The 56,707-nt window shown below is 57.9% G+C and carries 57 protein-coding genes and 4 pseudogenes (1 of these 61 cut by a window edge); 31 read left to right on the forward strand and 30 right to left on the reverse strand.

The annotated features are described in order from the left end of the window. Positions 1 to 364: 364 nt before the first annotated feature. The 4 genes from EGH23_RS20840 (at position 365) to EGH23_RS20855 (ending at position 2,992) form a co-directional block, all read left to right on the forward strand. Entirely contained in the window at positions 365 to 1,450 is a 1,086-nt protein-coding gene (locus EGH23_RS20840; protein WP_220581919.1) for a sodium:phosphate symporter, read from the forward strand. A gap of 119 nt (positions 1,451 to 1,569) precedes the next feature. Next, positions 1,570 to 1,998 (forward strand): universal stress protein, encoded by a 429-nt coding sequence (locus EGH23_RS20845; protein ID WP_220581920.1) that lies wholly within the window; start codon positions 1,570 to 1,572, stop codon positions 1,996 to 1,998. 123 nt (positions 1,999 to 2,121) lie between these two features. Beyond that, a complete protein-coding gene (locus tag EGH23_RS20850) occupies positions 2,122 to 2,517 on the forward strand; it encodes a universal stress protein (protein ID WP_220581921.1) in 396 nt (131 codons plus the stop codon). 205 nt (positions 2,518 to 2,722) lie between these two features. Continuing rightward, a complete protein-coding gene (locus EGH23_RS20855) occupies positions 2,723 to 2,992 on the forward strand; it encodes a hypothetical protein (protein WP_220581922.1) in 270 nt (89 codons plus the stop codon). A 205-nt stretch (positions 2,993 to 3,197) separates the two neighbouring features. Here the strand turns inward: EGH23_RS20855 and EGH23_RS20860 are convergent, their stop codons facing one another. After that, positions 3,198 to 3,488 (reverse strand): amphi-Trp domain-containing protein, encoded by a 291-nt coding sequence (locus EGH23_RS20860; protein ID WP_220581923.1) that lies wholly within the window; start codon positions 3,486 to 3,488, stop codon positions 3,198 to 3,200. Between the two features lie 154 nt (positions 3,489 to 3,642). Here EGH23_RS20860 and EGH23_RS20865 point away from each other — a divergent pair, with 154 nt between their 5' ends. Further along, positions 3,643 to 4,659, forward strand: coding sequence for an AI-2E family transporter (locus tag EGH23_RS20865; RefSeq protein ID WP_328766690.1), 1,017 nt, complete (start codon positions 3,643 to 3,645; stop codon positions 4,657 to 4,659). 14 nt (positions 4,660 to 4,673) lie between these two features. Here the strand turns inward: EGH23_RS20865 and EGH23_RS20870 are convergent, their stop codons facing one another. The 7 genes from EGH23_RS20870 to EGH23_RS20900 form a co-directional block, all read right to left on the reverse strand. Further along, a complete protein-coding gene (locus tag EGH23_RS20870) occupies positions 4,674 to 7,412 on the reverse strand; it encodes a cation-translocating P-type ATPase (RefSeq protein WP_220581925.1) in 2,739 nt (912 codons plus the stop codon). Positions 7,413 to 7,626: 214 nt separating this feature from the next. Next, positions 7,627 to 10,362, reverse strand: coding sequence for a cation-translocating P-type ATPase (locus EGH23_RS20875; protein ID WP_236044988.1), 2,736 nt, complete (start codon positions 10,360 to 10,362; stop codon positions 7,627 to 7,629). Between the two features lie 164 nt (positions 10,363 to 10,526). Next, positions 10,527 to 11,405, reverse strand: coding sequence for a universal stress protein (locus EGH23_RS20880; RefSeq protein WP_220581927.1), 879 nt, complete (start codon positions 11,403 to 11,405; stop codon positions 10,527 to 10,529). Between the two features lie 171 nt (positions 11,406 to 11,576). Further along, positions 11,577 to 13,445, reverse strand: a complete 1,869-nt coding sequence (locus EGH23_RS20885; protein ID WP_220581928.1) for a cation:proton antiporter domain-containing protein — start codon at positions 13,443 to 13,445, stop codon at positions 11,577 to 11,579. Positions 13,446 to 13,643: 198 nt separating this feature from the next. Next, complete coding sequence (locus EGH23_RS20890; protein ID WP_220581929.1) at positions 13,644 to 14,858, reverse strand: CBS domain-containing protein; 1,215 nt, start codon at positions 14,856 to 14,858, stop codon at positions 13,644 to 13,646. A 102-nt stretch (positions 14,859 to 14,960) separates the two neighbouring features. After that, on the reverse strand, positions 14,961 to 15,185 hold the full coding sequence (locus EGH23_RS20895) for a DUF5828 family protein (protein ID WP_220581930.1): 225 nt from the start codon (positions 15,183 to 15,185) through the stop codon (positions 14,961 to 14,963). Between the two features lie 26 nt (positions 15,186 to 15,211). Beyond that, entirely contained in the window at positions 15,212 to 15,361 is a 150-nt protein-coding gene (locus EGH23_RS20900) for a DUF7557 family protein (protein WP_220581931.1), read from the reverse strand. A gap of 248 nt (positions 15,362 to 15,609) precedes the next feature. Here EGH23_RS20900 and EGH23_RS20905 point away from each other — a divergent pair, with 248 nt between their 5' ends. Then, positions 15,610 to 16,386 (forward strand): SLC13 family permease, encoded by a 777-nt coding sequence (locus EGH23_RS20905; RefSeq protein ID WP_220581932.1) that lies wholly within the window; start codon positions 15,610 to 15,612, stop codon positions 16,384 to 16,386. 77 nt (positions 16,387 to 16,463) lie between these two features. After that, positions 16,464 to 16,904, forward strand: coding sequence for a cation:proton antiporter regulatory subunit (locus EGH23_RS20910; protein WP_328766722.1), 441 nt, complete (start codon positions 16,464 to 16,466; stop codon positions 16,902 to 16,904). A gap of 18 nt (positions 16,905 to 16,922) precedes the next feature. Here EGH23_RS20910 and EGH23_RS20915 read toward each other — a convergent pair whose 3' ends face one another. Continuing rightward, complete coding sequence (locus EGH23_RS20915) at positions 16,923 to 17,369, reverse strand: universal stress protein (protein WP_220581933.1); 447 nt, start codon at positions 17,367 to 17,369, stop codon at positions 16,923 to 16,925. An 84-nt stretch (positions 17,370 to 17,453) separates the two neighbouring features. Continuing rightward, complete coding sequence (locus tag EGH23_RS20920) at positions 17,454 to 17,675, reverse strand: hypothetical protein (RefSeq protein WP_328766699.1); 222 nt, start codon at positions 17,673 to 17,675, stop codon at positions 17,454 to 17,456. Positions 17,676 to 17,728: 53 nt separating this feature from the next. On the opposite strand from EGH23_RS20920, the gene EGH23_RS20925 reads away from it, so the two are divergent. From EGH23_RS20925 to EGH23_RS20935, 3 genes are all read left to right on the forward strand, one after another. Then, complete coding sequence (locus EGH23_RS20925; protein ID WP_220581934.1) at positions 17,729 to 17,899, forward strand: hypothetical protein; 171 nt, start codon at positions 17,729 to 17,731, stop codon at positions 17,897 to 17,899. Between the two features lie 239 nt (positions 17,900 to 18,138). After that, entirely contained in the window at positions 18,139 to 18,576 is a 438-nt protein-coding gene (locus tag EGH23_RS20930; RefSeq protein WP_220581935.1) for a hypothetical protein, read from the forward strand. Positions 18,577 to 18,690: 114 nt separating this feature from the next. Next, entirely contained in the window at positions 18,691 to 19,335 is a 645-nt protein-coding gene (locus tag EGH23_RS20935; RefSeq protein ID WP_220581936.1) for a TVP38/TMEM64 family protein, read from the forward strand. Positions 19,336 to 19,352: 17 nt separating this feature from the next. Here EGH23_RS20935 and EGH23_RS20940 read toward each other — a convergent pair whose 3' ends face one another. Beyond that, the gene (locus tag EGH23_RS20940) at positions 19,353 to 19,775 is read right to left on the reverse strand and encodes a universal stress protein (RefSeq protein WP_220581937.1); all 423 of its coding nucleotides are present in this window, start codon (positions 19,773 to 19,775) and stop codon (positions 19,353 to 19,355) included. A 295-nt stretch (positions 19,776 to 20,070) separates the two neighbouring features. After that, positions 20,071 to 20,265, reverse strand: a pseudogene (locus tag EGH23_RS26560) (RNA-guided endonuclease InsQ/TnpB family protein); the annotation flags it as partial. Between the two features lie 6 nt (positions 20,266 to 20,271). Between EGH23_RS26560 and EGH23_RS26565 the strand changes: the two are divergent. After that, positions 20,272 to 20,511: pseudogene (locus EGH23_RS26565) on the forward strand (site-specific integrase); the annotation flags it as partial. Positions 20,512 to 20,544: 33 nt separating this feature from the next. On the opposite strand, the gene EGH23_RS20945 reads toward EGH23_RS26565, so the two are convergent. The 3 genes from EGH23_RS20945 to EGH23_RS20955 are packed head-to-tail and all read right to left on the reverse strand — an operon-like array spanning position 20,545 to position 23,365. Then, the gene (locus EGH23_RS20945) at positions 20,545 to 21,198 is read right to left on the reverse strand and encodes a hypothetical protein (protein WP_220581938.1); all 654 of its coding nucleotides are present in this window, start codon (positions 21,196 to 21,198) and stop codon (positions 20,545 to 20,547) included. Positions 21,199 to 21,225: 27 nt separating this feature from the next. Beyond that, positions 21,226 to 23,145 (reverse strand): heavy metal translocating P-type ATPase, encoded by a 1,920-nt coding sequence (locus EGH23_RS20950; protein WP_220581939.1) that lies wholly within the window; start codon positions 23,143 to 23,145, stop codon positions 21,226 to 21,228. Between the two features lie 4 nt (positions 23,146 to 23,149). Continuing rightward, complete coding sequence (locus EGH23_RS20955) at positions 23,150 to 23,365, reverse strand: heavy-metal-associated domain-containing protein (RefSeq protein WP_058984750.1); 216 nt, start codon at positions 23,363 to 23,365, stop codon at positions 23,150 to 23,152. A 198-nt stretch (positions 23,366 to 23,563) separates the two neighbouring features. Here EGH23_RS20955 and EGH23_RS20960 point away from each other — a divergent pair, with 198 nt between their 5' ends. The 5 genes and pseudogenes from EGH23_RS20960 (at position 23,564) to EGH23_RS20975 (ending at position 27,424) form a co-directional block, all read left to right on the forward strand. Further along, complete coding sequence (locus EGH23_RS20960) at positions 23,564 to 24,085, forward strand: ArsR/SmtB family transcription factor (protein WP_220581940.1); 522 nt, start codon at positions 23,564 to 23,566, stop codon at positions 24,083 to 24,085. A 436-nt stretch (positions 24,086 to 24,521) separates the two neighbouring features. Beyond that, positions 24,522 to 24,754: pseudogene (locus EGH23_RS26570) on the forward strand (hypothetical protein); the annotation flags it as partial. 741 nt (positions 24,755 to 25,495) lie between these two features. Beyond that, positions 25,496 to 25,795, forward strand: coding sequence for a type II toxin-antitoxin system death-on-curing family toxin (locus tag EGH23_RS26575; RefSeq protein WP_236044989.1), 300 nt, complete (start codon positions 25,496 to 25,498; stop codon positions 25,793 to 25,795). 25 nt (positions 25,796 to 25,820) lie between these two features. Then, positions 25,821 to 25,961, forward strand: a complete 141-nt coding sequence (locus EGH23_RS20970; RefSeq protein ID WP_220581941.1) for a hypothetical protein — start codon at positions 25,821 to 25,823, stop codon at positions 25,959 to 25,961. Positions 25,962 to 27,214: 1,253 nt separating this feature from the next. Further along, positions 27,215 to 27,424: a dodecin gene (locus EGH23_RS20975; protein ID WP_220581942.1), complete on the forward strand. Its 210-nt coding sequence runs from the start codon at positions 27,215 to 27,217 to the stop codon at positions 27,422 to 27,424. A 1,211-nt stretch (positions 27,425 to 28,635) separates the two neighbouring features. Here EGH23_RS20975 and EGH23_RS20980 read toward each other — a convergent pair. The 4 genes from EGH23_RS20980 to EGH23_RS20995 all read right to left on the reverse strand — a co-directional run bounded on the left by EGH23_RS20980 (position 28,636) and on the right by EGH23_RS20995 (position 30,547). Next, positions 28,636 to 28,935 carry a type II toxin-antitoxin system PemK/MazF family toxin gene (locus EGH23_RS20980; protein ID WP_220581943.1) on the reverse strand — a complete coding sequence of 100 codons (300 nt, stop codon included), beginning with the start codon at positions 28,933 to 28,935 and terminating at the stop codon, positions 28,636 to 28,638. Beyond that, the gene (locus EGH23_RS20985; protein WP_220581944.1) at positions 28,932 to 29,303 is read right to left on the reverse strand and encodes a MarR family transcriptional regulator; all 372 of its coding nucleotides are present in this window, start codon (positions 29,301 to 29,303) and stop codon (positions 28,932 to 28,934) included. The genes EGH23_RS20980 and EGH23_RS20985 overlap by 4 nt, the downstream gene beginning before the upstream one ends. Positions 29,304 to 29,499: 196 nt before the next feature. Continuing rightward, complete coding sequence (locus EGH23_RS20990; protein ID WP_220581945.1) at positions 29,500 to 29,745, reverse strand: UPF0175 family protein; 246 nt, start codon at positions 29,743 to 29,745, stop codon at positions 29,500 to 29,502. A gap of 460 nt (positions 29,746 to 30,205) precedes the next feature. Then, positions 30,206 to 30,547, reverse strand: coding sequence for a hypothetical protein (locus EGH23_RS20995; protein ID WP_220581975.1), 342 nt, complete (start codon positions 30,545 to 30,547; stop codon positions 30,206 to 30,208). Between the two features lie 192 nt (positions 30,548 to 30,739). Between EGH23_RS20995 and EGH23_RS21000 the strand changes: the two genes are divergently transcribed. The 4 genes and pseudogenes from EGH23_RS21000 to EGH23_RS21015 all read left to right on the forward strand — a co-directional run bounded on the left by EGH23_RS21000 (position 30,740) and on the right by EGH23_RS21015 (position 33,230). Then, complete coding sequence (locus EGH23_RS21000) at positions 30,740 to 31,501, forward strand: proteasome assembly chaperone family protein (RefSeq protein ID WP_220581946.1); 762 nt, start codon at positions 30,740 to 30,742, stop codon at positions 31,499 to 31,501. 219 nt (positions 31,502 to 31,720) lie between these two features. Next, positions 31,721 to 32,119 carry a hypothetical protein gene (locus EGH23_RS21005; protein WP_220581947.1) on the forward strand — a complete coding sequence of 133 codons (399 nt, stop codon included), beginning with the start codon at positions 31,721 to 31,723 and terminating at the stop codon, positions 32,117 to 32,119. 194 nt (positions 32,120 to 32,313) lie between these two features. Beyond that, positions 32,314 to 32,448 (forward strand): annotated as a pseudogene (locus tag EGH23_RS21010) (helix-turn-helix domain-containing protein); the annotation flags it as partial. A 293-nt stretch (positions 32,449 to 32,741) separates the two neighbouring features. Next, complete coding sequence (locus EGH23_RS21015; protein WP_220581948.1) at positions 32,742 to 33,230, forward strand: DUF6789 family protein; 489 nt, start codon at positions 32,742 to 32,744, stop codon at positions 33,228 to 33,230. Between the two features lie 759 nt (positions 33,231 to 33,989). On the opposite strand, the gene EGH23_RS21020 is transcribed toward EGH23_RS21015, so the two are convergent. After that, positions 33,990 to 35,045 (reverse strand): enolase-like domain-containing protein, encoded by a 1,056-nt coding sequence (locus EGH23_RS21020; protein ID WP_220581949.1) that lies wholly within the window; start codon positions 35,043 to 35,045, stop codon positions 33,990 to 33,992. Between the two features lie 572 nt (positions 35,046 to 35,617). On the opposite strand from EGH23_RS21020, the gene EGH23_RS21025 reads away from it, so the two are divergent. Continuing rightward, on the forward strand, positions 35,618 to 36,349 hold the full coding sequence (locus EGH23_RS21025) for a ZIP family metal transporter (RefSeq protein WP_220581950.1): 732 nt from the start codon (positions 35,618 to 35,620) through the stop codon (positions 36,347 to 36,349). A gap of 60 nt (positions 36,350 to 36,409) precedes the next feature. Here the strand turns inward: EGH23_RS21025 and EGH23_RS21030 are convergent, their stop codons facing one another. Next, entirely contained in the window at positions 36,410 to 37,039 is a 630-nt protein-coding gene (locus EGH23_RS21030; RefSeq protein ID WP_220581951.1) for a class I SAM-dependent methyltransferase, read from the reverse strand. A gap of 97 nt (positions 37,040 to 37,136) precedes the next feature. Between EGH23_RS21030 and EGH23_RS21035 the strand changes: the two genes are divergently transcribed. From EGH23_RS21035 to EGH23_RS21045, 3 genes are all read left to right on the forward strand, one after another. Further along, positions 37,137 to 37,382: a hypothetical protein gene (locus tag EGH23_RS21035; RefSeq protein WP_220581952.1), complete on the forward strand. Its 246-nt coding sequence runs from the start codon at positions 37,137 to 37,139 to the stop codon at positions 37,380 to 37,382. A 146-nt stretch (positions 37,383 to 37,528) separates the two neighbouring features. Beyond that, complete coding sequence (locus EGH23_RS21040; protein ID WP_220581953.1) at positions 37,529 to 38,053, forward strand: hypothetical protein; 525 nt, start codon at positions 37,529 to 37,531, stop codon at positions 38,051 to 38,053. Positions 38,054 to 38,393: 340 nt separating this feature from the next. Next, on the forward strand, positions 38,394 to 39,446 hold the full coding sequence (locus EGH23_RS21045) for an outer membrane protein assembly factor BamB (RefSeq protein ID WP_236044996.1): 1,053 nt from the start codon (positions 38,394 to 38,396) through the stop codon (positions 39,444 to 39,446). A gap of 140 nt (positions 39,447 to 39,586) precedes the next feature. Here EGH23_RS21045 and EGH23_RS21050 read toward each other — a convergent pair whose 3' ends face one another. The 4 genes from EGH23_RS21050 to EGH23_RS21065 form a co-directional block, all read right to left on the reverse strand. After that, positions 39,587 to 40,849 carry a PQQ-binding-like beta-propeller repeat protein gene (locus EGH23_RS21050; protein WP_220581955.1) on the reverse strand — a complete coding sequence of 421 codons (1,263 nt, stop codon included), beginning with the start codon at positions 40,847 to 40,849 and terminating at the stop codon, positions 39,587 to 39,589. A gap of 1,074 nt (positions 40,850 to 41,923) precedes the next feature. Continuing rightward, positions 41,924 to 42,205 (reverse strand): DUF7521 family protein, encoded by a 282-nt coding sequence (locus EGH23_RS21055; RefSeq protein ID WP_220581956.1) that lies wholly within the window; start codon positions 42,203 to 42,205, stop codon positions 41,924 to 41,926. Further along, the gene (locus EGH23_RS21060; protein WP_220581957.1) at positions 42,202 to 42,579 is read right to left on the reverse strand and encodes a winged helix-turn-helix domain-containing protein; all 378 of its coding nucleotides are present in this window, start codon (positions 42,577 to 42,579) and stop codon (positions 42,202 to 42,204) included. Before EGH23_RS21060 ends, EGH23_RS21055 begins: the two co-directional genes overlap by 4 nt. Before the next feature lie 142 nt (positions 42,580 to 42,721). Next, positions 42,722 to 43,660 carry a transcription initiation factor IIB gene (locus tag EGH23_RS21065; RefSeq protein ID WP_236044991.1) on the reverse strand — a complete coding sequence of 313 codons (939 nt, stop codon included), beginning with the start codon at positions 43,658 to 43,660 and terminating at the stop codon, positions 42,722 to 42,724. A 599-nt stretch (positions 43,661 to 44,259) separates the two neighbouring features. On the opposite strand from EGH23_RS21065, the gene EGH23_RS21070 reads away from it, so the two are divergent. Then, entirely contained in the window at positions 44,260 to 45,708 is a 1,449-nt protein-coding gene (locus EGH23_RS21070; protein ID WP_220581959.1) for a cytochrome ubiquinol oxidase subunit I, read from the forward strand. Beyond that, positions 45,701 to 46,696, forward strand: a complete 996-nt coding sequence (locus EGH23_RS21075) for a cytochrome d ubiquinol oxidase subunit II (protein ID WP_220581960.1) — start codon at positions 45,701 to 45,703, stop codon at positions 46,694 to 46,696. The genes EGH23_RS21070 and EGH23_RS21075 overlap by 8 nt, the downstream gene beginning before the upstream one ends. A 223-nt stretch (positions 46,697 to 46,919) precedes the next feature. On the opposite strand, the gene EGH23_RS27280 is transcribed toward EGH23_RS21075, so the two are convergent. Beyond that, entirely contained in the window at positions 46,920 to 47,108 is a 189-nt protein-coding gene (locus EGH23_RS27280; RefSeq protein ID WP_220581961.1) for a HalOD1 output domain-containing protein, read from the reverse strand. Positions 47,109 to 47,448: 340 nt separating this feature from the next. On the opposite strand from EGH23_RS27280, the gene EGH23_RS21085 reads away from it, so the two are divergent. The 4 genes from EGH23_RS21085 (at position 47,449) to EGH23_RS21100 (ending at position 50,979) form a co-directional block, all read left to right on the forward strand. Beyond that, positions 47,449 to 48,156: an MBL fold metallo-hydrolase gene (locus EGH23_RS21085; RefSeq protein ID WP_220581962.1), complete on the forward strand. Its 708-nt coding sequence runs from the start codon at positions 47,449 to 47,451 to the stop codon at positions 48,154 to 48,156. Continuing rightward, complete coding sequence (locus EGH23_RS21090; protein ID WP_220581963.1) at positions 48,143 to 48,445, forward strand: hypothetical protein; 303 nt, start codon at positions 48,143 to 48,145, stop codon at positions 48,443 to 48,445. The genes EGH23_RS21085 and EGH23_RS21090 overlap by 14 nt, the downstream gene beginning before the upstream one ends. Before the next feature lie 152 nt (positions 48,446 to 48,597). Next, positions 48,598 to 49,545 (forward strand): D-2-hydroxyacid dehydrogenase, encoded by a 948-nt coding sequence (locus tag EGH23_RS21095; protein ID WP_220581964.1) that lies wholly within the window; start codon positions 48,598 to 48,600, stop codon positions 49,543 to 49,545. A 471-nt stretch (positions 49,546 to 50,016) separates the two neighbouring features. Beyond that, the gene (locus EGH23_RS21100) at positions 50,017 to 50,979 is read left to right on the forward strand and encodes a transcription initiation factor IIB (RefSeq protein WP_220581965.1); all 963 of its coding nucleotides are present in this window, start codon (positions 50,017 to 50,019) and stop codon (positions 50,977 to 50,979) included. Between the two features lie 1,303 nt (positions 50,980 to 52,282). Here EGH23_RS21100 and EGH23_RS21105 read toward each other — a convergent pair. Then, positions 52,283 to 52,711, reverse strand: a complete 429-nt coding sequence (locus EGH23_RS21105; RefSeq protein ID WP_220581966.1) for a type II toxin-antitoxin system VapC family toxin — start codon at positions 52,709 to 52,711, stop codon at positions 52,283 to 52,285. Beyond that, complete coding sequence (locus EGH23_RS21110; protein WP_135305995.1) at positions 52,711 to 52,980, reverse strand: AbrB/MazE/SpoVT family DNA-binding domain-containing protein; 270 nt, start codon at positions 52,978 to 52,980, stop codon at positions 52,711 to 52,713. The genes EGH23_RS21105 and EGH23_RS21110 overlap by 1 nt, the downstream gene beginning before the upstream one ends. A gap of 649 nt (positions 52,981 to 53,629) precedes the next feature. On the opposite strand from EGH23_RS21110, the gene EGH23_RS27285 reads away from it, so the two are divergent. Beyond that, complete coding sequence (locus EGH23_RS27285) at positions 53,630 to 53,956, forward strand: DUF7344 domain-containing protein (protein ID WP_425433256.1); 327 nt, start codon at positions 53,630 to 53,632, stop codon at positions 53,954 to 53,956. Positions 53,957 to 54,078: 122 nt separating this feature from the next. Here EGH23_RS27285 and EGH23_RS26930 read toward each other — a convergent pair whose 3' ends face one another. Further along, complete coding sequence (locus EGH23_RS26930; protein ID WP_268899495.1) at positions 54,079 to 54,213, reverse strand: hypothetical protein; 135 nt, start codon at positions 54,211 to 54,213, stop codon at positions 54,079 to 54,081. Between the two features lie 1,731 nt (positions 54,214 to 55,944). Continuing rightward, positions 55,945 to 56,707, reverse strand: partial view of a DUF8128 domain-containing protein gene (locus tag EGH23_RS21115; protein ID WP_220581967.1) — the 3' portion only. It continues 3,167 nt past the right edge of the window; only the last 763 of its 3,930 coding nucleotides appear in the window; the start codon falls outside the window, past its right edge; it ends in the stop codon at positions 55,945 to 55,947.

Consider the following 56,707-nt stretch of genomic DNA (forward strand, 5'->3'; position numbering starts at 1 on the left):
CAGAATGGGTTCAACAGCATTCGTCGGGAGCGGAAAATGAACGGCACAGGTGTATTCGCGGTTGCTCGTCTCATCAGTGAGCGTATAATTGATCCCTTCATCGTCCAAAACATCGAGAACAGCGTCCTGCTTCCCTACAGGGACAGTCACAAAAACGAGCCGAGCCATGGGTGCTACAACTCGCCCGTACCCGATAAATGGTCTCCCGTCTGGTTGTGCCACCTACCGATATCGAAGGGTGGTGACTGTTCTGAGCCGAATCTGGCGTTGGAAAACGGGATCGAACACACGTTCATGACGGGAAGTCTCCTTCTCACGGCGTAACCTTTGTGCGCCTGCCACGAGGCTGTAGAGACAGAATACTATGGATTTGAACGTCGATGAGATACTGGCACAAGGGCGTGAATCCGGCCCATTAATCCTTGGTGCATTCGTCTCTCTGTTCCTGTTCCTGTTCGCGGTCCAGTTGCTGGGTGCGTCCACAGCGGCTGCGGCCACTCCGCTCGAACAGTTCTTCAGGCGATACGTCGCCGGGAGTGGGCAAGCCCTGGGTGCAAGCTGGCTCGCCACGTACGTACTCACCAACGGGTCAGTGATAGCGGCCCTGTCCGTCTCGCTGTTCAAAACCGAGATCCTCACGACTTCACAGTTGTTCCTGATGCTCGCTGGCTCACGCCTCGGAGGCGCCGCAATCGTCCTCCTGATAGGGACGCTAGATTACTTTCAGAAGCGGCGCTATTCGTTCAGTGAGTCCACCAGACTGGGGATACTGACCTTCCTTTTGTCACACTCGATCTATCTACCGGCGACCCTCCTCGGGTATCTCCTGTTGCCAAGACTCCAGACGGGATTCGGGGGCGTCAGTAACCGGATCGAACTCTCGTTTCACCCGTTGGCGGCATTCGATCCAGCGACAGGAGCCGTTGTCGATACCGTCGGCGTGGGTCTGGCACTCGTGGTAGCCGTTCTCGTGCTGTTCGGCAGCCTCACGCTCTTCGACCGGGTGCTCAAACGGATCAACACGGAATGGCTCCGCAAGCGGTTCTTTCGCCGATTTCAGCACAAGTGGACCTCGTTCGGACTCGGTGTCCTCATTACCGGCGTGACGACCAGCGTTGCGTTCTCGCTGGGGGTGGTCGTCCCCCTCTACAATCGCAACTACATCAAACGGCAGGAGATCGTTCCCTACGTTCTGGGAGCGAATATTGGCACCTTCTTCGACACGATCGTCATCGCCGTGCTCCTGGAATCTCCACAAGGCGTGGCTATCGTGCTCTCACTCGTGGCCGTCGGAACGATTATAACAGTCGGAACACTGGTTCGATTCTCGACGTACTTCCAAGCTGTCGAAACCATCCAAACTCGACTCGTTACCAACCGTCGATACCTGGCCGGGTTTCTCATCTCGTTGGTTGTCCTTCCGATACTTCTGGTCCTACTCCCGATCTAGTTCTGCGGCCGAGACAATCTGTTCTATCAGGAGAGGTCTACCAATACGGGTGGCGCCCTCTTTCCGCAGGTTCAGTTGCCCCCACGATTATATGTGGCTTTGACGCGCATCTCTTGAGTATGGCCTCCGTCGACGAGGTGCTCGTTGCGTTCGATGGGACTCCACTCTCGGAGAAGGCACTGGCACACGCCCTCGACGTGTACTCGGATGCGTCGATCACCATCCTCCACGTTATCGACTACATCGAAGAGAGCTACACCGCGAAAGCGCTGGTCGGAGATGAAACGCTCCGAGAACGAGCCCAAGACCGGTCGGCAAAACTGCTCGCAGAGGCCGAGGCGAAGGCAGCCGAGCACGATTTGGAGGTGGAGACGGCAAGCGAAGTTGGCAAGTCCGCAGACGAGATCCTCGAGTACGCGGAAACACACGGCATCGACGTAATCGTAATCGGTAGCCACGGACGCTCGGGTGTCTCTCGAGTGCTCTTGGGTTCAGTCGCCGAAACAGTGATGAGACGTGCATCACTGCCTGTGACTGTCGTCAGGTGACCGTAAACTGTACCCCCAGATACGCCCCTGAAACGGCGAATCACAGAGAGGAACATACCAAACATCCGGGGGAGAATCCACTCCCTATACACCATTTTGTAATTGAGGGTTGAAGGTACACACATGAGAGTGCTCGTCCCAATTGACGGCTCAAAATGTAGTTTTCGCGCACTGGAGTTCGCTACTGAGTTCACCTCACGATTTGAGGGCTCGCTTCACGTCATGCACATCACGGATTATGATGGGGAGGCAAAGCAGGACCTCCTGGATCGGGCGGAGACCATGCTTGCGGAAGCCGGTATCGGAGACGATCCAGAAATTATCCCGATAACACAGATGGCCGGCCCTCGCTATGCTAACCGAGTTGGGTCATTAATCCTGGAGGTAGCTACCGAGCGAGACTACGATCATGTCATCATGGGTCATCACGGTACCGGACGTCTCGGTCAGGCTATCCTGGGTAGCGCCGCCAAAACCGTTGTCGGTGCGGATGAAATACCTGTAACCATCATTCCGTAAAGCGGTCCAAAGTTGATATTCGGTTATGAATCTCCTGTATGGACCACCCATCAAGCACTCGATTACGGCTCTCTTGGCCCACTGAGGGCGAGCCCTAACGATAGAGGGAGCGCTCTCGATCTGGGTGGCGGGCGAGTACTTCCGATAAACCATCAGTATCGAACCGACCTGTTGATTTTTGCATTTCCTCATCGTATTGACAACGATGGCCCGGATTCCAGATCTCAAGTCGATCACAACAGAGGACGAGTACATCCACGTCCGGTATCGGGAGCCTGACCAGTTCAACCAAATTCGGACACAAGACTGGGCGGACCGTGTCTCTGATTCCGTCTCGGAGAGGAGCGAGGTGCGGATAGGGAAGCGGGAAGACACAGATGATTGGGTAGTTCAGCCTGTGTTGATCAAGAAAAACGTGGGTGAAGAAAAAGCCCGTGAGCAAGCCGACAAAATTATCAGAGAGATTGAATCGTGATCGGGTGCTTCGGCAGCCGTGGTTGTTGAACCCGACCGGGAGACCCACTCAGAACATTTCTGCCGGGTTGAGATCGCACAGAAATACCACCAAGCGGAGATGCTACCTCGGAATCGGAAACAGGACAATGCTACATACAAGACAGGACATCTCTAATCTCGTTGGGTACCTCCACAAAGTACCGATTCGCCATAGAGAACCGACGTCACTCGATTTCTAACTCGCCACCGCTTTCGGCGTTCCCGTCTTCTCCATCTTCAGCCCACTCGATCTCGAACTCGATACTCAGCTCACCAGGACTATCGGTCGGTCCCTCGCGCTCGACTTTCACCTCGAATGTCGGTTGGGCAGGAGGTGTCATTGTCACTGATTGTTCGCCGGCGGTCAGGGTGATATCATCATCGGCATCAAGGTTGTCTGCGACTTGACGAAGATACGACGCGATCTCCGATCGACTTTGGGATCCCTCTGACTGAAAGAGGACTTCTTCGGGCATACGGTATCTCGTTTGACGCACAGACGGATAAGTGGGGCTGTGGCCAACTGGCTTTGATTCGGCTCCGAAGAACCTTGGCAGTCGATGGCAGTCAAAGTGGTCTACAGCTGTATGATATCGAATCTTTTTGCCGTTGCTCGACAAATTCGCAGTTGTGAACCTCAGCAAGGGGTTTGTCCTCGTCCTCATCGTCACCCTCCTCGTGCTATCGACCATGCTGATCCAGCCGTTTCTCCAGTACGTCCTCGGTGCCGTCCTCCTCGCCTACGTGCTCTATCCGCTGCAGATCCGCCTCGAAGCGTACGTATCGCCGATGGTAGCCGCACTCTTGCTCGTGGTCCTAGCAGTTGCCGGACTCGTCGCACCGTTCGTAGTCGTTCTCGCGACCGTTGTGGATAGTGCCGACCGGATTCTCCAGAACTTCGACACTGACCCGGCGCAGCTTGAGGTAATCGAATCCCGGATTGAGGTACTCACCGGACAAGAGGTCGACATCGCCGGCGAACTTGTTGGCTCAGGACGGGAAATCGGAACGCTCGTATTCGAACGGTCGACCCAAGCGTTCGGTACGATCACCTTCCATCTCATCGGGATCGCGTTAGCGCTCTTTCTCGTCTACTACCTTCTCAAAGACCGCGACGACCTGGTCGACTGGCTCCACCGAACGGTCCCCCTCCCAATGGACAGCCAGCGCGAGCTCTACACCGAGATTAACGACGTGATGTGGGGCGTTCTCTACGGACACGTCTTCGTCGCTATCGTCCAGGGGGTCGTCGCTGGAGTCGGACTCGTCGCCACTGGCGTTCCCAATGCGCTGTTCTGGACGGCCGCCATGATCGTTCTCGCGATGGTTCCGCTCGTCGGTGCGATTCCCGTCTGGGGTGGGGCGGTGGTCTACCTGTATCTCACTGGCGAACCACTGCTCGCGGTCGGATTATTCGTCTACAGCGTCATCGTGGTTGGGCTCACCGACGACTATCTCCGTCCATTCGCCGTCGACAGGTACGCGAAGCTCAATCCTGCCGTCATCCTCCTCGGTATCCTCGGCGGGGCGTACGCATTCGGGATTATGGGACTGTTCTTCGGTCCCGTTGTCCTCGGGGCACTCAAAGCCGCTCTCCGCGTCGGCTTGGATAATTGGTCCCAGCTCGACGAGAGCGACATCGGTTGACCATCCGATCGCAATCAATCGAACAACAGCTCTTCGAGTCGCGTCCCCAGCTTCGGAGTCCCGAACCGGCGGCGAAACTCCAGAACGACCTGTCCGGCGCCGAGGGGCAGCAGGCTCATTCCGAGCACGACGACCCAGCTTTCGAGACCGATGGGGGCGGTGCTCAGTGCCAGCGAAACCCCCGGCAGGTAGACGGTGCCGATCACCAGCAGAGCGGACAGGCCGAGGGCACCCCAGACGTACGCGTTCTCGGTGACCTCGTTGCGCACGATGCCCGACGTGAGCTCTCGCATGTTGAACACGTGCCAGAGTTGGGCGAACGCCAGCGTGAGGAACGACATGGTGACGACCTCGTCGGCCCCCATTCCGCCGGCGTACATGCCACCCCCGATCACGAACGCACCGACAGTCGCCACTGCAATCATCGTTCCGTATAGCCCCAGCTCGGTCCAGTGCGTCCGGGTCAGAATCGACTCGTTGGGATCTCTCGGCGGCGTGTTCATTATCTCCTTGCTGCCTCCGCACGCCCCCAGCGCGAACGCCGGGAAGATGTCAGTCACGACGTTGAGAAAGAGGATCTGCAGCGGGAGCAACGGCAGCGGAAAGCCCAGCAATGCGGCGATCAGGATGGCCAGCAGTTCGCTGAGGTTGCAGGACATGAGATACAACACGAACTTCCGGATGTTTCGGAAGATGATCCGGCCCTCCCTGATGGCGTGGTAGATACTCGTGAAGTTATCGTCCCGGAGGATCATGTCCGCCGCCTCCTGAGCCACTTGTGTTCCCCGCTGGCCCATGGCGACCCCGATGTCGGCCCGCTTCAGCGCCGGCGCGTCGTTGACCCCGTCGCCGGTCATGGCCACGATCGACCCGACTGCCTGGTGAATTCCGATTAGGTCGAGCTTGTTCTCCGGGGCAACCCGTGCGAAGACCGACGCGTTCACGAACCGCTCCATCTCGTCCTGAGACAGGTTCTCGGGGTCGTCGAGTTCGCTCCCCTGGATGACCTCATCATCCTCCGGGTCCATCAGCCCGACGCTCCGGGCGATGTTTCTGGCCGTCCCCGGGTGGTCACCAGTTACCATCACGATTCGCAACCCCGCGTCCAGACAGTTCTGGATCGTCGATTTGACCTCCTCGCGTGGTGGATCGATCATGGCGACCAACCCGAGCAACGACAGCTCCTCGTACGGCGGGTCGTCCGTACTCTCGACATCCTTCCTGGCGAGAGCGAGGACGCGCAATCCGTCTTCGGCCATGTTTTCGCTCTTCTGAATCCACTCTGTTTTATCGGATTCCGAGAGGGGCTCGGTTCCGTCACCCGTTACCAGCTGGGTCGACGACTCGACGACCGCCTCCGGCGCACCCTTCACGGCGACCCTGTAGCTCCCGTTCAGCTCGTGGTAGGTCGCCATCATCTTGACGGACGGATCGAATGATTCCTCGTGGGCCTCCGGTATCGACTCGAGGAGATCGTCCCGGTCTATCCCGGCCTTCAATCCAGCTACCAGGAGGGCAGCTTCCGTCGGGTCACCCGTCACAGCCGTCTCGCCATCCTCCACGGCCACTGACGCGTTGTTACAGAGAACGCCCACCTCCAGCGCTTCCTGGAGGGCGGGATCCTGTGGCTGATCCCGTTCCTCGTCGCCGTGCTGGAACGTCCCCTCGGTGTCGAGTCCGGTTCCGGTGACTGCGACCGAGCCGTTGGCTAACTCGTACTGGCTGACTGTCATCTCGTTCTCCGTCAGCGTGCCCGTCTTGTCGGTACAGATGATGTTCGTCGAGCCCAACGTTTCGACGGAGCCGAGGTTGTTGATCAGGGCGTTGCGGTCCGCCATCCGCCACATCCCGCGCGCGAGCACGAGCGTGGCGACGACCGGCAGCCCCTCCGGAATGGTCGCGATAGCCAGTGCGATGGCCGTCTCGACCATCAGATACAGATCCTGTCCTCTGAGCCATCCCGAGACGAGGACGATCGCTGCCACGACGAGCAGGAACGGAACGAGTTTCTGCCCGAGACCATCGAGCTTCTGCTGGAGCGGCGTCTTCTCCTCAGCCTCTCCCTGAAGGGACGCCGAAATTTTGCCCAGTTCCGTGTCCATCCCCGTGGCCACCACGATCGCTTCGGCGGTCCCCCGCGTCACGCTCGTCCCCTTGTAGAGCATATTCTCCCGCTCGGCGAGGGGTACGCCTTCCTCGAGGATGTCGCTCGTCTTTCCGACAGGAACGGACTCGCCGGTGAGTGCCGATTCGTCGGCCTGGAGCTTGGAGGGCTTGATCACCCGAAGGTCGGCCGGAACGACGTTCCCGGCGTTGAGGACCACGATGTCCCCCGGGACCAAGTCCTCCGCAGAAACATCCTTGATCTCTCCCTCACGCCGAACGCGGGCCTCGATCTCGACCATCTCCTGAAGGCTCTCCATCGATTTGAGCGCCCGCATCTCGGTGACGAACCCGATGAGCCCGTTGATGAGGAGGACGACGAAGATAGCGACGCCCTCGATGTTCTCGTTCAGTGCAAAGGCTGCTATGCCCGCCACCGCCAGCAACAGGACGATGAAGCTCTTGAACTGGTCCACCAGAACTCCCCACCAGCCCCGCTGTTCCGCTTCGCGCAACGCATTCGGACCGACCCGTTCACGCCGCGTTTCGGCTTCGTCCTCGCTCAGTCCCTCGTCTACAGAAACCTCGTAATGCGCTACTACCTCATCAGCCGATTTCGCCCACGGCGTTTGAATCGGGTGTTCATCCATTTCCAGAGGAGAAGTCCCTGTGAGTAGCCATGGTCGATAACAATAAAAAAGGCGGTGTGAGTCACATCCTATGATCTCCGGCCACGAAAGTAGAACAGTGACGAGAATCCAGATATTCGTGTCTAGGACGGCCGTGAGTGGGAAACTGCCGTACACAAGTATACTGAGTGACGGAGCAGGAACTATCGAGGTTGGGAGTTCGCAAGGCTCCGTGTTATTCTGACGTCCGCGATTCAAAAATTCTGCTATTTAGTGCCGATAAGACCACGTTGAGCAGGAGGAACACAACGAATCCAACGGCGATCCATCCCCACTCGACAGGGGAGAGGGGAACGACTTGGAAGAAGTCGTGAAGTGGCGTGTACAGGACTGCGAGGTGAACGAGGAGTGATACGCCGATCGCACCGACTAGCCAGAGATTCGAGCGAAGGGTCTGGTCGTACCGCGAGCGGATGACTTGGATGCGGATCAGCTCAACGACTACAATAAACGTGAACAGAAGCGATTGAGCGCGGAGAAGCGACCCCGTACGGTTGAGAGCGTAGAAAAAGATACTCAGACCAGTCACTGCTAACAGAACCGCAATCGTCAGTATCGACACGAGCACGCGGGTGTTGATCACTCCTTCATCAGTGGGGCGTGGAGGCCGATCCATGAGTCCATCTGCGTGGGGATCAGCACCCAGCGCGAGCGCGGGAAGCGTGTCCGCAACGAGGTTGATCCAGAGAATCAGGATCGGTGTCAAAATCAACGCCTCTGAGGTCCCTGAAAACTGCGCGGGGAAGAGCAAACTTCCAAGCAACACGCCAAGGAACACCACCAGTACTTCGCCGGTGTTGGTCGAGACAAGGTAGTTGACGAACTTGCGAACGTTCTCGAAGATGCCCCGCCCCTCCCGGATCGCATCACGAATCGTCGCGAAGTTGTCGTCCTGCAGAACCATATCCGACGCCTGTCGAGCGACGTCAGTACCGCGCTGTCCCATCGCTACCCCGACGTCCGCCTGCGTGAGGGCAGGTGCGTCGTTGACGCCGTCACCAGTCATCACGACGGTGTGTCCATTGTCCTGAAGCGCGTTCAGAAGGCGGACCTTGTGATCCGGGGTTACTCGGGCGAAGACATCGACATCTTCGACCGTTCGCGTGAGTTGGTCGTCCGACTGTTCCGCGACCTCACTGCCTGTGAGCGCACCATCGGGATCCAGTCCGATCTGCTCGCCGACGGCTTCGGCCGTGGTGAGATTATCACCCGTCGCCAGTACAGTCCGGATGCCAGCCGAGTGGCAGTCAGCGATTGCCTCCTCGACTTCCTCCCGGGGCGGATCGATCATCCCCTGCAGGCCGAGAAATACCATCTCGTCTTCGATTTGATCGGGGGCGGCCGATGGATCGTCGATGGTCTTCGACGCGAAGCCCAGCACCCGAAGTGCGTCCTCCGCGAACGATGTTGTTTGATCGAGGATTTCCTGGCGTTTGTCGTCAGTGAGTTCGTGCACCTCGCCATCTTCGAGAATTGAGTCACATCTATCCAAGACGACTTCCGGTGCCCCTTTCAGATAGGCAGTCAGCTCCCCATCGTCGACTAGTACGGTCATCCGCTTCCGTTCCGAGGAGAACTGGATTTCGCGGATCCGCTCTCCGGTTGACTCGATAGCTGCTTCGTCCGCTAGCCGCTGGAGCGCGATCTCCGTCGGCTCACCTCGATACTCGTCGTCCGTCCGGTCGACGTTGTTGCAGAGCGCTCCACATCGTAACAGTGGGGCAACTCCTGGACGCGAACGTTCATTACCGTCAGCAGCGATTTGTCGGCCTGCGGGGAGTCCGTCTCTTGATTGTACAGTCGAGTCGGATAGATTCACGACGGAGCCAGAAGCGTAGAGCCGCGTCACTGTCATCCGGTTTTCGGTGAGCGTCCCCGTCTTGTCCGTAACGATGACGTCGACCGAACCGAGACTTTCGACGACCGGGAGCCGTCTGACGAGTGCGTTCCGGTCAACCATCTCTCGTGCGCCCAGCGCCAGTGTGAACGTCACGACCGCGGGCAATCCCTCCGGCACTCCCGCAACGGCAAGCGTGATTCCAACGAGGAGGATCGCAACTGGATCCGTCGCAGTGAACAGAAATTGAACAGCGATGACCAGGACGATCAGTGCGACGACCAGTCCCCCGATCTGTTTGCCGAGCTGTTCGACCTCAGCCTGAAAGGGCGTCTGGTGGTCGTCAGCCTCCCCGAGCTGAGTCGCGATCCCACCGACCTCCGTCTCCATGCCGGTTTCGACGACGACCGCGCTTCCGCGGCCTTTCACGACAGTCGTGTTCTTGTAGACCATGTTGTGACGCTCGGCCAGCGGCGTGTCGTCATCGACAGTCCCAGTCGTCTTCTCGACGGGCGTGCTCTCTCCAGTGAGCGGTGACTCGTTCGTCCGCAGTTCGTCAGCGTCGAGGACTCGAGCGTCGGCCGGAACCGCGTCTCCCTGTTCGAGGCGAATGATATCACCCGGAACGACCTGTTCTGCATCAATGACCAGGTTTTGGCCATCGCGGACCACGGTTGCATCCGGACTTGCGAGTTCTCGAAGGGCTTCGATCGATCGAGTGGCCTGATAATCCTGAACGAACCCGAACAATCCGTTGGCACCGATAATGAGAGCGATGAACGCCGCCTCGGTGTAATTGGGGTGACCGCCGGGAATGAACCCAACGCCGAGCGACAAGAGCGCTGCCACGACGAGGAGATAGATGAGCGGGTCGCGGAACTGCGAGACGAGCAGATCGAGAACCGATGTCCGTTCAGCGTCGTGGATATCGTTCGTGCCGTACTCCGATACTCTGCGATCTGCTTCGTCGGACGAAATCCCCGTCTCGTCGGTCGCTAACGCCGAGAAGATGTCCTCAGTCGGCGTCACGTGCCAGGGTTCCGAGCGGGTCGTGTCCGAATTGGAGCGAGTCATGCTGTCGAAAGGCCTCTGTTGCGGGGCACCGCACATGGCTCGGTTCTATTTTGCATCTGTGTTATTCCGATCTGCCGCGTGTTACAGGCACGCGACGAGACAGGGTCGATACCCCAAACGCTCCCGGAAAGCACGTCTCGTATGCTGTATGCTCCGCGAACGACCTACTCTGAGTCGGGGGGTTGGACCGTCAGTACCGGAATCGGCGACGTGCGAACGAGATACTCAGTGACGCTCCCCAGCACGTATCGGTCAAAGCCCGTTCGCCCGTGGGTGCCGACGACCACGAGGTCGATGTCGTGGTCGTCGATATACGTGAGGATCGCCTGGTGAATCGAGGGGCCGTATTCGACCGTTGTCGACGCTGCGTCGACACCAGCGTCGTCCGCGAACGCCGCGGCTTCGTCAAGGAGTTCGTGGGCACTTTCCTCCAACAGTTCCATCTGGATATCCGGACGAGCATCGACTCCCAATGCCGGGATAGCGATCACAGAGAGGAGATGCAGTACTGCATCTTCGGCATCCGCAACATCGACGCCAAGAGCGAGCGCTTGATTCGCACAGTCACTCCCGTCGGTCGGGACGAGGACATTCTGATAAGGGTGGGAGATCGTGTCATCGTCGTCGGGCCGCATCGTGAGCACGGGGACGTCTGCCCGACGGACGACCCGCTCGCTGGTGCTGCCGAGCAGGAACCGTTCGAGTCCGCGGCGTCCGTGCGTCGGCATCACGACGAGGTCGAGACCGTGTTTTTCGGCATAGTCGACGATTTCGCGATACGGTTCGCCCTGAACAACGTCAGTGACGGTGTCTATTCCCTGTTTGTCAGCTTGCTCAGCTGCCTCGCGGACGATTCGGTCCCCCTCCTGTTCGAGGGCATCATCGTCATCGCCTCGAATCTCCAGAAGACTATTTTGCGTCGTATCTGTGACGTTGAGGATGTGTACTGTCGCGTCATGGCGGGCTGCGAGATCTAATACGTGATCGAACACGAATGCTGCCCCGTCACTCCCGTCAGTGGGAAAGAGAATCTGCTCGAACATGACTTCGATAACGGTGCGGACACATAAAAACGGGGCGCGGTATTACCACTTGATGACAAACATGGGGTATCGTCTGAACGCTGCTCCTCCTCATACTCCGCTTTCGTCGGTTGGAACCGCTTCTCGACGAAATTATAGTTCTCTTTAAATAGTTGTCACGTATTATCCGTGTTACGTTGTACAATATGCGATCGCATCCCGAACGGCCTCTCTCCGACCGATGAATGTCAGGTGGTCGCCCATCTCGATCTGACCGTCGGGCTCTGGGAGTCGGTTCTCCCCGTTTCGACTGATCAACGCCAGATGACACCCCTCCGGTAGCTCATCTATCAATTCAGATACCGTCTTTCCGGCGTGCTCTTTCGATGTGACTTCGATCTCTTGGACATCACCTTCCTCGTCGAGTTCCCGCATCCACTGTGAGATCCCGGGCCTCTCGATGACGTTGTCCATCGACCACGCGACCGACATCGAGGTCGAAATCGCTTCGATATCGATGTCCTCGAACGCGTCGAGATTCGAGGGCTCGTTCACGCGGGCCACCACGGTCTCGACATCGTACGTGTTTCTCGCGAGCTGCCCACCGAGGAGATTCACGTCGTCGTCTCTCGTCGCCAGTGCGACGATTTTCGCGTTCTCGATACCGGCCTTCTTGAGGACCTGCTGTTCAGTTCCATCACCGTTGTGAACCTTCCGCCCCGCCTGGCGTAACTCCTCGACCACCTGTTGGTCTTTCTCGATGATGACGACCTCTTCCCCCCGGCGTTCGAGGCGTTCTGCGAGCTCTCTTCCGACTCGGCCACCGCCGATAATGAGCGCACGCATCGGAATCACGTCGAGTGTCTGGGCGATATGACGGGCCAGTCCGCCTTCAAACACGACGGTCACGAAGATGACGAGAAAGACCGTGCCGATCAGCGTCGTCGCCGCAGTCGGGTTCGTCGACTGGAGTTCGAGTGCGAACAGCGTCGCAACGCTTGCAGGAATGATCCCTCGAGGGCCGAGTGTACTGATGAAGAGCCGTTCGGGAACGGTCAGTTGGTCACCGACGGTACTGATGAGAACAACTGCTGGCCGAATAATGGCGGCGATGGCGATAACGGCGATGATACCGGCGACACCCAGTTCGAGGAAATCCTGGAGGGAGAGCAACGACGCGAGCGTGATGAACACGAACGCGATCACGAGCATCGAGACGTCACCTTCGAACTGCTCAATCGTGTCCCGGTAGGGGAGGTCCGCGTTGCCGAGGATGAACCCACCAGTCGCGACTGCAGCGATGCCGGCTTCCGACGCCCCAAACTCCGCTCCCAGCACTTCGGCAATCCCGTACATCGTCAATGAAGAGACGAGTACCATCAGGCGAGCGTTCTGGGGTGCATTCTCGACCGCCTGCCTCCCGTATCGAAGAATATACCACAGGACGCCCGCCACCGTCGCACCGACGAGAATCCCGAGGCCGAACCGGACGGCGAAGTCCTGGACGAGCGTCGGTAATCCTTGTGACCCCCTCACGACGGACTCGAACATGACGATCGCCAGGATGGCCGCCGTAACGTCGTTGACAACGCCTTCCGTTTCAAGCGTCGAGGCGACGCGTTCACGGACGGGAACGACGTTCATGATCGGGGTAATCACGGTGGGGCCGGTTGCGATGAGCAGTGCTCCAATGAGGAACGCGACATCCCACGCCGCCCCGAGAACGTAGTGCACGACAAGGGCCGTCCCGACAAGTGATCCAAAAGCCCCGAACGTGATCAATCGAAGCGTCTCTCGCTGCGCACTCCGAATCCGGTCGATGCGAAGGTGGAAGGCGCCCTCGAACACGATGATCGCGACGCTCAGCCCGACGATCGCTTGGAGCGCGTTTCCGAAGATTGCGGGCGTAATCAGACCGAGCCCTTCTGGTCCGACGACGACGCCTGCAAGAATCAATAACACGACACTCGGGATCCGGAGTCGATCTGCAAGGACTTGCGCAGCGACGCCTAACCCCATGATCGTCACGACGATCTGGATGATATCGATTGCGGCACTCATGGTGGGGCGCCACAGGGGATTGGGGAATCGCTGGTAGACGAGAACACTGCGAGCGCTCTATGAACTACAGAAACACCAGTCTACAAAGTGTCTTTCAAATCAAACGGTGGCGTCATCACTGAAAGAATGCGAGCCTCACTCGCCTGCCGACGGACGCCCGGAGAGTGATACGATCCTCCCACGAGCGGAAACTATCGGTCATCCCTCGAGCATCCAGCCGAAGCGCTTCTCCCAGAACTCCTCGCTCGGAGGTTTCTTGCTCTCACCGTACGTCTTGCGGTCACGAATCTGTCGCTCGAGCACGTCGCGTGCCTCGTTGAGTGCATGACTCGCTCCATAGCCTTCTCCGGAGGCGATGTACAGTCCTCGGTCAGTGTGTAGTCGGATGCGAGCGAGTAAGAGGGGCGTCCCCCGGAGTTTCTCGTCGTGCTCGTGGAGGTGGATCTTCGCGTCCAGAACGGTCATCCCGTGGTCTCGGTCATCGAACTTCTCGACCATCGCCACGACGTCTTCGTATCGCACGTCGTCCAGCAGATCAGTGCCGTAGATCTGAACGGCCCGATTGCCGCCGGCCTCCCACGTGAGCGAATCAAGGACGTCCGTTTTCGTGACGACCCCGTACGGCCGGCCGTTTGCAGTGACGACGAGCGACGATCCGTCGATGGCGAACATCTCTTCGACAGCCGTCTCGAGTGTCGCTTCCGGATGAATAGTGTGTACCGGGGAGACCATGACGTCTCGGACCGGGAGATCGAGGATACAGGCAAGTTCCCCCTCCCGGGCACCGAAGCCACCGTGAGCCCGTCCGGTACTGGCGGAGATGTCCCCACCGAACGAATCCGTCCCGCCCGCATCGCCCCCTTGGCTCTGCGTCGTGGAGCGAACCGTGAGAGCGGTCACGTCGTAGAGGCTCAGGATACCGATCACTGTACCGTCCTCGACGACCGGGAGATGGGTGATCCGATTTTCCCGGAAGACGTGGAGCGCTTCACCGAAGGTTGACGCCGGATCGAGCGTGACGAGATCAGCAGTGTAGACCTCAGCGACAGTCGCCGCGTCAAGGAACGGCTGGACCTTCTCGAGAATCGCGTCGACGGTGACGACGCCCACCAGCTCGCCCCCGTCGAAGACCGGAAGGAGCCGTGTATCGCTGTCGATCATAAGCTGGGCGACTTTGCGAACGTCCTCGTCGGGGACAAGTCGGGGAACGTGCCAGACCAGCGACCCGATCTTCTCGTTGGGCTGATGATGTGAGGTGGCGAGCTGTCTCCTGGTGATGATCCCCTCGAACACGTCGTCGCGTACCACGACACCCTTGACTGTGGGATCGTCGAACGTCCCGACGAGCTTCGCGACGGGTGTCTCCGGGGAGAATTCTACGTAGTCTTCCGAGACGATGTCGGTAATGTCCATGGCTGTGAGTGTATGTCCGCTCTGGTTGGATGTCGGTCGATTCGGCCGCGAGTGCGCTGCCGATATATGATATTTCGGTATGGATTCACAAGTGCACGCTGGTCATTCCCGAAATCTGGAAAGTGACGTACAGAGATCATCCCGCGACGAGCAACCCCAGAGATCAGCACCGAGTTCTTCGTGGGTTTTCGGCCGCCAGTCCTCCCACTCGCCGAGTGCAACCGCACCGATGTCACTCTCCGGCAACGCTCGGGCAATCTGCTCACCGTGAGCGACCACGTCGTCCCACGATCTGCGGACACGAAAGCCGGAGACGCGTTCCTCCATGGTGGACGGTCACCTCGAACGGTGACTCACTCCGAATATCCCTCTTGGAGGAATTCCCCTTCCGTCTCGTAGATGGAAACTAACTCCGTGATGAACTCTTCATAGGATTCGTCCTCCTCGAGGTGGTCGTCCAGTCGGTCTTTGAGTTCGTCGCTGATTTCGAGCGTGTAGGTCATAATCGGGGAGTACTGTTTCAGCGTCTCCTCTATCGTAGACGACGTCCAAATACCCCGATAGCTATTCCCGCTCGATAGTAATCGTCGACCAGTATATCCCAGCACCCATCACGATATCAGCATATATCGATGCCTGCAGCGACTGTTGGGACGTTCCTCGTCTTTCTGATTATTCTCGTCGCTCTCGTTTTGTTCGCCACCGAGCCCGTCCCGATCGACGTCACAGCGATCGGGATCATCTCACGCTTATGATACTCGATCCGTGGACAGGCGTTTCGCCGCGTGAGGGTGTCTCCGGCTTCTCGAACCCGGCAACGATCACGATTCTCGCGATGATGATCCTGAGCGAAGGCGTCCGTCAGACGGGTGCGATTCAGTGTCTCAAAAAGACAGTCGCCTCTTTCACGGGCGAAAGCGAACACAAGCAACTCGGCGCAACGGTCGGGCTCGTCGGTCCGCTCTCGGGAATTATCAACAACACCGCTGCCGTCGCCGTCTTGTTGCCGATAGTGAGCGATCTCGCTCACGAGAATGGGACATTGCCGTCAAAGTTGCTCATTCCGCTCTCCTACGCGTCGATGGCTGGTGGGATGCTCACGCTCATTGGAACGTCCACGAACCTTCTGGCCAGCGACGTGGCGAGTCGACTCGCCACCGACTATCCCTCCTTGCACGCATTCTCGATGCTCGAATTCACCCACCTCGGTCTCGTGGTGTTTCTCGTCACCGGGCTGTACCTCCTTACGGTCGGGTACTGGCTTGCTCCATCCCACGTGACGCCCCGAAGCAAGCTCGAAACAACACAAAAAGAGGAGTTTCTCACCGAGGTGATCGTGGGGGAAGAATCACCGTTCGTCGGCTCCACGGTCCGGGAAGCGCTCGAAGAAGTCGACTTCGAAGCGAACGTCACCCAACTGATTCGTAATGGTGTCTATCGTCGAGAGCCGAGACTATCGATTACGATACGGGGGATACCTTCACGCTCCGGCTCACGGAAGACGCGTTACGGACGCTACATGAGGTAGAAGGGATCGAGTTCGTTCCGGAAGTCACGCCGCCAAGTGGTCTCGATGCGCTCGGCCCCGGGCAAACGCTCATCGAAATCGTCGTCACCGCCGGGTCGGATCTCGTCGGCGAAACGGTTGGGTCGTCACGGTTTCAAGACCAGTATCAGACGGCTGTTCTGGCCATCCGCCGTGGCGGTGAGACCGCCTACGAACGCCTCACAGAGTATCGAATCCGTCCGGGCGACCTGCTCCTCATCGAGTCCGAACCGGATACTGTCGACCGACTTGCGGACGATCCGAACGTGATCGTGGCTGATGAACTCGCCCTCCAGCAGTTCCGGTCGTCGAAACTCCTGATCACAGTCGGCGTCGTGCTCGGTGAGTGGTTAACAATATGTCCTTTCTACTCACCCAATCGGGCTAAATTCGGCATGTCTGTATATCATTCCAGTAATCGTGACTGTTTGAGCGAGAAGAAAACCAGGTCGGCCGTCGACACCGAGGCTTGTGTTCATCTTGATGAGATATGCCGGTGACGGAGGGTTTCAACAAGGCTACGAAGGCCCATCAGCTGATTCATCTGGCATACGAACCGTCAACACCGGCGCATCCGAGAGCCGGACGACTTTCTCGGTGACGCTGCCCAGAAGATATCTATCCAAGCCCGTGCGGCCATGCGTCCCCATCACCACGAGATCGATGTCGTGTTCATCGACGTAATCGAGAATGGCCTGGTGGGGTGCTCCCTGTGCTACTACACCTTCGATCGTGTTCACACCAGCTGCCTCTGCTTGCTGGATCACCTCATCGATCGCGTTCTCACCAGCCTCTTCGAGGGCATCGAGCGTTCCGGGGACCGAGGAATCGATACCGACGTTCGTATCGACGACATAGATCGTATGAAGTGCGGCGTCGTAGGTCGTTGCGAGATCGATCGCGTGTTCAACGGCGCCTCGTGTCCCTTCACTTCCGTCTGTCGGAACCAATATCTGGTCGTACATATCTGATCTTCGTTGTCGGAGGGATAAAGATAGACTGTCGATTACAAGACGCTGGGAAGACCTCAGTTCCCTTATAGGGTAGATTCAGGCTCGGACCTGTGTTCCGGTCTCACCAGCCAGTGCATCCATCAGGTGCTCGGGCGCGGTGACCACGGCTCGCTCTCCGCCCTGATCGATAAAGCGGAGACAGGCCTCTATCTTCGGTTGCAAGCTGCCCTCGACGAATTCACCCGCGTCGAGATGCGCGCGCAACTCTTCGGGTGAGGGTCGACGGAGCGGGCGCTGGTCGGGCGTATCGTAGTTCACGTACGCGAACTCAACATCCGTCAGGATGACGAGTGTATCGGCACCGAGAGCCGATGCCGTACGGCGATCTCGTCGCCCAACGGGTCCACCGGTTCGAGTCGATGGACGACCTCGACGAGAGTAACGTGACCATCGAGGAGCGAGAGGAGTACGAGAGTCACATCGAACGTGGCCACGTCGTGTATGCGGGTGTCGACTACGAGGCCATTCTGGACCGCGCCTAAACCGAGGCCGAGATTATCGTCTGGGACGGCGGCAACAACGAACTCCCGTTCTACGTCCCCGACGTCCACATCGTCGTGGCCGATCCCACCGCGCCGGGTCCGAACTGCGATACCATCCGGGTGAAACCAATCTCCGGTTAGCGGATTACGTCCTCATCAACAAGGAGAACACCGCCGACGTGGCCGGGATTCACGAGGTCGAAGCAAACGTTCGGCAAACGAATCCGGACGCGGAAGTCATGCACGCGAACTCGACCATTACGGCCGATAGGAACGCCATCGCTGGAAAACGCGTTCTCGTCGTCGAAGACGGACCGACGATCACCCACGGTGACGCACCCCATGGTGCCGGCTTGATCGCTGCCCGGAAATACGGAGCTGGGGAAATCATCGATCCCGAACCGGCGGCCGTGGGATCATTCAAGCGCGTCTTCGAGGAATACGATCACCTCGATGCGGTTCTCCCGGCGATGGGCTATAGCGATGAGCAGATTCGGGATCTAGAAGCGACGATACGGAACGCAGCACCCGATGTCGTGGTCTCGGGGCCGCCCCACGATCTCGCGCGACTAATCGACATAGACAGCCCTATCGTACGGGTTCGCTACGAACTCGAGGAGAAAGACGTCACACTCGACACGGTGCTTGATCGTCACGCCCAAGTGTGGAATCTCTGATACCCATCAAACAGCGTCCAATCGGAATCCATGGATACCACTCTCGATCGATTGCGTATCTGGTTCGAAAACACCCAGGTCTTTGCATCATCCCGGAGCAGGCGGCGCTTCTTCGTGCATCTGCTCGCACTCGGACTCGCATTTGTCGTCGTGACTGTCCTTGTTCAACGTCACTTCGGATTCCTGACCGATGCGCAGGCCTTGCGTGAGTTCATTCGGGGGTACGGTATTCTGGCGCCCGTCGTACTCGTTGTTCTCCAAACAGTCCAAGTCGTCGCCGCACCGATCCCTGGACAGGTCCTTGCCGTCGTCGCCGGCTATCTCTTCGGCGCGTGGTGGGGAACGGTGTACAACATGATCGGAATCACCATCGGCAGTACCGTTGCGTTCTGGCTGTCTCGGCGATACGGCCGCGCCTACGTCGAAAACATCGTCCACGAGGGCGCTCTCGAACAGTTCGACGCTGTCAGCGACGACTACGGTCGACCGACGCTCTTTTTCGTCTTTCTGGTTCCAGGGCTCCCCGACGATGTCATCTGCTTTGCGGGAGGGCTTACCGACATCCCGCTGTGGCAACTCGTCGTCATCGCCGTCGTCGGTCGGACGCCAGCGTTCTTCCTCGTCAACGTCGTTGGTGGTCTACTCGGCACAGACCGTTTCGCTGCCGCGCTCGCGCTCGCAATCGTTCTTGCGGTGATTTCCGTGCTCGGATATCTGTATCGGGACCTACTCGTCCGATTTTTCGGAGGGAACCCGTAACGGCCGACTGAGTGGACTCAGGCGGCAACCAAGACCGGTCTCCCCGCGTTCTGGACGACACGGTCGGTCACACTCCCGATCTGCTCCCCTTCTGCGTGGGAGTGTCCGTGGTAGCCAAGCACGATCAGGTCGGCGTCAGTCTCATCGGCGTAATTAATGATCTCCAGGTATGGCTTCCCATGACAACACCGAGTCGTAACCTTAATCCCGAGTTCTTCACCTCGGTCGACGATCTCCGAGAGTTCCTGATTGCCCCAGTCTTCAATCTCGTTGGTTTCCAATTCCGTGCTGCTCAGGGCCGGTTCGGCGTATCGATCGGTATCGACTACGAAGATCGCATGAAGTTCAGAGTCGTGCTGTTCGGCCTGTTCGAGTGCGTGTGTTGCTGCACGGTTAGCGTCGGCGCTACCATCGGTCGCGACCAGAATTGTATCGTACATACTGTTCAAGACGCGGCAAGCCGTATTGTAATCGCTGGCAATTCCCAGATTATGATAAGGGACCTCGTTCTAGAGCTATCGGGTCGCGTGAGCAAACTGCCGGTGAGGTCACCAATATTCCCCGAGACAAACTCGTGATTTGGGAGCATCGACATTGTCTCTTTCACTATCGTCGGTAGTCTACTCGAAACCGACTCATTCGCGCATTCGTGAAAAGCCGTAGAAACCCGCTTTGACATCCTCCCGCGCCTGAAGACGCGGGAATCCCACGGCACCGCACCGCTAGATTGGGATATTACGGTTTGCAGTCTACCACCTCTGCCCGAGGTTGGAATCCTCGGGAGAGGTCATGAAGGTAGACTCCGGGCTGTGCCAACCAGCCGGTACTCCTATCCTCATCCAAACTGGCCGAAGACTCGGAGTTACTTTCCTCGTTGATGTTGCGACGGATATTCTCCGCCCCATTCACGTCAGCGTTGAACGCTCCATCCTCTAGCGTCTTTCAGAAGCTGCGGAGATTGATGTCGACCATCCGAAGCACGATTACCTCGCTCCATATGGCGGCCGTCGTGGGATGAGAGAGATCCTTGTCCGAGCAGTTGGCTACACAGTTGCAGCTCGATATCTCGATAACTCAGAGTAGATAGTTAGAGAGCGGTATTTACACATCGAAGCCAGTGAGTTAGGGGCTGTTGCTACCGAGCCGCTTGAGGAAATCGACAGTATATCGCGGTAACTATTTTCGGATGTAAGAGGTACCCCGCCGCGTTCAGACCGCTTCGACGGTGAACAGCGAGTCGTCGCTGAGGACTACCTGTACCCGGCGATGCCAGGCGTCAGCAAAGGCCTCCCGTTGCTGGTCGCTTGCCGACCCGTCGAGAATCTCTTGGAGATTCCCGATTGCGGGTCCACCGTCAGGAACGTCGCTGACGTGGTAGGTTACTTCGATGGACTCGTCCGTGTCGGTTCGCCGGAACCGGAACGTCGGCTCCGCCGTGTCCGGGTCGAACACGTCAAAGCGCAGGAGATCGCGGCGGCCGCCGTAGCCGCCAGCGAGCCCGCTGAATCCGTCGTCGTCGGTCGCACCAGTTACGTACGAGATGATGCGGCTCATCACGCCGTACGCGGCATCGTCACGTGGACCGGCCGCTTGCACCTCGATCTCGCTCCGGACCGGATGCTTGTCGGCGTACAGCGCGTCGAGGCCGAGCTGGACGATCCGGTAAGCGCCCGAGGCTGTCGGGCAGGAGTGTCCAGCCTCTTTCACCGCGTCTCTGTAGGTGATGACGAACGGGTCGCCCGGTTCGAGGACGCCGAGGGCTTCCGCGACAGGGTCGCGAATCTCGATCGGGGCGACGTCGTAGTCGACTTGCCAGTTCGTGCTATTCTCGGTTCCGTCGGTCGCAGTCGAATCTGTTGTCATGGGTTGAGTTGAGTTCGTGTCGAGTGTTCAGTAGCGGAGCAGTCGCATCCCGTTGAGGATGACGAGGAGAACGCTGGCTTCGTGGACCAGCATCCCGGCGGCGAGGGTGACGTAGCTGGTCAGCACGCCCGCGAGGAGGACGGTCACGGTCAGCACCGCGAGGCCGACGTTCTCGAGGACGTTCCAGCGCGTCGCTTTGCTCAGTTTGACCGCATACGGGATCCGTTCGAGGTCGTCGGCCATCAGCGCCATGTCCGCCGTCTCGATGGCGGTGTCCGTCCCCGCGGCACCCATCGCGATGCCGACATCGGCGGTCGCCAGCGACGGCGCGTCGTTGATGCCGTCGCCGACCATCGCGACGACGTGGCCGTCGGCCTGGTAGGCCTCGATGACGGTCTGCTTGTCCTCGGGGAGAAGTTCGGCGCGGTACTCGTCGATGCCGACCTCCTCGGCAACGGCGGCGGCCGTCCGCTCGTTGTCGCCAGTGAGCATCACCGTCTGGATGCCGGCGTCCCGGAGCGCCGCGACGACGCCAGGAGCGGCCTCCCGGAGCTCGTCCCGCAGCGCGATTGCGCCGATGATGTCCCCATCTCGGATGACGTGGACGACCGTTTCGCCGCGCTCCTCACGCTCGCGAACGTAGTCGGCGATCCGGCTGGGGACATCGATGTCGCGGTCGTCCAGCAGTGCGCGGTTGCCGACGACAATCTCGTGCCCGTTGGCGTGGGCGATGACGCCCTTGCCAGCGACCACGTCGAAGTCGTCCGGATCGGGGACCGGTTGGCGCCCCGCGTCCGTATCGTCCGCCTGGGCGACCGTCGCCCCACCGTCTGTCGCAGCAGTCGGGCGCTCGCGGGCCGCGTCCACGATGGCTTCGGCGAGGTGGTGTTCGCTCTTCTTCTCGGCGGTCGCCGCGAGCGAGAGGACCTCGTCATCAGCAACGCCGAACCCCTCGACGTCGGCGACGGTGGTCTCGCCTTTCGTGAGCGTGCCCGTCTTGTCGAAGGCGACGAGGTCGATCTTGCCGGCGCGCTCGAGGTGTTCGCCGCCCTTCATCAGCACGCCCGACCGGGCGGCGTTGCCGATGGCCGAGACGATGCTGACCGGCGGGCCGATGACCAGCGCGCCCGGACAGCCGATGACCAACAGGGTCAGCGACAGGATCGCGTTCTGCGTGATTGCATACGCGCCAATTGCTAACGCGATGACGCCGGGCGTGTAATACTTCGCGAACCGGTCGATGAGACTCTCCGTGGGCGACTGAGCCTCCTGGGCCTCCTCGACCCGGCGGATGATGCGTTCGAGCGTCGTATCCGAGCCCGCACCGGTCGTCTGGACTTCAAGCGCCCCTTCTTGGTTGACCGTCCCGGCGTAAACCTCGTCGCCGTCGGCCTTGTGGACGGGCGCGCTCTCGCCGGTGACCGGCGCCTGGTTGACGGCGCTTTCGCCGTCGACAACCTCGCCATCGACCGGAATCTTCCCGCCCGGCTTTACGACAACGACTTCGTCCTCCTCGACCTCGCGAGCAGGAACCTCCTGGAGTTCTCCGTCGCGACGGACGGTCGCCGTGTCAGGCGTCATCTCCAGCAGCTCTTGGAGGGCTGTCCGGGTCTTCCGCATCGTCCGTCCCTCGAGGTAGCTGCCGAGGCTGAACAGGAAGACGACGGCGGCGGCTTCCCAGTACTCCCCGATGACGATGGCACCGATGGCGGCCAGCGTCACCAGCGTCTTGATACCGAGGGTTCGGTTAGTTACCTCGTGGTAGGCGGTCTTGGCGATGTCGTAGCCACCCACGATCGTCGCTAGGACGAGGATGGCGGCACCCATTGTGTCGAAACCCGTGAGGTAGCCGAGACTCCAGCCACCGCCGTACAGCAGGCCGCTCGTCGCCGTGACGATGGCCTTCCGGTCTTTTCGGTAGTACTGCGTGATCGATTGCTTGTTCATGGAGTTAGGCGGGCTGGGGCGTGTACCCCTGGTTTTCGATGGTCTGGGCGAAGGTCTCGGGCTCAGCGACGCCGTCGTCGTACTCGATCTCGACGCGGCCGGTCGCGTAGTGGACCTCGACGTGCTGGACGCCGTCGACGTTCGAGAGGGCGCGTTCGACGGTGCTCGCACAGGTCGGGCAGTCGAAGTCAAGGACGCGGAACTGGGTTGTGTCGCTCATTACAGTTTGAGGTAGTGCCCGTACCCCAATAAACATTTTTTAGATGATATGTTTGAATATAGACACAGGTTATTGGAACAGTCAAACAGGTCGTCTAGGGCTTTCGCCCTCGTGGTTCCGTCTGAGATTCGTTCTTCGGTGGGCGGGTCTTCGCTGACATCCCGTACTTTTTCCCTCGTGCTCACTCTCAGTTCCTGTATGAGTAGTTCCGATACCGACCACCGACTCGAGGACATTGCGGTGCGAGACACCCGGGTTTCGGACGCTATCGACGAGCCGATGCGGGCAATGATCCTCGATATTCTGGCCAAGGAGGCTCTGACCGCGACCGAGGTTCACGAACGCCTCGACGATCGCGGCGTCGACCGGACGGAGAACACGGTCCGCCACCACATCAACGAGCTCCGAGACGCTGGGCTCGTCGACGTCGTCCGCTTCGAGGAGGGGCGCGGCGGCACCACGAAGTACTACCACGCGAATACGATCGTCCTCTCGTACTCGCTGCCCGAGTCCGCCGACCAAGCAGTCGAGGAGATGGTCGACGCCGTCCAGCCCCAGATTACGGACGCGCTCGCCACGCTCACCGACGAGTACGACGAATCGATCGAGGACATCGTCGCGGATATGCAGCCCTGCGAGCACTGCCGGACTCAGAAGTACGAGACGTACGTCCTCCTGACGGTCCTGCGGCGCGCGTTCGTCCGTGCATATCGGGACTGAGACACCGGACCCTGCCTACGACTATCCTCCTTCAGGGGATTGTCAGATTGGAAATGGCGGGCCGAGACCCACCGTTGAGCGAAGACAGACGGTCCTAAAGCGGATTCCCGTCCAGCTATCGAATCGTCGTACAGTCATCGAATCGTCCGAGTGAGCGAATATCCACATCCAGCCCATCACTCCGAGAATAATGAATGGAAACTAACAATCTGTTCGTACTGGATATTGATAGTATCTATACGAGGTAATACCCGATATTGACACCTCCTAGCTAGCGCTATCAGTCTGTTCGTACAGCACGCAGATACCCTGCGTACAATGCCGGTGATCCAAGCGGAAGCGCCAGGATTCCGAATCCGAGGAGGACGTACCGACTCGGTCGTGTCCGCTGGAGTACGAGAATCGTTGCGATGATTCCGAGTAGCACGATTACGTACAAACAGTCAAACGTGTCTGGGAGAAACTGATCGAGATTGGTGGCGACGACCTTGTGGAGAAGACTCGGCAAGTGGGACGGGAGCAGTCACAGATTGAGCTGTTGGCGATGGACGCCGAGACAGCCGAAGCATTGGTCGAGCAACGCTACGTCGGTCTGGATCTCTCAGAGAACAGCGATCGAAGGCAACGACTGGTGGCGTCACACCCGTTGTGGTGGAGTCTTCGGGGTAAGCCTGTGACGAGCACCAATTGAGAAGGAAATTGGCATAGAACCGACGCTGCTGGACGCGGTGGCACGTGCCCTGCCGCCGCTGGCGTTGCTGTCTGGTAGCTGCAGCTACCGGGAGCGACCCCCTTCTTTGCAGGAGTGGAGTGAGTGTTCGTAACACGAACGGCGCGACTAGTCCCGATTCGCTGTTCACAACGGGTGTGACAGTTCTCCCAGCAAGAACCCTCAGCGATGTCAGAAGTCACAATGTTGGGAAAGTGACCTCCGCTCATACTGTCTAAGGCGCCGGCGAAGTCAAGTTGAGGATCGCGGTATTCGGCACACTGGGGTTATACCGCCCGGACAACTTCATTCGGCTACGAGTTTCGAGGAGCTCGTGGATTACCTCGCTGAAGAACTCGACCTCGAGCGAAGTGAGCATGTCCGAGATGTCGGGCAATCAGTTGTGGGGCATCATGACTGAGCAAAACAAATCTCTGAAATTCCGTTCGACGAGTCTCGCTTCTGCGTGGTTCATGGTAAAGACTACACCAGTTCACCATCGAGTAGTGATTGCATGGGAGACTCGGTGTGGTATCCGTCAGTCGATGACGTTCTTGCGATCCACGACGATATCGTCTCGGAGTATCCTGATACGCATTCTGGCGTAGCGAACAGTGGGGACATAGAGTTTGCACTGACAATACATTAAGGAAGGGAGTTTCGGTACAGTACCGGAGACGATTCACGAAAAAGCGTTCCACTTGCTCCGACTGCTCGTTGCGAACCATCCGTTCGTCGACGCGAATAAGCGAACCGCACTCAACACGACAGTCGTCTTCTATTTTCTCAATGGGTACCGATTTGAGTACGACAACCAGATTAGGGAGGTCTTGAAGCGATTTGGAACCGATGAGGCGACTGTCAATGAAGAGGAGACCGTTGCATATCTACACTCCCACACTGAAGCACTGGACTTAGTTGGCGAGATCGAAGAGTGGCGGGATGACCTCATTCAGTACGGACTGGAGCAACTAACTACCGATGAGGACCCGAATGATTAACCGCATTCAGGACATCTCCTTGGATATGGCCACTGAGGACGGGACCGACTCCGCCTCCCCGCTTGACGAAGTGATGGACGACATTCGTCGGGAATTAGTTCGACGTGTCGCAACGGCCGACCGCGAGTCGAATCGCGACATCTATGACGCGCTCGAACACGAGTAACCCATCCGCTTCGACTGAACTTTCATCGTCGCTTGTTGTCTGCCGTCTGCTAGTGGAAAAGGCAGCACATGCCCTTCCTTGACGCTGTCTGATAGCTGCAAGAACCGGGAGCGACACCATTCGTGCAGGAATGGTCGTCACACGAACGGAGCGACCAGTCCCGATTTCCTGTTCACAACAGGTGTGACGGGCTTCCAAGTCCGGCCCACCTCTGGGAGAGATACTCGGAGTTACTGGCACTGTTACGATCTATTAGTTCGATACCTTTCCCACTGAAACAGCCGGTAGTTAGGTGTGCGTGAAGTACCTCGGGGACAAGCCCCGAGGCTTCGCCGTTTTGGTCCGCACCGCCACCGCAGGCGAATTTAATTCCCCTCGACCTTCCCGAGATGGGTCGGCTGGAATTAACACCTGAACGCCCGGTGCGTCCGTGAGGGTCGGCGACTCCACCTCGCCCGACAACACCCGTCGCACCACGCCAAAGGCGCGGGTTTTGAGAGGTGTCGCATTCCTCAGCAACTGCGCGCAGTTGCTTCGGATTAAGGTCTTTAACCCACGTCGCAACTGTATCATGAAAGACGGTTTCTTACGTAATAAACGTGTTGGCTTCACCCTCGGGGTCAAGCCCCGAGGCACTCGCCTTGTCCCGCCTGTAGATACCGCTATGAGTGCTGCCAGATACGATTCTTGATTGCTGGGAATCTTCGGAATCGCTATTTTTGCCCGTCACCTCCTTCCACGTAGGAGGCAACACGTATGAACACGAAACTTCGATGGGCTGTAGTGGGCCTCGCCGTTCTGGTCATGCTGGGCCTTGGAATGCCTCTAGTAGCGGGTGCCACTGCTTCAGACATGGCTGACGACCCCGTCTCGACTGTGGGACACAGCTATGACCAGTGGGGCTGGCACAACAATTGGGGAACCCACCAGCACGGTGACCACTGGAATGACCATCCCCGTCACGATGGGGCTGGCCACCACGGGGCTCAGGGACCCCATCATGGGATCCATGAATAATGGCCCCAATTAGTAGATAACCCCCCGTAGCTGCCATTTGCTGAACTCGCGCTCTGTATCTCGCACGCCGTCCCTACTCAGTAGCCGATAGGTCTTCGACCGAGGTGCTCCCTCGCTCGTCTGTACCTATCAGCTACGTTTTACGCACATCTATTCCTGCGGCGTCTCAGCATGCCGATACCTTTATATTAGAGCGTGTTGTTTGTTACCACCCACCAATAGGTGGATGCTTGACCATGGTATTCAAGAAAGTCACGCTCATTGGTCGGAGCAATGAGAATTTCGAAGGTGCTGTCGAGGACGCCATCGACCGAGCCGAAGCCACGCTAGAAGATCTCAAATGGGTCACTGTGGTAGACCAAGCAGTGGAATTAGACCAAACCGAACGAGAGTATCAAGCAGAGGTGGAGGTTGCCTTCGAACTACATGACGGAGTTGACGAATAGCGCGTCTTGAACCCAGCCACCTACTGATTTCGGTCACATTTCCGACAGGGTATCGGAACGCTCGTCACTCACGGGAAGGCGGGGGTATGCGCTCGTATCTCTATCAAGCAGCTCTCAGCACTCACCCAAATCAACGAGCGTCTCGCCACGCTCCTGCTCAGGCTCACTGCACCCAAGCTACCACGCTCGCGAACCATGCCCACCTGTACCTCGTCACTCTCACTGGTCTTCCCAAACAGTCTCACAAAAGCGAGGCCGACCTGACGACGGCCTCGCCGATACACCTACGGACGCTGAGAGGCTGATGGCGTCGTGAGCCATTTCAAACGGTGGGTAGCGTTCAACGTCCATCTATTCATTATACGTCAACTGTTGTCAATGTTGGGACTAATTCAGACCCGATACCGGTGCACACGCGACGAGCTACCCATTGTGCCGTCGCTCACCACATCGAACCGACGCAGTACCAGCCATGCAGCGACGAGGAATGGGGGCCCGACGCCCGCATACGGAGAGGGTGGTAGGGGAATGGTACAAGCCGACGACGGAACGTCGGACCCATCTTATCAGTGGGCGAGACTATGTGATAAAACCCCAGCACTACAGCGTGATAGTCGGCCACGTCACGACTGCAACAGATGTGGATTCCGGGCGCGATGATGGTAGAACGCGCCAGTAGGATGGTCCGGAACCCACATGTATTCATTTCACGCATGCCAGATAGTGCTTGGGCTATCCGCCAGCTCCTACTCGAGAGATGAGGTAGTGATAAGCGCCGGGCAACGACTCCCAATAGGGTGCCTGGCGCTCATGTTCGACAGAGAAGGAGGAGGCGACGACCGTATCGAGAAGACCCGGCGGGTCGAGACCAGACGAAGATGGAGTTGCTCGCGATGGATACGGAGACTGCCGAGGGGTTGGTGGACCAACGCTACGTCGGTCTGGATCTCTAGCGAGCAGTGATCGAAAGGCAACGACTGGCGGCTCTTCGGGGTAACCCTGTAACGAACAGGAGCTAAGACGGGAATCGGCGCAGAACCGACGCTGATGAATGCGATGGTACGTGCCCTGCCGCCGCTGCCGTGGCTGCGTGGTAGCTGCAAGTACCCGGAAGCGACCCCTTCTTTGCAGGAGTGGCGTGAGTGGTCGTCACACGAACGGAGCGGTCAATCCCAATTCCCTGCTCATAACGGGTGTGACGGCCCCATATACTACCTCGGTCTTAGGAGAGATATTAAGAGTCGTATAGTGAACAGGACTCCCCACGGAACGATCCGACTGTCGGCTGGCGTCCCACCGCGAAGCCAGCTCTCCCCGGGAATGTCAATGAGCCCGTCCATCCAGGATTTCGTTGTGAGCGTCACCACGATATACTGCTCGCCGTGGAATGGTCGCCCGTCGTGGTTCGAGAGAATGAGCCACGGTCGGGCGTCTTCGTCGCCCTTGAACGGGTCATCGCCGTCGACGACATCTCCACGCTCGAAAATTGGAGATGCCTCCGCCTCGGTCACTCTTCAGTCTCCTCGCTCGGATGTGACTCACTGGCGGCGTGGTCGCGCCACGACTCTTTGTCTTCCGCGCCGAACTGCTCGTTGAAGAGGGTAGTCGCCCGCTCGTAGCCACTATACCCGTCGAGTCGGTCGGTATCATCAGTTATCGCCCAGTACGCCGCTTTGTGTTCGACGAGGTCACGATCTTTCAATCGAGAGAGTGCGGTGCTGACCGCGCCCTCGTCGACGCCGATATGAGAGGCGATTTCACGGGCCTTGAACGCCCGATCCTCGTTGGCAACGAGAAACCCGAGGACTTGATCGGGGATGGAGAGGTCCGCGAGTTCGTCCTCGCTCGTGTTCTCGAATGTGTCTCGATCGATAGCCATCGTTGACTGGGCCTACGTCGCTTATCGTAAAGAGTGTTAGGACTGAAAGCGGCGAAAATACTGAAAACGGCGATACTAAGTAACTTTGCTGCTTCACGTGTCTCCAGAAATATTGGCAAACTGCGCTTTGAGGGGACCCAGCTGTTCGATGAGCGCGAGGTTAAGCAGCGGAGATGTATCGGAAACAACGAGATCGCTATTCGGCATAGTCGAGATCTTCGGCCAGTTCAACCTCGGTATAGTGACGGGGAATCGCACGCTCGCCAAGAAGCGCCTGAAACTCCTGGGGAGAGAGTTCTGCTAATGCACGTGCCTTTCCAAAGGAGAGGATATCCCGTGCGTAGAGTGAGATGGCTAACTCTTGTTTCATCGCTTGTGAGCGCTCACCTTCCGGGATTTGCAACGCCTCATAGACGGCGTCATCGATCTCGAGCGTCGCCATGACTGAGTGTTGGATTACGCGAGTATTGAGTGTTTGGCCCCACAGCGCAATCACAGAACCGATGCCGGTGGAACAGGCAGCACATGCCCTGGCTTGCCGCTGTCGTATGTAGCTGCAAAACTCGGGAGCGACCCATTTTTGCAGGCGGAGAGTGAGTGGTCGTCGCCGATAGCACTCCCGGATTGCACCAGCGCACACAAAAGCGAGGCCGGACAGACAACGGCCTCACAGTCACAGCCACAGACGCTGGAATGGATACACGATGAGCCAGTCTTGACGGAGCTGTCGCCCAGCGCCCGTCTGCATGTTACACGTCAACTATTATCAATGTTAGCACCGGCACGCACTCGCCGGCGAGTCACACCGACGGCGGTGCGCAACTGACGATGTCAGACCCTGAATGTCAGGTGCGCACCGGCAGTCGATAGATATGGACCCGATATACCGAATCGGGAAGATGTCAGTGGGTTCTGGGGCGTTCATCACCTGAGTAGCGGTGCATGCCAATTGCCCAGAACCCACGCGAGACGTATATGCCTGGAGTCATAAGGTAGTTCACGTCGAGATTCGAGAGGGTCTGAAACACGCGCATGGAATCGAACTCGCGATCCCAGAGGACCGTCTCAATGGGGACGTGTTCTTTCGCGCGAAAGGAGAGTGGGGCAGGATGCCAGGCTGGATAGCCGTCCTCAATCGTGTGGATTGAGCGGTCGAGGCGTTCGAATGCGGTGACTAGATCGGTGTCGTGGAGATCGTTTCCGATAGCGATCCCGAACTGAGACGCCTCGCAGAGATAGTGCATTCAAGATGGCTCACTAGCGTGCTCTTCGGCAGAGTCACTCAGTTACTATCTTGGAGCGGCCTCCAAAATCAACTCTGCTGCCGAGATTATGTGCACCCCCATCCTTCGAGGTTGTGTTTTGTCGACGGGGGGTGATAGACGGGGTAATAACGATAGGTGTGCGCGTGAATAGGTTGCGTAGGTAATTCAACGATGGATGATGTCTCCATAACGTTCGACCAACTCACCGATATCGGAGCGGAATCGCCTACCCTCATCGAGGGGTTCCCAGGCTTTGGGCTGGTCGCCGCGATCGCCGTCGACCAGATTACGAGCCAACTCGACCTCAAACACCACGGAAATATCGTCTCTGACGAGTTTCCTCCTATCCTCTCCTATCAAGATGGACATGCCCAAGACATGGTCCGGGTATATGCGAGCTCCCAACACAATGTGATGACACTCCAGAGCGACCTCGCTCTCCCACCATCTGCGTTCAAACCACTGAGCAGGTGCGTTCTCGAGGAGTTGGCCAACGAGTTCGATCGAGCGATTTTCTTGGCTGGGGCACCGGCTCAGAGCGAAGACGAGATTGGCACTGTCAAGGCAATCACGACGGCTGAAGAACTCGAAGCGGACATCCAGAATGCTGGAATCGAGTTGGCCGAGGGGACGGGCCTGGTTGGGGGGATCACTGGTTCCCTCGCCAACGACTGCTATCATCACGATGTGCCGGCAGCGGTACTGGTCGTTCACGCGGATCCATATCTCCCAGATCCAGGGGCTGCTCGATCAGTTATCGAAGACGCACTGGAACCGCTGGTGGATTTCGACATCGATACGTCCGAACTGGAAGAGCAGTCGAACCAGATTCAACAACAGATGCAGCAAATCGCTGACCAGTATCAGCAGATGGTTGAACAGGCCCACCACCAACCACAATCAGAAGCACCGCAACTCGGTATGTATCAGTGAGCCAAACGGGAAGTCGAGCACTCGACATCCGTTACACGGTAGTAATAGGCACCTTTGAGTCCGTTTGAAGCGCCATCCCCCCGTTCAACCTATGTAGATGACTACGTCATTTGGAAACGTCTCACACGAACTCCAGAAGGCGGATCGTACCACGTTTCGGATTCGGTCACGCCGAATCTGTTCCCACCTCTTTCCTTCAAGCCCGACAGATATCGATCCATGAAAAGAAAACACACCGCACGATTCCTCGGATTTCTCGTCATTGGGGTCCTCATGGGTGTGTTCGAGAATCTGCTTGCGATCTGGCTCACTACAGACGAGTCCTTCACCCTTGAGGTGGTGATCATCGTCGTGTTAGTCGCTATTCCGTTTGCGGCTGCCGCCGAACTCGTCATCGATTTCTTCGGTCGTCGCGTATTCGACGATTGTCTCTGCTGGCTCTCCCTCTCGAACTGCGGTTTCGACAGCCACCCCTGTTCTTGTCCCATATTCGCCACTGTGTCTACGAGCTCCTCCCCTCGCTCAGTCATTCGCTCGACGATCATCTCGTGCAGAGACGCAGCCGGTGCAACTGTCTCGACGACGTGGAGGACGTGGAGCGTCCTGATCAACGGCTAACTCAAGCGCGTGATGCGGGCTCGTTCTGCGCCCGTCGATCCGTCCGTCGGAAAGAGAATTATGTCGTACATCACCGACTCGGCCAGGGTTTACAGGCAGTCTAGGAGAATGCCCCGGGGCTTGACCCCGGGGTTGAATCCGATAGGCAGGGATACAAACCATAAAGTGAACATATCACTAATCAAGAGACAGCGATGGAGTACAGTCACCGCTACCCCGCATACCCAACACAAGCGGTAGCGGCTGAACTGGAATCCCATATCGACGTTCATCGCCAAGCGTACAACTACACCCTCTACGAGTACGAACACGTGGACGCCGACGATGTCGATACGCTCGTTGAGACGTTCGATTGCGTCGCGTAATTCGTCCAGTTGCTGTACAATGGGTTCGATCTCGGCTTGTTGCGGTTCCGCCCACTCTTCTCACGTTCGGGGCCAGTACCCTCGTTTGTCACAGATTGGACACAGTTGGCCACGGCGATGGTACGGACAGCCGCAGTGATGATGCCAGTGAGGCATTGCTCGTTGAAATACGGCGGCGAGCAGAATGAAGCTATAGGCGCTCTCTGAACTCAAGAACCCCGTGTATACTTTTCTGCGTTGACATCAAAAAGTGGGATATGGATCCAGTACGAAGTAGCCTCGGCGGTGGCGTTGCAGCGACTCTAGCGTTACTGGTGTTCCTCCTGGTTGCGGATTTGTTCCTCGCTGGAACCAATCTCTTCGTGGTCGCTACCTTCACGAGTCTGTGCGCCGTCGGTGGACCACCCTACTGTGAACTCGGGAGTCTGACCGCAACGCTGTTGACGTTCATCTGGTTTGGGCTTCTGTTTGCTGTGGCGTGGCCACTCCTCTTTGCAGGGTTTACATGGGGACTCCCTGGCGAGACCGGGCTAGCTCACGGAGCAGTGTTCGGACTCTTTCTCTGGGCAGGCTATGTTGTTGTTTCATTGTTGAATGTTTTAGTCGGTTACACAACTATTCTTGAGGATCTGCCACTGTTAATTGTAACTTTGCTCGCGTATCTGGTCTATGGGCTCGTGCTCGGTGGGGTGTACGATTACCTCGCCGAACACCGGACGTTCCTCAGCGAGATACAGACCAGCTAGAAACTCCCTCACCGATCCACACCATGGTTGATCCCCTCATCGCAAGTCGAGTGCAGTTCGCGATTACGACGATCGTCCACATCACCTCTATCCTCTCTTTCGGTCGCACCGTGGATAGTCGTTCTTCCCGTACACTCGGCCGTGTCTCTCAGCTGATCTTGAGGGGATGACATAACTCGTTTGGTCCCCAAATGTGTGACTAAAGTCTCAAGTATTGGATGAATCAGAGAAACAAGAGATACGAGCGGAAATTGAGTGTATTGAGTCAGCGATTTGTGCGTTTCCGTGGTTCACGTGGGAAACTTGGCGTCTCATCTGTAAGCGCGAGGCGCTTCTCGAATTACTCGGTGAGCTTCCGGACGAGTATGTTTGGACTGATGTCTATCACGAGAATCGAAATGTGAGCCCGACCAAGCGCGAATACATCGACGGACTCCTGAGCGAGACAGCGGAGACGCCGAGATACAGACCGACGTCTGACGTCGTCTGCTAGTTCGTCTGCCAGCGAATGCTACCTGCCGGTGGTTTCCGCACTCGTCTATGCTTGACCTGTCGAACTAACGTTACATCGAGACAACGCATCCCGGCAGGATCTGGCGATTGACTATGTCTCTAGATGTTTGGCTTCACGTCCGAGTCGCTGTTCGACAGCGAAGACCTTCTCACTGGCGCGTTGCTGAACCGTTGGGCTCGTTGCAACCCTCGCTGAGAATCATAACGAGTGAGTAGCGCAGGATACTCCCCGCGAAAGCGCGTCGTCTAGTTGAGCGTTTTCCACTCCAGTCCGTCCGGGTCTGTGGGTGGCTCGAGAGGGCTCTCAATCAGCTCTCCCCGAACCTCCGGTTCGTTGTATGCGCGCGGCGCTACGTCGTTCGGGCCGTCGGGATAGAACAGCGACGCGAGCAACTGTATGTGTCCGCGGCCGACACAGAGTTCGAACTGACCGCCACCATACATACCGATTCCCTGATCGTTACAGTACTCGATCGTCTCGAACAGTGATTGAACCGTTCCGAACCGCGACGGCTTGATGTTACACCAGTTCGGCTCGAAGGGTCTGTCGCGAAGGTCGGCGACCTCTTGGATCGGTGCGTCCCAAGAGAGGCGATCCGTGTTCGCTGCGAGTAGATTCTGGACATCGTTGGAGATGGCCGGATCCTCCACGAGCGCATCGGGGAACGTCTCGAAAACTCGTTGATAGCGGTCGGAATCCGGAGGCTGTCTCCCAACGAACCCCTCGGCCTGCCCTTTCAGGTCGAGAACGCGAACTGCGTCAGTCTCTGCAAGCGTCGCGAACGTCTCCTCGCTCCACGCAGCGGTCGGACCGAGTTTGAACTCGCAGGCGGGGTTGACCGCGAGTGTCTCCTCGACTCGCGTCGGGTTTCCGTCCGGCAACCGGGTGCTGGCGACGAATCGGACTGGCGACCGTTCTCGACCGAGCAGCGATGCGAGGGTGGTCTCGTTTTGCTTGAGCGCCAAATCGAGCGCGGCGCTCTCCATTGCCCACCGTCGATAGTTTCGGGATATCTCCCGCTCAGGCGGTTTCGTCGGAAAGAGGTCGATATCGTCGAGTGTTCGGGAGAACTCGTCCAGCGTGTATTCGCCCGCGAGCTCGAACACCGGTGGCTCGGGCAACACCTCGTGATCAACGGTATCGTAGGTGACGTCTTCCCCGGCGCCGAACTCGTCTCCGGCCAACAGGACGAACGTCGACGTAACGCGGGTAAAATCGCCGGCCATCGCTCGGCGACGGCTGGTCCGGTCAGTGGTCTCGATCGTCAGTGTCAGGTCTGCAACGCGATCGTAGAGTGTCATCGTAGTTCTCGGTGACTGAGACTGGTTTCGGTAGTCAAGCCTCTGTGCCTCTCTCGATAGCGGGAATGAGAGCCGATACTCGACGGCACGTCCGATAATTCTGGCTCCTGTGCTCCATCATGTATAGTATAGTGTCCTTTACGCATATCTATTGGGATGTGAGTTACTTCCGATGCAAGTTCGTGATGTGCTTTCTGCCTACCGCGTAGGAGCTGTTGTGCAAAACTGCCGCACAATCCTCACGGACGAGTACTTAAAGACCCAGCTAAAGCCGCTCTCAATACTCTGTGATATAGAACGTGGGATACGCGATACGTTTCAACAAGTTGTCAGGAGACTGTCACCGATTAAGGGTTTCAACCAGACCTATAGAGCCCAACGGCGGCATCGCTTCTGTACAAAAGTGTACTAGGTCCAAGACGATGCCAGACGGACGAGCATTGCTTTTACTATCCAGCCGCGGTAGGTTTCGGTATGAGACGGCCGGAGAGTCTCGAATTGGCCGACCAGATGTCTTTTCTCGTGGCCAAGAGCGAGCCGTTGAGACCCCCGAAGGAACATAGGAATCAGCCATGGTAGCGTTTCCAGAGGAGTTCTACTGGATTGCAGCGTTTGCCATTGTCGCGGCGCTGATAAACAGTGCAGGAATCATCGCGATATTTCGACACCGGGAGTGGGCGGAACGGTCACTCCCGTATCTCATGTGCTTTGCTGCGGGGATTCTTATCACGACGCCGTTGATTCATGCCTTCCCGAACGCGGTCGAGAACAACGCTGACGCGGGCTTAGCCGCCCTGGCTGGCTTCCTCTTCATGTATCTCTCCAACCAAGTGATCAAACGTCGCACCGGAGAGAAGACGCTCGCGTTCGGAGTGACGGCAGCGGAAGGCATCGGGATTCACTCGCTAATCGATGGTGTCGTCTACACCGTCACGTTCAACATCTCGCTACTGACCGGCGTTCTGGCCGGAACCGGATTAGTCGTCCACGAATTCGCCGAGGGGGTCATCACATATCTCGTCTTGCTGAAGGGGGATGTGACTGAACGAACGGCGGCAACGTACGCGTTTTTCATCGCGGCATTGACGACACCGATCGGCGCCTTCGTCGCCTATCCACTGGTGAGCGGGTTGGGACAAAACGATCTGGGCCTCTTGCTTGGATTCGTCTCGGGCGTGCTAATCTATGTCTCCGCAGCCCATCTGCTCCCCGAAGCTCGGTCCTACGAGAAGGAACATTCGATGCTCGCCCTCCTGGCCGGTGTCGGCTTAGCGTTGTTCATCGTTTTCGCACGGACGATGTGAATCGATTCTGCAAGTACATCGCGAGTTCGACACTGAAACGTGCCGACGGATAAGGGATGATTACCGAGTCGCCTTGATCCCCACAAAGGAGCCCTCACCGTATCCCGATTCGATCGGTTCGGCTTTCTCGATCTCGCCAGGCCAGTGGTAGATGGTCTGGACGAATTCGAAGTCGGTGAATCCCGCGGTTTCGAGCGCCTCGACGAGTTCCTCAGTCGAGACGAAAACGGCCTCCCGGTAGAAGGGATTCTGGGACTGCGTTTCCTGATAGACCTCTCCCACTGGACTGTTCTTATCGATGTATCCGATCACAAGCGCGCCGTCCGGTCGGAGAACACGCGCAGCCTCAGTCAACGTCTGTGGAATGTCGTCGACGAAGCAGATCGTCGTCACGATCAACGCGGTATCGAACGTCCCGTCTTTGAAGGGGAGAGATTCGGCGACGCCTTTGACCACCTCGATTTCGCGCTCACGAGCATATTCGAGCATTTTCCCGGCTGGATCGATGCCGACCTGCATCCCGAGCGGCGCGGCGAATCGAGCACTCCCGACGCCGATCTCGATCCCGTACCCCGTCGTCGGAACGAGGCGGCGGAGGGCCTCCAGTTCGGACTGATAGGCGGCCTCGTGTTCCTCGAACCATCCTTCGTACCGCTCGGTGTGGCTCTCGAACGGCTCTGCCTTCGGCATAGAGATATATACGGGACGCAACGACACCAAGGTTCGGGGCAATGGACCACCATATGCCGAGAAAGATTTGTTACGAACTACCGCGTACTTCGAGAGTATGAACGAGCCCTCGACAATAGAGAAAGGCGGTGCCGAGTTCGAAGGCGTCAAACTCCTACTCTGTGAGAACCCGCTGCCACCAATCGACGAGACGATTGAGGCTGCCAGCGACGAACTTCCCCGGAGCAACCACTACACAGAACCATATTCTGCACCGCTCCGTGACTTACTCGGTGACCGCATCGGTGTCTCGACCGAGCACATCCATATCAACGCGGGTTCCGAGTTGATTCGTTTCGCGTAAATCAGCTCAGTATGAAATAGAGAACGACTACTAACGGGTACGGAACCCCAGGGAGTAAGCATGAATCACGTTTCATGATGTGAGAGACCATCGCATTAGTTCGCAATGACCGTCCGACCTCGTTAGGGCTTCTGGCCGGCGCTCTCGTGGCAGCAGTGGCGTTGGGCGTGTACATCGGTCGTCCCCTCCTCACGGGTGAGTACTACGATGTAACAGAACCGTTAGCCGGCGCTGCCACTAGAATGACAACTCACCCTGTGTGGTATCATGGAATCGTAATCGTGCTCCCGTCACTGGTCGTTTCGTTGCTGGGAACACTAATTCTGAATCGATGGGGTCTCACTGGGGCAGTACCGGCCCTTAAATTCCTGGGGGGCATACTTCTTGTTCCGAGCGCAGCCGTCTTCCTTGCCTATCTCGTTACCGCAGTCGTGATCGGTGTAGTATGGGGGACTGCGGGAGCAGCAGAAAATCCAGTCTATGCAGTATTTGGTGTCTTCGTGTTCACGGGGTTATCGCTCGCCCTTGGGTTCCTTTTTATGATGATCGCGCTCGTGATTGTGGTAACCGGTGTCGTTCTTGGCGCAAGCGTGGGGTACCTGGTGGCCAGGGGTCTCATTCGTGTGGGCGAATACCTGTTTGACGATACTGTCAGAGCGGGTTCGTCGTAAACGCGTTCCCCTGTATCGACCGCTCAGTAGTGTGCGAATGTGTGGTCAGGGCGTAGACGGGTAGTATGTTACGGCTACTCACGGACTTGTAGCGCCATCTTGTGGTATGAACCGCCGGACATATTTGACGGCGATAGGGACTGTCGCCCTCAGTGGATGTCACGGGAGATCCACTGGGAACCCCCACCAAAGTTCTGAGGAAGTTACCTGCACCGCTGACCTCCCACCGAGCTCGTCAAGCGGGCCCGGTAACGGCTCGTGGCCGACCGAACTCCACGATATGCAGAATACCGGCCAGACGGATGCCGCGGGACCGTCTGGGTGTGTCGAAACGCGGTGGATGTGGACCCAAGAACGGCGGCTATTTGGGGCACCGGTTATTGACAAGGGTTCCGCTTACGTACCCCATTCGGTGATTGATGACGTTTCGTTCGTTGTTCTCGCTGCCGAAACGGGCGACGAACAGTGGCACTACGATGGGGTTCCATTGACGCCCAGACGGACACCGACGCTCGTCGACGACACACTCTATCTCGTGAGTTACTCAGCCATCGATGCAGTCGATGTGCACGCACAGACATCCCGCTGGCACATTCCATTTCATCTCGAAGGGGAGCTGTCTCATATCGAGGGGTTACAGCCGCCACGCGTCGCGAATGGCGTCGTATACCTCGCGGCTGACCCCGGGGAGGTCCTCGCATTGGATGCAGACACCGGCGCGCTTCAGTGGACCCACGATATCGAGGGGCTCCCCCCGACCGTTCGCATCGAGGGCGATAGCGATGAACACGCGGCGGTGCGCCGCCAAGGAAAACCCTTCGCGCCGGTAGCGGTGACGGACCAGCGTGTCTACGTCTCCAGTTGGGATCTCTCGCTGTACGCGCTCACCGCCGAGACCGGCGAGCGTGAGTGGGCGTTCTCCCCCGGGATGGATCACTTGGATATGCTGCACGCGCCCACGGTTGTCGACGGTGCCGTCTACACCCAAACGGAGGATGCTGTCCTGTACGTCCTCGATGCCGAGGCGGGCGACCTGTTGTGGACGTACGACGAGTACGGCGAATCCTCCGATGGCGTCTCACCAGTCGTCGATGAGGAGTCGGTGTACATCATCGCCGGGACCTCGACCGAGAACCTGTTCTTGGTAGCACTGAACCAAGCGGATGGCACCGTCCAGTGGGAACGCCCCGTCGGACCGCCATTCCAAGACCCCGTCGCAGACGAAAACACGATTTATCTCGACCAGGGGCGGAATGTAGATGCGATCGAGAAAGCGACGGGAGAACTGAAGTGGGAGCTTCGAATGAAAAGCGCGCTCGCTGCACCCGCGACAATCGTGGATTCGGCCATCTTCGTGGCAGATACGGCGGGAACCGTCTATAGTGTCTGGTAAGTCTTCTCGCGCTCTTCAGGCCCCCATCGAGCGGTAAGTCCTTTCTCTATATTGAACGCTCAGTAATTCGCTCTGTAGTAGCCAACAAAGTGCTGTAGATACGTCCACCGCACGTATCGGTATTACCAAGCGTTGGTAGCTTATCGAAGGGAAATCAACGCACCGTCGGTCAGCGCCAGTAATTCACCGGCAGTCACAATAAGAGATGTCACCCCTCCGACTCGGAGAGTCGCTGTCCGCTCACCACTCCCAAGATCGAATACTGTCACGCCACCTGACCCAGTGTCGTTCCACTCGCCGATGAATATCAGCCCGTCGACAACGACCGGACTGGCGAACCGTGCGTCACCATCAACTATTGGTGTTTTAGTGAATCGTAGCGATCCGTCTGCCGAGTTCCTGACGTGAAGTACATCTGAAGCTGAATCGTATCGGCGCTCAACAGCCACCACTGAATCCTGTGTGACTGCACCTGTGTTAATCCAGCGCGCATACTCTGTCCCATCAGTAGTTACCGGGGCCGCGAGGTCGCGCCGCCACAGCCGGTCACCCGTTGTGGCATCGTACGCTGCGAGCCTCCCACTGGTCGTTCCAACAAATACGCGGTCATCAGCAAGAGCCGGCCCCCAGCGAAGATTGTCCGGTTCATCACCACGCCAAGACTCTGTTCCAGTCTGCGGCTCGAGGCCAACGAGCTGATTTTCGGTGCCGACAACGAGACGCTGGCCATCGAACGCAGCATTTCTCGCACTCGTAGTTGGCCACCGCCATCCAGGGTCGCCCGTTCGTGCATCGAGTGCCTTGACTGCACTCTCGTCACCAGCCTGTCTTGTTAGCAGATAGCCGGCAGTTGTGAGAATACCAGGGCCGGGAAAACTTTCGAGAGAGCTACGCCATCGCTCGTTGCCGGTCGCCGCTGCGAGGGAGACGGCCCCGTAGTCACTGGTCATCGCTGCCCCGAGAAAGACGCTATCGCCGATTGCGGCGACTGGGACATCGTAGTTGCCACCCTTTGTCGGCGATCGCCACTCCCACTCGCGGGTGCCCGACGCAAGATCAAGCGCCCGGAGGGAGAGAAATTCAGTATCTCGAAGGTCATACTCCGTCACTGGCAGCAACACCTGTCCATTGCTTACCACGGGTGGGGCGGCGTACTCGTCCTCCCCGAGCGGATATCGCCATCGCGCTTCCAGCTCACCAGTGGGAACACTCTCTGGGGGCGGATGTCGACTATGTGCGCGATCATAGTTACAAAACGGCCATTCAGTTGGTGCGGCGGCCAGTGGTTCGGGGCGAGAGTTTGACTCCTCGGTGAACGGACGTATCCCAGCAATATAGCCAACAGCGGCACCCGTACCAAAGCTGGCACCCAAAGCAGTGAGGAGGCTACGGCGGGAGGGCATTACGTCAATATATTTTCAAATGAACAAAAGTATTTGGCTGCAATACTACATCAAAATCGACATTGGTTGACGAGTGCAGCACTGGAGTACCACTAATACTCCCGAACAGTCGCACAAAAGCGAGGCCGGCCTGACGACGGCCTCGCAGATACACCTACGGACGCTGAGAGCCTGATGGCGTCGTGAGCCATTTCAGACGGTGGGTAGCGCTCAGCGTCCAATTATTTATTATACGTCAATTGTTGTCAATGTTGGGACCACTCCATACCCAATACTGGTGCGACCGATACCGGTGCGCACGCGACGAGCCATCCATTGTGCCGTTGCTCACCACATCGAAACGACGCAGTGCCGGCATACAGCGACGAGGAATGGGGGCCGACACCCGCGTACGGAGGGGGTTGTGAGGAGAATGGTACAAGCTGACAACGGAACGCCGGACCCATCTAGTTAATGAACGAGACTATTCGATAAACCCCCCCGGCACTGCAGGGCAATAGTCGGCTGAGACCACGATTACAACAGATGTGGATTCCGGGAATAATGGTACTCGCGGTACGGACAGGACTCAGCCGGAATCCACAGGTAATCATCGTCGGCACGCAAAGTAGTGCTTGTGGCCGGCCTCTCCTGTTGCCAACACTGAGAGACACATCGCCGAGCCACCTGCTCACCAGCCTAGAAGCGCGGCCAAGCGAACCCCCCCAAGCATGGGCGTCCTCGCTCTCGGAACACTCGGTCTGGGGACATTCCCGCCGCTGTTTCTCTATGGAACGAACGTCCAGTCAGTGAATCCGATGCATCGCGCATATCTGCACCGTACACTTGGTGTTCCCTTTCACAGGGTAGATCCCTCTTGCTCATAGCCTGACGATTTCCGGCGTCTCAGTGCCCCACGTCGAGGTTCCCATTTATCAGCCGTCTTGAGAATGTGCGACTATTCATCTGCAAGTTTGTAGCCTGACTTAGACTTCTCTTCGACTAAACTCCGAACCGACGACCATGCGTTCGATGACCCTCGCTATTCAGAGACCAATCTTCCGAGTAGACGCCACAAAGCTTACTCAGACTATCTTATCCGCGTTCCAGATAAAGTGAGTACAGAACGACTGCAAACCCGACCGCAACGAGTAGGCTATTAATCAGGACTCCCATCTCGAGAGATACCGACAGGACCTGATTGGCGATGCCAGCGAGGAGTGCCCCGAGTGTGATAATGCCGAATCCAACACCAAGCACACGTAACGATGGTGCCTCAGTTCGGCGATAGGCCTTATACGCGATATACGTGATTCCCCCGCCAAGCAGGAGAATCACCGTCTTGACAACGATGATGGCTGTATCGACCCAGGTCATAGTTCGTCTCCCATCTTCGACCAGATATCAGCGAGCCGTTCATCAGACTGGCGGGACGGTCGGTCGATTGTCACCGAGAACGTATCCGTCTCGTCCATGGAGATTGTAACGTCGTCGAAGTCCCGTTCGTATTTCGTGGTTCGCCCCCCGCCGGGATTGATCACATCGCGTTCTCGAACGAGCGATGCTTGGCTGAGACGGTCTAATTTCCGGTACAGTGTTGATTTCGAGATCCCACAGGTGTCGATGAGTTCGTTCGCAGTCATGGGTTCGGCTGTTTCGCGGAGAATGGTCCGGCAGTCAGGATCGTCCAACGCATCTAGGACGTCCTGCAACGACGGCGTGTCCTCGGATGACGCCGGATCACTCACCATTAGTTGTCTGTCGAAGAGATTCGGGAAAGACCATCCGATTACGAGTTGAACGAGCGAGGGTGACAGACACTTCGAAGCACACCCGTTGCTGGTCTTGCACTCAGCAAGGACTTGCCACAGCTGTAACCTAAGGAAGCCGGCATCAGACGACCTCACTGTCCGCGGTATAGACCTCGAGTAGTTCTTTGTACCGAGTTCGAATCGTGACCTTGCTTACATGGGCGGCGTTGCCAACCGTTTCCTGTGTCAGTTGCTCGTTGGTGAGATGTGTCGCTGCGTAGATCGCCGATGCCGCGAGTCCGTCTGGACTCTTGCCACTATGAACGCCCTCCGATTTCGCGGTCCTGAGAAGGTCTCGCGCTTGTCGGGTCGCCTCGTCGCTTATTTCGAGTGCCGACGCAAATTGGGGCACATACTCGAGTGGATCCGCCGGTTCGATCTGTAGGTCAAGTTCTCGGGACATGTATCGGTATGCTCGCTGGATTCGGATCTCTTTTACCCGGCTGACAGTCGCAAACTCCGAGAGTGACCGCGGGGTGCCATATTGCCGGGCGGCCGCATACAATGATGCTGTCGACATCCCTTCGATGGATCGCCCTGGGAGGAGGTTCTCATCGACTGCCCGGCGGTAAATCGCTCCCGCGGTTTCACGGACTGGGCCTGGTACACCAAGCGCAGATGCCATGCGGCTGATCTCGCCGAGTGCTTGTTTGAGGTTTCGCTCGTGGGAATCTTTCGTCCGAAAGCGCTCATCCCACGTCCGCATGCGCTGCAGTTGCTTTCGTTTCCGTGGGGAGACTGATTGGCCATAGGCGTCCTTATTTTGCCAGCTAATTGTCGTGCTCAGTCCCTTATCGTGCATGAGCTGGGTCGTGGGTGCCCCGACGCGGCTTTTCTCTTCCTGTTCGTCATGATAGAACGCCCGCCACTCCGGCCCTCGGTCGATTGGCGTGTCGTCGAGGACGAGCCCGCAATCCTCACAGGTGGTATCCCCATGTTCCTCGTCGTGAGTGACCTGTCCGTCACACTCCGGGCATGACGACAGCGACTGGGACTCGGTAGCTGTTCGCTGCTCCTCCATATCGGTCTGTTCTGTATCGAGTTGCGAGTTGATCATTCGTAATCGACTTCGAATGGCAGACAGCCACTCCGAGTGTGTCTCTATCACGGACGAGGAGGAGTAGTCAGAAGAACATGCGTCGGTTTCCCATACATTGGGAATCCGCTGATCTCGCTGTATCGAGATTCACGAACCGTACGCTGGTGCTGAGTTTCCAACGTCAGCCATCGTCGTTCGTCTCCTCTTTCCACGTTTCTGGATCACCTTCACGAAACTCTCCTTTTGCCTGCCGTTCCCGGGGCCAGAATGCGAGTCCGAGAACCGCTACGAAGAACGTGGTAACGACTCCGACCACGACCAGACCGGGAACAGTGGCGATCGCGGCGGGGGACGTCCCGGCGTTCGACGGCCCACGGGTCGGCCCAGACCGGGAACAGTGGCGATCGCGGCGGTTGCGAGCCACTCTTGGCGCGGCGTGAATGCTGTGATTCGGAAGAGCCAGGCGGCGAGCAAAAACCACGACCACACCGGATTCTCTACTAACAAAAGGATTGTGTTGAATGTCGAAAACTGGGAATCGGATGACTTCTCATTAGCTAGTGTCCCGTATCGTCTGGCGTATGAGTCTAACGACACTGCTGTTTGCCGCCGACCTGGGGTGGGTAGCGTTGCTCTCTCCAGAGACCGCGAGCCGCATGCAGTTCGGATGGACAATCTCCGTTCACATCATCTTCGCGTCTCTCTCGATCGGACTTGCTCCATTTATTATTTACTTCACGTGGAAAGATGTGCAGACGACTGAGCAGCGGTATGCGCGATTGCGCTCGTTTTGGGTGAAGGTATTCGCCGCCGGCTTCGTGATGGGTACAGTCACCGGGATCCCGATGAGCTTCCAGTTCGGCACGAACTTCCCACAGTTCGCCGAGGTGGCCGGTGAACTGATCGGCGGCCCGTTGGCCTTCGAAGCGAAGATGGCGTTCTTCCTGGAGGCCGTCTTCCTCGGCGTGTTGCTGTACGGCCGCGACCGCGTTGAGGACCGAACATATATCATCTCGTCAGTGCTCGTCGGCTTCGGCGCCTGGCTGTCGGGGTTCTGGATCCTGATCGTCAATGCCTGGATGCAGACCCCACGGGGCTACGAGATGGTCACCCGCAACGGGGTGGAGGTCGCCAAACTAACCGACCCGGTCGCCGCGTTCCTCACCCCGCGAATGCCCTGGATGTACGTCCATATGATGAACGCGTCGGTGATCTCGGTCGCACTGCTGGTCGCGGGCGTCTCAGCGTACATCGTCTGGAAAAAGCCTGACGCTGAAGCTTGGAACACCGCACTCAAGCTGGCTGTCGTACTCCTAATCGTCTCCGCACCGTTCCAGGCGGTCCATGGCGATGCCTACGGCCGCCACGTCGCGGACACCCAGCCACAGAAGTTCGCCGCGATGGAGGCCCACTACGAGACGGGGCAGGCCGACCTGCACCTGCTCGCATTTCCCAAGTCCCCCGAGGCACTTACCGATCCGCGAGCCGAGAACCTCGTCACTGTGAGCCTCCCCGCAGTCGGGTCGTTCCTTGCTAGTGGCGGGGACTTCGACGCCGAGGTCATCGGACTGAATGAGTACGAGGAGAACCCCCCCGTAGCACTCGTGTTCTGGTCGTTCCGCTTCATGGTCGGGCTCGGGTTCCTGTTCATCGGACTGGCGCTGTGGGGCGGTTACCTCACGTACCGCGGGCGGCTGTCTGACAGCACACGCTACCTGAAGGCGATGATCGCTGCATCGCCGTTCGGCTACGCTGCGTTGCTCACCGGCTGGTACGTCACCGAGATCGGCCGGCAGCCGTGGGTCATTCAGGGCGAGCTCAAGACGAGCGAGGCGGTGTCATCGACGCTCACCGGGACCGAGGCGACACTGACCCTGGTTGCGTTCGTCGTGCTCTACGTCGGGCTGATGCTGACTGCGCTGTACATCCTGAAGTGGCTAGTCCGGGAAGAACTCCAAACGCTCGGCGTCCAAGAGTCGAGTGAGGGCCGCTGGCGCGGTCCGATTCCGTGGGTGAGTAGCGATGACTAACCCGCTGTTGCCCGTCGACGCCTACCTCGTCGAATCGCTACCGGAGATATGGTTTGGTGCCGTGCTGTTCGCACTGGGGATGTACGTCGTCCTCGACGGATTCGATTTCGGCATCGGAATGCTGTACGCGACCCGAACGGACGAACACGAGCGGGAGACGTTCCTGTCGGCGTTCGGCCCGGTCTGGGACGCTAACGAGGTGTGGCTGGTCGCCTTCGGGACGATGCTACTGGCGGCATTCCCGCGGGTTTACTCTCGCCTCCTCGCGGACAACTACCTGCTCGCAATCGGGTTCGTTCTCGCGTTAGTGTTCCGAGGACTTGGCCCGGAACTTCGCGAGCAGCGCGACGAACTACGCTGGAAGCGCTACGCAGACTACGCCTTCATCGGCGGCAGCGTGATCGCCCCACTACTGTTTGGGATGCTCGCCGGCCGCTGGCTGTTCGGCGGCGCGACGGTGCCAGTGGTGCTGACTGGCGTCGGGCTGGTCGCCGTCTCGATCATCACGGGTGCGGCATTCCTCGCGGCCAAAACCGAGCCCGACCTGGCGTCGGAACTGCGTGCGTACGGCATCGGCGCAACACTAGTGTACCTTGTAGGGGTGGTCGTGCTGCTTGGAACTGTCGTCCTGACCGACGCGGGCGGCGCTGCCGACACGGTCCTCTCGCTTCCCGTGGCTGTAGTCGTCGTCCTCTCGGTCACCATGGGGCTGGGTGGGAGCTTGCTGGCCATACGCGGCCAGTACCGGGCCTGGCTGGCGAGCGCGCTAGCGCTCCCCACATTATTGACGATTTTGGTCGCAATTCTGCTATACCCTGCGATCTATCCGTCGACCGGGCTTCTAGTTAGGGAAGCAGTCGTGTCGCCGCTGGCGCTAAACCTCGTAACTGTCCTCGGATTCCCGGTGTTACTGCTGGTACTATGGTACTTCAAGTTTCTCTACGGCGTATTCAGCGGCCCAATTGAGGGAGAGGGTTACGGGGGCTGACCTCCTCCTATACCTGCCTTTGCGGAACAACTTGAGCAGGCATACACATGGCTGGTCTCATCGCCGAGTATCAATTGTAACCAAACGGCGCTGCTGAGGCGCTATTCGGTGAAGTACGGTGAGAGAAATGGTAATCTGCTTGAGTCGATCTGGACGTGACCGCCCTCGTCGACGACAATGTCGTGTCCACGATACGCGAACCGAAACGAGAGTGCAGACGCTGTCATATCTCGATGAGCGTTTCGAGTGCATCTGGATCGATGACCTCTGCCAATGGCGGCTCGAGTTCGATCGCCTCGGCGTTTTCTGCTTCGGCGACGGCGTCGACAATTTGGGTAATTTGAGTTCGTTCTCGGTGATTAGACGAGCAGCTGGATTGTCGGCGTCGGCCATGTTCTGAACTGCTGGACAATGGCGATGCTTAATGATGGCCCGTCCCCCCTCGTGCAACGAAGAGCGAGTCAGCGTCCGCTCAGACGACGCAGTGGCGGCTACACTATCAGGTTCCCCCTCTACTACACCAAGTGTCACAAGGACTTTCCCGTGTTGAGAATATTGCCGTACAGCATCGGGACGAGGACTACGGCTACGGTGCGCCATCGAACGCCGTACAGATGACTACTGCAAGTGTAGTATACCCAGCACTCTATGGCATTCCGGCGTCGGACGTACATTGCTATTTATCACGCCATCGAAGAGAGACTATGAGCCGCTCTCAGACGGGCGACAAAACGGGAGCCACGAATCGCAAAGTGGCTGAGGGCGTCTACCGATTCGGTACCCATCGGATCAACTGGTACGTCCTCGAAGCGAATGCAAAACTAACGATTATCGACGCAGGCCTCCCCGCCCACTGGTCGCAGCTCGACCAGTGGCTCGACGACAACGGCTACGAACTCAACGATGTCGCCGCGCTCGTGCTGACACATGCAGATGTAGACCATGTCGGCTTCGCCAAGACCTTGGCCGACCGGGGCGTTCCTGTCTACTGTCATCCCGACGACGTGCCTCGCCTCCGCAGCCATCCCCAGAGTCCTCCCAGCTGGTATCTCCGAAACCTCTGGCGGCCGCGGTTTTTCGCCTACGCCCTTGAGATGCTCCGCGACGGTGTCAGGTCCGTCGAGTCGCTTGCCGATGTTGAACCGCTCACCGACGGGGATGTCCTCCCGGTGCCAGGCGAGCCACGTGTGATCTTCGCGCCTGGCCACACCGCCGGGTCATGTGCGTTGTTCGTCGAAGACCGTGATGTCCTCTTCTGTGGTGACGTCCTCGCTACACGGAATATCTTCACCCAACAAGAAGGTGATCCACAACTCCTCGAGTTCGCCGACGACAACCACGAAGAGGCCAAGGCGTCGCTCGCTCGTCTCGAAGGTCTAGGACCGGTAACACTCTTGCCCGGACACGGAAACCCCTGGTCCGGGGATATCGACACAGCGCTCACCCTTGCACGGCAGTGACATCCTCCGCGCCGTGAACGGCGGGATTCTCTCGCTGAATCCAGACAGAGAGTGCTTGACTGACAAAGTGTCTGCAAGAGAGGACGCCGGCAGCTTCAACAGGGCGACCACAGAAGCGGCTATCACGACGATGCTGCTCCCCGAGCTTCGCCCCCTTATCCTACTCCTTGCAGTAGGGAGTCTTCTCGTGGCAGGGATCGTCAAAGGTACCCTTGGGTTCGGTGTTGGTCTCGTCTCGGCGACGTTCGTTGCTTGGTCGACCATCGATTGCATCGCGAAGACACGGTGATCGCTGTCTGACGAGCCGCAGAACTCGTGACGGTCTGTGTGTCGTCCAACAGACGATAGCATCGGCTGCTACTCCTGACAGTGCTATCGTGCTGGCAACTCCTGTATACGAGTAGCGATATCCTTTTGGCCGGCTTCAAACAATGGAGCGATGTGACTACCGTTCTCGTCTACCACGACCTACCTATTTCTAAATACCTCATGAACCAGCGGGCAGGGCTGACCGTTCGCGGCGTCGATACGTCCGAGGAAGCACTGCTGGCGCTTCCAGACGCGGATGTGTTCGTCACGAATCCAAGCGGTTGGGAAGACCGATTCCTTGCCGGGCTCGACCGCGGCGACTGGGTGCAGGCAACGAGTTCGGGCTACACGGCGTTCCCCGTCGAAACGTTCCGGGAACGCGGTATTACATTCACAAACGCCACCGGCAACTACGACGCCGCGGTGAGCGAACACGTCTTTGCGCTGGCGTTCGCGCTCTCGCGAGGTCTCCCGACGTTCATCGACAGCCAGCGCGAGCACGATTGGCAACGCGAACACGGTACAGCGCTCACCGACTGGACAGGAAAGACGATGACCATCGTCGGTCTCGGGAGTATTGGGAACACAATCGCAGAGCGCGCCCTCGCATTCGGGATGGACGTCTACGGCACGAAACGGTCCCCCGACGACTACGAGGGTGTCCTCGCGGACGAACGCGTCATCGCGTCGGACGATTGGCGATCGGTACTCCCCGAGACAGACTTGCTCGTTTTGACAGTGCCGCTCACCCCGGACACACGAGGCATGGTTGCCGCCGCCGCGTTCGACGCCCTTCCCGACTCAGCTGTCCTGGTGAACGTTGCCCGTGGCCCGATCGTAGATGAGGCGGCCCTCGTCGATGCACTCGAAGCAGGCGACATTAGTGGTGCGGGCCTCGATGTCTTCGAGACTGAACCCCTTCCTCCCGAGTCGCCACTCTGGGAGTTAGAGGATGTCATCATTACGCCCCATGTCGGCGGCCGATCGGCCGTCTTTGTCGAGCGGTTCGCGGATCTGTTCCTCGATAATTACGACCGCCGCCGAGCCGAGGAGTCGCTCCGAAACGCCATCGTAGAATGACTCAACACGCAAAACTATGCCAGGACTTTCCGAATCGAACAATTGCTCCAATAACTCTCCCAGCTGTTTGAGCCGGACATTGTTCCGCCGATTCGTGGTCAACCGCTCCGACTCGACAATATGCGGATCAACCCACTTTTGCTAGGGTTCATCGTTAAGGTGGGCCCGCGGCATGTCGAAATCCGGATTGATGCTCTCGGTACAGAACTGCAACATCGCAGTTCCAGTCCGTAATTCGCGTTCGGTAGCGAGTGGCGGAGAATCATAGCCGGACCTCCCGGATGATTCATTATAATCGCTACTTGAATGGTCGCGTACTAATACACAAACATGCGCCTCATAGCTCGAACCGTCCACTCTCGGTACAGTACCACAAGAACTACATGACTTTCGGACGAAGACATTCTTACCGATTGCTGCCGGGGGTCTACGGTCGGTCCCACTGCCCGGTGAGCCTCGCCTTCGCAACCAATGAGCGAACGCACACAAACGCAACAGCGAGTCGACGAAGACGAACAGACTACGGAATCCACCTCGACGGCCTGCCCGGAGTGTTCCGGCACGCTCGTCGTAGACGACGAACATGGCGAGACGGTCTGTGAGGACTGCGGCCTCGTCGTCGAGGAAGATGAGATCGACCGCGGCCCGGAGTGGCGCGCCTTCAACGCCAACGAGAAAGACGAGAAGTCCCGCGTCGGCGCGCCGACGACGAACATGATGCACGACAAGGGCCTCTCGACTAACATCAGCTGGCAGAACAAGGACGCCTCCGGCAATTCGCTGTCGGGCAAGCAACGCCAGAAAATGCAGCGCCTGCGCAAGTGGAACGAGCGCTTCCGCACCCGCGACTCGAAAGAACGTAATCTCAAGCAGGCTTTGGGCGAAATCGACCGCATGGCCTCCGGGCTTGGCCTGCCGAAGAACGTCCGCGAGACGGCCAGCGTCATCTACCGCCGCGCCTTAGACGAGAATCTCCTGCCCGGCCGCTCTATCGAGGGCGTGGCGACGGTCTCGGTGTACGCCGCCGCCCGACAGGCTGGCGTCCCACGCTCGCTCGACGAGATCACCGAAGTGTCCCGCGTCGAGAAAAGCGAGATCGCCCGGACCTACCGCTACGTCGTCCGCGAACTCGGCTTGGAAATCAAACCCGCTGATCCCGAGAGTTATGTCCCCCGATTCGCCTCGGATCTCGAACTCTCCGATGAGGCCGAACATCGCGCTCGCCAGTTACTCCAGAATGCCAAGGAGCAAGGCGTTCACTCCGGGAAATCGCCAGTCGGGCTCGCCGCGGCCGCGGTGTACGCCGCCTCGCTGCTGACCAACGAGAAGGTGACACAGATGGCCGTCAGCGAGGTCGCCGACATCTCAGAAGTCACCATCCGCAACCGCTACCATGAACTGCTCGAAGCCGAGCAGGGACTCACCATCGCATAAACGTCGTCTCGAACGTTGATAGTTACCGTCCCCACCTTGTGTTTGTGTAACCCAACCACAAGGCACTGTGTCCACTCGCCAGCGACGCCACCTCGGTATTATCGATTCACTCTCGCTCGATGGTGAAAACGTGGTCGTCGCTCTCTGGCGTATCGTAGGTTACCTCGATGACGCGTGGTTGCCCCTCGGTAACCGTCACGACACACCGGAACTCGTAGCTCGCGTTCCCACACTCGACGGTCTCTCGATAGGGCGAATACTCTCCAACAACGAGGGTAAGGCGCCCAGCATTGACGTCATAAACAACTGGGGATCGCTCCAGTTTCGCTTTGACCCTTTTGCGTGGGGAGACGCTAGCTAACCAACAATGCGAAGGATATACCGCCCACTGTTGGTTAGCAGATGCGCAGCCATTCCTACACAGAAACAGTACTTGCACAACGTCAAGAAGGAAACAGGACGTCACTGAATGAGCGGCGGCCACAACCTACGATCAGCAGTGACTCATCTTGATACCCTTCTCGACAACCTCGACACAGCAACCACGGACGACTAACCGACCAACGTCGAGACACCAGACGAGGATCTACTCTGGTCCCGTGATCGATCGGCGAACTACGACGGTGAGGAGAGATGGAGCGTGAATCATGCAGTGAGACACAGACTGCAGTAACCCCATTGAACTTCACCCCCCACTGTGTCATCCCATACCTGGACTGTCCAGACGCCGATCTAATGCATGGCAGTAGCGGATTACTGGTCGCAGCCTCACTGCGTCGCTTTCGCTTGCTGACCGACCGCAAACAGCCTCGTCCTATAACAATTCAGAGAAGTACAGCGATTACAATCCTCACAACAAAACAAGCCAATCCTGAGGCTGGATAACAGAGCGCTCCGGCAGTAAATCGGCCGTCTTAGCGGTTTTCGGCCGCCAATCCTAAGGTTGGAATAGTAACACGAACTTCGAAACCTAAGGTTGGAATCGTAACAAATCCATAATTAGCATACCTAAGTGCAATATTCACCAGTTTAAGACGCTCTAAGGCTGCATCCACGAATCCAAGACCCACGACGAAATCCTGAGGCTGGATGTTACGGCCGCAATCCAGCCCTACACCGTGCTTCGGAATTTTATGGCTGTCATATCGACTTCTGTACCTCCAAAATCGTCCAAAGGAAGGGTGGGGTACAGGTGTGAAACCAGTGCGTTCCACAGGCCGACCACAATCACAGCAAAACTAGCGTGAATAGCCAAAATATCAGATTCGGAGAATAACGAGAACGGGACACGCTACCAGCCACCTCAACTAAACGGATTCGCCGGTGTCGCTAACCGAGTGATATCCTCAATCACATCGAAGTCGTCGTCGAACGAGTAGAGATACTCGATCTCTTCTCGGTGCATGTACGCAACGATAGTCGCATCCCCAAAGGAGAGCCCATCATATGTTTCGAACAGCGAAACCGCACTGGTGAAATCTTTCTGTGCTGCCTGCAGGACTTCGAACCCAGCGGACTGATTCAGTCGTCGATACGTCTCGATAGCCGTCCCGTGACGTTTCCGACTATGAATCCAGTTCAGCGTCTCCAGGAGAATATAGTTCGTTACCCGTCCCGTCGGCAACTCGCCGTGATCCATGCCACGGACGATCCCCATCGCGACGTCGTGATGCTGGTCCTCGGTATCTGCCATCCCGATGAGAACACCCGTATCGACGACCGCAACCGCCATCACTTGGACTCCGAGAAAGCGGCATCGTCCTCATACCCGCCGAGATCGTGTGTCTCCGACCCATCGCCACCCATCGGGACCGGCTCAAAATCGTCGAACGCACCGTAATTTTGCTTGACGACCTCCACCGAGAGGTTCCCCTCGTCGTCGGCATCCCAGCGAAGTTTGTCGCCCGGTTCGATGTCGAGACGCCGGCGAAGCGACGCCGGAATCGTCACCATTCCACGGTCGCTGACCTTTGTTTCCTCGGGTGCGTCGTCGGCTGCCATACTCGGTTGTACAGGACCACTGCTGTTACATGTTGCGCCACTTGTGGGCGGCGCCGACTGGAACTGAACCGCGATCGAACTCGGCGACTGCCACGTTGTGACCCTCGTCAGAGAGATGCCGAGGCGACTCGGTTGAAGCTCCACTGCTACTGATGTCCCAATTAGCATTCGTCGACGCCAGCAAAACTACCTATAGGAGTGCCGGTCGGCGGCTGTTGCGCCTGCCGACTTAGCGACAGACACCGTCGCTGTCGTGACCCACCAAACATCCAGGTTCACTACCAACTTCCGACAACAACACACGCAGCCGATATCGAGGAGATCACTGCTGACGCTACCACCGCCGCTGTCTGGTAGCCGCAGTCCCCGAGAGCGCCCAGCGAGATTACTGAGTCACACGGATGTGATGAGTCCCACATCCTGAAACGCTTAGAAGAACTTGCAGAACCATTCGAGACAATTTATGGAAGTCCCTGAATCGCTGTGTGATCGCTTCGGAATATTACAGTTGTAGAACCAACAGCGAGCCCGGACCAGCCATTGTCTGCTAGCTACAGACAACTTCGGACGACACTACCCACAATTTCTATGCACAATCTACCAATCTTAGTCGAAATATATTTGTAACATCTCAAGATAATCAACGCCAATGTGTAGTTTGGACAAGATATTAACTGCCCTTGCAGACAACCGACGGCGGACTACGCTCTATTATCTCCAAGAACATCAGACGCTACCACTTCCAGATGTAGCCGAACTCGTCGCCGAACGTGAACACGAAGCGACTGTTGCTGAGCTATCGGGTGAGGAAGTAAAACGAATCTATCTCTCCCTCTATCATACGCATGTGCCTCGCTTAGTAGATGCAGCACTAGCACACTACGAACAGGAGGACGATCTCGTGGCAGCCACAGAAAACACAGCGTCTGTCGTCGAGCGTGTCTGTGAGGACTTACAGCCACTCCGACGTGACTGAAACGAGCGAGCGTCGTCAAACGGCTCCTGAAACGTCCTCTTCTGCACGTAATCGAGTTTGCCCGGCGATGACCCGATCGGCGGCTGTCAGGCCTGTTGACTCGTCGAAAGACGCCGTTACAGTCACGAACCAACAAACTCCCGGGTTCGATACTCAACAGTAGACAGCGACGCGCCATAATCGACGACGAGCAGATTATCGCCGATGTCGTCGACATCCTCGCCAATGCGACGCCAGACATCCGAGGTCGTCACCACAGTCTGGACACTCCATGGGCAACATGATAGCCCGACACCCCACCAGTCGAGACGATGGAACTCCCTGCGCTGTCAGTTGTTGTCGCCGGAGAGAGCGGTAGGTAATCGCAGCCTCCGGCGACATTCCCAATACGTGAATCGCCACTCGACAGTCCTCTCGCTAGCCAGATGAGGAGACTTGCCGACGCGATTACTATCCTTGGGAGAGCAGAACCCCAGACATTGCCGCCCTCGTAGTAGAACTGATGCGGATCTAGGACCTCACGCCGTCGTCAGTTTTCTGGAGGCTGCTAGCCTATTCGGCGAGCACACAATCCTTGATGTTGGGAACACCCAAGAAATCAGCGTCGTACCCATCGGAGACGTCGAGCCCGTAGCGCGCACGAACTACCGCAGTATCCCCATGAGCTGCGGAGAATTCGCTGTCGCTCACTACAGTCACAGAATCGCGGACGTCACGCAAACAATCGGGATAGCAGATATACAATCCCAATCAAATAGCCTCTCGGCTCGCGATTAGACCGCTGTCGGGGGCGCAGAGGATTGCGATTTCGGTTACGCTGCCAATTGGTTGCTATTGAGTCCGAGAAGCCTACATACTAGGGCTGCTTTGGCACCGAGAACCCACTGGAGTAGCTGGTAGAGAAACTGTGCAGCTGAGCAGACTGCGTGCCGCGATGCCGAACCTTCTTGCGTAACTCGTGTTGATGACAGTGTAATGAGAAACTCCGCTACCCAGCCGCGGGGAGACAAGCCCACAGCTGAACGGACTCCGTCAGTTGGCCACCTACTGCTGGTCTGGGTTCTCGTCGGGTCGTCGTTCTGGAGTCTCGGTTTTTATCTGAGTGCTGCAATCCCTGCTGACGTTCCGCTCTCACGGATGGGGATCGGACTGTTATTCGGAACTCTTGTTGTGGTCGTGCTCTGGATCAGCGGTTTCTATCCCTCGCTCTCGGCTAGTGGGTTGTATTTTATTACCGAACTACTTCTCAATCTAGTGCTGGTTCTTGGTATCGCCCCTGTACTATTTGCTACAGTCACGCCATGGGTGGACGTTGGGTTTCAGAGTACCTCGATTGGACTCGCAGCAACGTTCGTGTTTACTGACTCGGGAACACGGCTGCGAAACTGGTTTCGTCGACGCATGCGATCCGTGCTCAAACTACCGTCTGCAGACTAACCACCCACGCAGAGTCACGCTACGTTGACGGAATCAACGAACTATCTCGTGACTACGTCGCTCACCGCTGTTTGCTCTGGACTGTGGGCTAGTCTCCATGCACGCGATGCTAACCAGCGGTCGGCCCTTACGTTGATTAGATAGTTGCTGGGGGTTGACGTCGTCTCCGGGTGCTATACTCGAGCCAGTTGCGACATCGAGCTGACCGTCATCGGGCTATCGTCACACTTGGTATCGAGGTGGATCGAGTATGTTGGGTGTCCAAGGTATTGACATTCGTTCGGGTGTCCTCAGTGTATCACGCTATGGTTGGGTGTCCCCCTATTGTCGCGTCGAGTCAGTTCCGGGTAGAGTGGGGACATAGAGGGTCGTAGGGGATTTGGCTTCGAAGTGGATAAGAATCACCATACGGTGCGGGGTCGAGAGGGTTCGAGGTGGCCCTTCGAAGTGGGTTTCGAGACGATAGCGAAAACTCCACTTCGAAGGCCACTTCGAAGGTGGGTTAGTCGGGGTCGAATCTCGTGGTCGAAAGGGTCAGACGAGAGCTGTAGTTATCTCTTAGAAACATGATATTCGGTCCCAGCTTGTTCGCGATAGTCACCCTCGGCAAGTGCGCCGGCATCAACTAGTTCGTCGAGGCGCTTCGAGATTGTGCGCCGGGAGACGTCGAGACTATCCCGCCCGTCGCTGGCCGCGAGGTCGTGAGCCTCGGAGACAGTGACAGCCTCGCCGTGGGCGAGGAGACAATCGTACAGCGCGCGGGCCCCATCGGAGACATCGAGGGCCTCAGCGTCGGGAACGTTGTCCACCTTTCGTAGCGGCGTCACGTCACCGTTCTCTCGGAGTGCGAGAGCAGCCGCGGTTTCATCGGGATTGAGAACGACGAGATGCCACTCATCGTGAGCGGGGCGGTCGCCGTCGAATAGCCGCTCAGGAATCACTGGCTTCTTGACGCGCCGCCAACCGTCGCTCTCGTCAACGTCACCTGTAGTCGCAGGGTAGGCGTCGGCGTCAGAGAACACAGCAGCAATATCATCGAAGACAGCCAACTCTCGGTCCTCAGAGTCAGCCAGGATGTATGCCTCTCGCTCGGCGTCGAACCGCCACACAGTGCTCTCAGCGCCGTCTGGTCGAAGCATGATCTCGCCGTCAATTCGCAGGTCCCGTCGGTTGTAGAAGTGGGTTCCCTCAGCGTCGTCAGCACGCACGAGCGCGGGGTCCGAGAGCGCGCCCTCGACACGCCGGGCGGCGTCGGGCCGTGCAACGAATAAACACCGTTCACCGCATTCATGGGCCTGTGCGAGGTTCCTAATC

The organism is Haloarcula nitratireducens (genome assembly GCF_019599505.1).

Excerpts from the sequence above, each read along its gene's own strand:
- EGH23_RS20840 (WP_220581919.1), top strand. The coding sequence starts at position 365 with ATGGATTTGAACGTCGATGAGATACTGGCACAAGGGCGTGAATCCGGC.
- EGH23_RS20845 (WP_220581920.1), top strand. The coding sequence starts at position 1,570 with ATGGCCTCCGTCGACGAGGTGCTCGTTGCGTTCGATGGGACTCCACTC.
- EGH23_RS20850 (WP_220581921.1), top strand. The coding sequence starts at position 2,122 with ATGAGAGTGCTCGTCCCAATTGACGGCTCAAAATGTAGTTTTCGCGCA.
- EGH23_RS20855 (WP_220581922.1), top strand. The coding sequence starts at position 2,723 with ATGGCCCGGATTCCAGATCTCAAGTCGATCACAACAGAGGACGAGTAC.
- EGH23_RS20860 (WP_220581923.1), bottom strand. The coding sequence starts at position 3,488 with ATGCCCGAAGAAGTCCTCTTTCAGTCAGAGGGATCCCAAAGTCGATCG.
- EGH23_RS20870 (WP_220581925.1), bottom strand. The coding sequence starts at position 7,412 with ATGGATGAACACCCGATTCAAACGCCGTGGGCGAAATCGGCTGATGAG.
- EGH23_RS20875 (WP_236044988.1), bottom strand. The coding sequence starts at position 10,362 with ATGACTCGCTCCAATTCGGACACGACCCGCTCGGAACCCTGGCACGTG.
- EGH23_RS20880 (WP_220581927.1), bottom strand. The coding sequence starts at position 11,405 with ATGTTCGAGCAGATTCTCTTTCCCACTGACGGGAGTGACGGGGCAGCA.
- EGH23_RS20885 (WP_220581928.1), bottom strand. The coding sequence starts at position 13,445 with ATGAGTGCCGCAATCGATATCATCCAGATCGTCGTGACGATCATGGGG.
- EGH23_RS20890 (WP_220581929.1), bottom strand. The coding sequence starts at position 14,858 with ATGGACATTACCGACATCGTCTCGGAAGACTACGTAGAATTCTCCCCG.
- EGH23_RS20895 (WP_220581930.1), bottom strand. The coding sequence starts at position 15,185 with ATGGAGGAACGCGTCTCCGGCTTTCGTGTCCGCAGATCGTGGGACGAC.
- EGH23_RS20900 (WP_220581931.1), bottom strand. The coding sequence starts at position 15,361 with ATGACCTACACGCTCGAAATCAGCGACGAACTCAAAGACCGACTGGAC.
- EGH23_RS20905 (WP_220581932.1), top strand. The coding sequence starts at position 15,610 with ATGATACTCGATCCGTGGACAGGCGTTTCGCCGCGTGAGGGTGTCTCC.
- EGH23_RS20915 (WP_220581933.1), bottom strand. The coding sequence starts at position 17,369 with ATGTACGACCAGATATTGGTTCCGACAGACGGAAGTGAAGGGACACGA.
- EGH23_RS20925 (WP_220581934.1), top strand. The coding sequence starts at position 17,729 with ATGCCGTACGGCGATCTCGTCGCCCAACGGGTCCACCGGTTCGAGTCG.
- EGH23_RS20930 (WP_220581935.1), top strand. The coding sequence starts at position 18,139 with ATGCACGCGAACTCGACCATTACGGCCGATAGGAACGCCATCGCTGGA.
- EGH23_RS20940 (WP_220581937.1), bottom strand. The coding sequence starts at position 19,775 with ATGTACGATACAATTCTGGTCGCGACCGATGGTAGCGCCGACGCTAAC.
- EGH23_RS20945 (WP_220581938.1), bottom strand. The coding sequence starts at position 21,198 with ATGACAACAGATTCGACTGCGACCGACGGAACCGAGAATAGCACGAAC.
- EGH23_RS20950 (WP_220581939.1), bottom strand. The coding sequence starts at position 23,145 with ATGAACAAGCAATCGATCACGCAGTACTACCGAAAAGACCGGAAGGCC.
- EGH23_RS20955 (WP_058984750.1), bottom strand. The coding sequence starts at position 23,365 with ATGAGCGACACAACCCAGTTCCGCGTCCTTGACTTCGACTGCCCGACC.
- EGH23_RS20960 (WP_220581940.1), top strand. The coding sequence starts at position 23,564 with ATGAGTAGTTCCGATACCGACCACCGACTCGAGGACATTGCGGTGCGA.
- EGH23_RS20970 (WP_220581941.1), top strand. The coding sequence starts at position 25,821 with ATGGCCACTGAGGACGGGACCGACTCCGCCTCCCCGCTTGACGAAGTG.
- EGH23_RS20975 (WP_220581942.1), top strand. The coding sequence starts at position 27,215 with ATGGTATTCAAGAAAGTCACGCTCATTGGTCGGAGCAATGAGAATTTC.
- EGH23_RS20985 (WP_220581944.1), bottom strand. The coding sequence starts at position 29,303 with ATGGCTATCGATCGAGACACATTCGAGAACACGAGCGAGGACGAACTC.
- EGH23_RS20990 (WP_220581945.1), bottom strand. The coding sequence starts at position 29,745 with ATGGCGACGCTCGAGATCGATGACGCCGTCTATGAGGCGTTGCAAATC.
- EGH23_RS20995 (WP_220581975.1), bottom strand. The coding sequence starts at position 30,547 with ATGCACTATCTCTGCGAGGCGTCTCAGTTCGGGATCGCTATCGGAAAC.
- EGH23_RS21000 (WP_220581946.1), top strand. The coding sequence starts at position 30,740 with ATGGATGATGTCTCCATAACGTTCGACCAACTCACCGATATCGGAGCG.
- EGH23_RS21005 (WP_220581947.1), top strand. The coding sequence starts at position 31,721 with ATGAAAAGAAAACACACCGCACGATTCCTCGGATTTCTCGTCATTGGG.
- EGH23_RS21015 (WP_220581948.1), top strand. The coding sequence starts at position 32,742 with ATGGATCCAGTACGAAGTAGCCTCGGCGGTGGCGTTGCAGCGACTCTA.
- EGH23_RS21020 (WP_220581949.1), bottom strand. The coding sequence starts at position 35,045 with ATGACACTCTACGATCGCGTTGCAGACCTGACACTGACGATCGAGACC.
- EGH23_RS21025 (WP_220581950.1), top strand. The coding sequence starts at position 35,618 with ATGGTAGCGTTTCCAGAGGAGTTCTACTGGATTGCAGCGTTTGCCATT.
- EGH23_RS21030 (WP_220581951.1), bottom strand. The coding sequence starts at position 37,039 with ATGCCGAAGGCAGAGCCGTTCGAGAGCCACACCGAGCGGTACGAAGGA.
- EGH23_RS21035 (WP_220581952.1), top strand. The coding sequence starts at position 37,137 with ATGAACGAGCCCTCGACAATAGAGAAAGGCGGTGCCGAGTTCGAAGGC.
- EGH23_RS21045 (WP_236044996.1), top strand. The coding sequence starts at position 38,394 with ATGTGGACCCAAGAACGGCGGCTATTTGGGGCACCGGTTATTGACAAG.
- EGH23_RS21050 (WP_220581955.1), bottom strand. The coding sequence starts at position 40,849 with ATGCCCTCCCGCCGTAGCCTCCTCACTGCTTTGGGTGCCAGCTTTGGT.
- EGH23_RS21055 (WP_220581956.1), bottom strand. The coding sequence starts at position 42,205 with ATGACCTGGGTCGATACAGCCATCATCGTTGTCAAGACGGTGATTCTC.
- EGH23_RS21060 (WP_220581957.1), bottom strand. The coding sequence starts at position 42,579 with ATGGTGAGTGATCCGGCGTCATCCGAGGACACGCCGTCGTTGCAGGAC.
- EGH23_RS21065 (WP_236044991.1), bottom strand. The coding sequence starts at position 43,660 with ATGGAGGAGCAGCGAACAGCTACCGAGTCCCAGTCGCTGTCGTCATGC.
- EGH23_RS21070 (WP_220581959.1), top strand. The coding sequence starts at position 44,260 with ATGAGTCTAACGACACTGCTGTTTGCCGCCGACCTGGGGTGGGTAGCG.
- EGH23_RS21075 (WP_220581960.1), top strand. The coding sequence starts at position 45,701 with ATGACTAACCCGCTGTTGCCCGTCGACGCCTACCTCGTCGAATCGCTA.
- EGH23_RS21100 (WP_220581965.1), top strand. The coding sequence starts at position 50,017 with ATGAGCGAACGCACACAAACGCAACAGCGAGTCGACGAAGACGAACAG.
- EGH23_RS21105 (WP_220581966.1), bottom strand. The coding sequence starts at position 52,711 with ATGGCGGTTGCGGTCGTCGATACGGGTGTTCTCATCGGGATGGCAGAT.
- EGH23_RS21110 (WP_135305995.1), bottom strand. The coding sequence starts at position 52,980 with ATGGCAGCCGACGACGCACCCGAGGAAACAAAGGTCAGCGACCGTGGA.
- EGH23_RS27285 (WP_425433256.1), top strand. The coding sequence starts at position 53,630 with ATGTGTAGTTTGGACAAGATATTAACTGCCCTTGCAGACAACCGACGG.